The following is a 56,793-nucleotide window of genomic DNA, read 5'->3' as shown; positions in this document are numbered from 1 at the left end:
GCCCGGCGCGCGCCAGGGGGTTGGGAAGGCGCCGCGACCACTTGACGGCCGGCCGGTGGTCAGAGGTCGGTGGGGCGTCGGTCAGGCGGGCCGGACGGTCAGCTCGGTGGCCTTGAGGGCGGCCCAGCACCGGGCGCCGGCGGCCAGCCCCAGTTCGGCGGCCGCTTGGGGCGTGACCCAGGCGTGGGCGGGCGCCGGGGCGCCCAGGAACACCCGGACCCGGTCGCTCTCGGGCTGGACGCGGGTGACCTCGGCCTCCCAGGTGTTGCGGGCGCTGGTGTGGGGCTCGGAGGCCGACAAGGTGATGGCCGCGGGGGAGAAGGTGACCAGCACGGGTCCGGTCAGCGAGGTGGCGGTGATCAGGGTGAGCCCGCAGTCCAGGGCCACGTCGGTGCCCGAGGAGTGCCCGGTGAGCAGGTTCACGTCCATGAGCCCGGCGGTCCAGGGGGTGCGGGGGTCGGCGGCCACCGCCGCGGGGGCGCCGGTCTGGGTGACCCGTCCGTGTTGCATGATCACGAGCTGGTCGGCCAACACCCGGGCCTCCACCGGATCGTGGGTGACCAGCAGCCGGGTGCCGTCCAGGTCGGCCAGCAGCTTGCGCACGTGGGTGCGGCTCTCCGCGTCGAGGGCGGCCAGCGATTCGTCGAGCAGCAACACGTCGGGTCGACAGGCGGCGGCCCGCACCAGCCCCACCCGCTGGGCCTGCCCGCCGGACAGTCGATCGGGCCGCTCGGCGGCCAGATGGGCCAGCCCCACCTTGTCGAGCCACTCGGCGGCCCTTGTGCGGGCCGGGCCGGTGGCCAGTCCCGCACATCGGAGGCCGAAGGCCACGTTGTCGACCACGCTCAGGTGGGGAAACAGCAGGTTGTGCTGGCTGTGCAGGGCGATGGGACGGCGCTCGGGAGGCAGCCGGATGCCGAGGTCGGAGTCCTCGACCACCTGATCGGCCAGCACCACCCGGCCCCGCTGCACGGGGATCAGCCCGGCCAGCACGTGGATGAGGGTGGTCTTGCCCGCCCCGTTGGGACCCATCACCGCGGTGCAACCTCCCCCCGCCACCTCCACCTCGACGTCCACGGTCACGTCTCCCATGGGGGCGTACACCTGGGCCCGCACGCTCATGGGGACATCTCGCTCATGGGGATTCCGCCTGGGGCTCGGTATCGGCTCGGGGGGGCCGAGACGGGATCCAGCGGTGGCGCAGGCCCACCAGCACCACCAGCGAGACGCCGATGAGCAACACCGACATGGCCATGGCCGCCTCGGGTTGGCCCGCCTCGTTGGCCTGGGCGATGGCCAGGGGCAGGGTGCGGGTGCGGCCGGGGTGGTTCCCGGCAAACGTGATGGTGGCCCCGAATTCGCCCAGGGCCCGGGCCCAGCTCAAGGTGGCGCCCGCGGCCAGCGACGGCAGCAGCAGCGGCAGGGTGATGCGGCGCAGCACCGTCCAGCGGCCGGCGCCCAGGGTGGCCGCCGCCGATTCCAGCCGGGGGTCGAGTTGGCGAAATCCGGCCTCGGCGGTGATCACGAAGAAGGGCATCGACACGAAGGCGGCGGCGATGACCGCGCCGGTGGTGGTGCCGATGAGGGTCTCCACCCCGAAGGCGTTGTGGAGGGCGCGGCCCAGCAGCCCGCGGCGGCCCAGGGCGAAGAACAGGGCGATGCCGCCCACCACGGGGGGCAGCACCATGGGCAACAGCACCGCGGCCCGCACCAGGGCCCGGCCCCGAAACGACCGCCGGGCCAGCACCCAGGCCAAGGGGAGCCCCAGGAGCACCGACACCGCGGTGGCCACCAGCGACACCACCACCGACACCCGCAGGGCCTCCAGGGTGGCGGCCTCCCCCAGGGTGGTGCCGAGCGACGACCAAGGGGTGCGCTGGAGCAGGCCCACCAGGGGCAGGCCCAGCAGGCCGACGGCGGCGGCGGCCACCACCAGCACCACCACCGGGGGTCGGTGGCCGGGCTCGGGTGCGGGCGGGGGTGGGGTCATGGGGTCTCGAACCCGTGGCGCCGGAGGATGTCCGCGCCGGCGGGGCCGGTCACGAAATCCACGAAGTCGGCGGCTCGGGACTGGTCGCTGACGGGGGCGATCGGATAGTCGGTGCGGAATCCGGAGGGGCCGAGGGACACTTCGGCCACCCGGTTGCCCCCGGCGGCGATGTCGGTGGCGTACACCAGCCCGGCGTCGGCCTCGCCCAGGGCCACCTTGGTGAGCACCGCCCGCACGCTGGTCTCCTCGGTGTCGGCGTCGACCGCCAGCCCGGCGTCGTCCAATACCGCTTCGGCCAGGGCGCCGCAGGGCACCTCGGGGGCACACACCGCCACCACCAGCGAGTCGTCGGTCAGATCGGCCAACCCGGACACGTCGGCGGGGTTGTGGGCCGGAACGGCCAGGGCCAGCCGGTTGCGGGCGAACACCAACGGGTGGTCGGCGGTGCGCCCGGCGTGTACCACCCGATCCATGGTGACGGTGTCGGCCGAGGCGAACACGTCGGCCCGGGCCCCGGCGGTGATCTGGGCGGCCAAGCGGGCGCTGCCGGCAAAGCTGAGCCGCACGTCCACCTCGGGGTGGGTGGCCTCGAACTGCTGGGCCAGTTCCTCGAAGGCCTCCGACAACGATGCCGCGGCGTACACGGTCACCATGGTGTCATCCTCGGCCCCGCAGGCTACGCAGAACCCGGCCAGAACCCCTGTGAGCACCCCGAGGGCCGCCCCTTTCATGTCGGGGGGCCCCGGTGGTGGCCTCCGTGGGACCTCTGGCCGGCGAGGATCCCGAGGCCCGCTGTGCCCATGTCAGGCGGCGGTCTCGGTTTCCAGCTCCGCGGTCACCGAGAGTTCAGGGCCCTCGGCGGTGAGCAGCTCCCGGCAGCGGCCGGCGTCGGCCACATCGTCGGCCACCAGGGCCAACACGGCCAGTCGCTCGGCGGTGTCGGTGATGGTGGCGGTGGTGACGGGGATCGACAGGCGCACCTTGGCGTCGCTCTTGATGCGGCGAATCTCCCGCAGGGTGTCGGCGGCCACCGCGCCCACCTGGGGGTTCACGTCACCGGCAGCGGCCGCCAACTCGGCGGCACCGGGCCACGACGAGCGGTGGATGGAGCCCGGCTGCCACCACGACCACACTTCCTCGGTCACGTAGGGCAGGAACGGGGCGAACAGCTTCAGGTAGACGGTGAGGGCCGTCTCCAGGGTGGCCCGTCCCGACTCGCCCGCCGGTCCCCCCCGAGTGCCATAGGCCCGGTTCTTCACCAGCTCCAGGTAGTCGTCGGTGAACGACCAGAACGACGCCTCGGCCAGCTCCAGCGCCCGGGCGTAGTCGCCCCGGTCGAAGGCGGCGGTGGCGTCGTCCACCAGGGTGGCCAGGTGGGCGAGCAGGGCCCGGTCGAGGGTCTCGGTGGGCCGGGCCCCGTCGGCGGGCTGATGGCCGAGCACGAACCGGCTGGCGTTGAGGATCTTCACCGCCAGACGGCGGCCCACCTTCATCTGGCTCTCCTCGAAGGCGGTGTCGGTGCCCGGTCGACCCGACGCCGCCCAGTAGCGGAGGGCGTCGGCGCCGAAGGCTTCCAGGGTGCCCATGGGGGTGACCACGTTGCCCTTGGACTTGGACATCTTCTTGCGGTCGGGGTCGAGCACCCAACCGGAAATGGCTGCGGTGGACCACGGCAGGCCCCCGTGCTCGAAGTGGGCCCGGGTGACGGTGGCGAACAGCCAGGTGCGGATGATCTCGTGGGCCTGGGGCCGCAGGTCCATGGGGAAGGTGCGGGCGAACAGCTCGGGGTCGTCCTCCCAGTAGCAGGCGATCTGGGGGGACAGCGAGGAGGTGGCCCAGGTGTCCATCACGTCGGGATCGGCGGTGAACCCGCCGGGTTGGTCCCGCTGGTCGGAGCGGTAGCCGGGGGGCACGTCGGAGGAGGGGTCCACCGGGAGGGTGTCCTCGGAGGCGGCGATGGGGTGGTCGTAGTCGATCTCGCCGTGGGCGTCGACGGGGTACCAGAGGGGGAAGGGCACGCCGAAGAAGCGTTGGCGGCTGATGAGCCAGTCGCCGTTCAACCCGCCCACCCAGTTCTCGTAGCGCACCCGCATGTGTTCGGGAACCCAGTTGAGTTCCCGACCCCGCTGCACCAGGGCGTCACGGAGCTGTTGGTCGCGGCCGCCGTTGCGGATGTACCACTGGCGGGAGGTGACGATCTCCAGCGGGCGCTGGCCCTTCTCGAAGAACTTCACCGGGTGGGTGATGGCCCGGGGCTCGCCGATCAGCTCGCCCGACTCGGCCAGCAGCTCCACCACCCGCTGCTGGGCGCCGTTGACGGTGCGCCCGGCGATCTCGGCGTAGGGGGCCGGGTCGATGCCGTCGGGGGCGTCGGCCACCAGGCGGCCACCCCGGTCGATGATGGCCCGCACCGGCAGGTCGAGTTCCCGCCACCAGGTCACGTCGGTGGTGTCGCCGAAGGTGCAGATCATGGCCGCCCCGGTGCCCTTTTCGGGGTCGGCCAGCTCGTGGGCCACCATGGGCACGGTGGCCTTGAACAGGGGGGTGGTGATGGTCTGGCCGAACAGGGGCTGATAGCGGGTGTCGTCGGGGTGGGCCACCACGGCCACGCAGGCGGCCAGCAGTTCGGGGCGGGTGGTGTCGATCAAGAGATCGCTGCCGTCGGAGCGCCGGAAGGCCAGCCGGTGGTAGGCGCCGGGCCGCTCGCGGTCCTCCAGCTCGGCTTGGGCCACCGCGGTGCGGAAGGTGACGTCCCACAGGCTGGGGGCCTCGCTCTGGTAGGCCTCGCCGCGGGCCAGGTTGCGCAGGAAGGCCCGCTGGGAGGCCCGTCGGCTGCGCTCGTCGATGGTGGCGTAGGTGAGCGACCAGTCGATGGACAGGCCCAGGCGGCGCCACAGCTCCTCGAAGGCCTGCTCGTCGGTGGCGGTGAGCTGCTCGCACAGCTCAACGAAGTTGCGCCGGGAGATGGGAAGTTGGTCCTTGGGGGGATCGTCGGGGGGACGGAAGTCGGGGTCGTAGGGGAGAGAGGGATCGCAGCGCACGCCGAAGTAGTTCTGCACCCGGCGTTCGGTGGGCAGGCCGTTGTCGTCCCAGCCCATGGGGTAGTACACCTGCTTGCCCTGCATGCGGTGGTAGCGGGCCAAGGTGTCGCAGTGGGTGTAGCTGAACATGTGGCCCACGTGCAGCGAGCCGCTCACCGTGGGGGGCGGGGTGTCGATGGAATAGACCTGGCTGCGGTCGGCGCTCCGGTCGAAGCGGTAGGTGCCGTCGGCTTCCCAGATTTGGTCCCACTTGGTTTCGAGGCCCTCGAGGGTGGGCTTCTCGGGGATGGGGCGGGCGGTCATCGCCCGGTCATCGTACTTGGGCACCACCAGCCGGTGGCAGTTGTTCTCCGGTTGTCTGTTCTCTGGTTGTCCTCCGGCGTTGGGCCGGCTGCAGGGTTGTGGTCACGGCAGGGGCGGGTGGTGACGTTGCGGTTGTCCTCCGGCGTTGGGCCGGTTGGAGGGTTGTGGTCACGGCAGGGGCGGGGCGGCGGGATTGGGCCGGGCGGTGGGATGTAGTTCAATGCAGGGTTGATGGGCATGGTGCGAACGCTGAGGTCGGTGGTGCGGTTCCGGCGGTTCGAGCCCGACCGGGCCAAGCGGCGGCTGAGCCGGGCGGCCTCGGTGGCCGACTTGCGGGAGCTGGCCCGTTCCCGGCTGCCCGCCGGGGTGTTCGACTACATCGACGGGGCCGCCGAGGGCGAGTTGACCATGGGTCGCAATGCCGAGGCCTACGACCAGTGGGAGTTCGTGCCCCGGGTGCTGCGGGACGTGTCGGCACTGGACACCTCGGTGGAGCTGCTGGGCCGGCGTCACCCGCTGCCGATGGCGCTGTCGCCCACCGGCTTCACCCGCATCGTGTGCCCCGACGGGGAGCTGGCCGTGGCCCGGGCGGCGGCCCGGCGGGGCATCGCCTACAGCTTGTCCACGCTCAGCACCCGGTCCATCGAGGAGATCCGCCAGGTGAGCGACGGGGCTCTGTGGTTCCAGCTCTACTTCTGGCGGGACCGGGGTTTGGTGGCCGAATGGCTCCAGCGGGCGGCGGACTGCGATTACGAGGCCCTGCTGGTGGCGGTGGACACGCCGGTGTTCGGCCGCCGCGAGCGGGACGTGCGCCGGGGATTCACCCTGCCTCCTACTTTGGGCCCCGACACCGTGTTCGACGGGCTGCGCCGGCCGGGGTGGACGTGGTCGCTGTTGCGGTCCGAGCCCATCACGTTTGCCAACCTGACCGGGGTGGCGGGCTACGACGGCAGCTCGGCGTTGGGACTGGCCGATTTCGCCCACAACCAGTTCAACCAGTCGCTGTCGTGGGCCGACTTGGACTGGCTGCGGGAGCGGTGGGACGGCAAGTTGGTGCTCAAGGGGGTGCAGTCGGTGGCCGACGCCCGGTTGGCCGCCGAACAGGGGGTGGACGGGGTGATCCTCTCCAACCACGGGGGACGCCAGCTCGACGGGGCGCCCCCCATCCTGGATTTGGTGGCCCCGGTGGCCGACACGGTGGGCGGTGAGCTGGACGTGATCTGCGACGGGGGCATCCGTCGGGGCAGCCACATCGTGACCGCCCTGGCCCTGGGGGCCACCGCGGTGATGTTCGGACGCTCCTACCTCTACGCCCTGGCCGCCGCCGGCGAGCACGGCGTGGACCACCTGCTCGGTCAGTTCACCGAAGACCTCCACCGCACCCTCGCCCTGGTCGGCGTCCCCGCAGCCGCTACCCTCACCCCCGATGCCGTCCGCCGAAGAAGCTGACCATCCCCCCACCCCCACCCGGGAGGCACGCCCACCCCGCCGACCCGGCCGCCTGGCCGGTCAAGTGTGGATCGCCCCCGACTTCGACCCAACCCCAGAAGAGATCATCACCGCCTTCGAGGAAGAGCCGGATTCGCTGCGAAGACCTGGATAGGGTCGGGGGTGGTGGAGGCGGTGTTGTTCGACATGGGCGGGGTGATCGTGGAGGGTCCGTGGGAGGGGTTTGCGGCCTATGAGCGGGCCAACGGGTTGCCGGAGGGGTTGATCCGGCAGATCAATGCGACCGATCCCGACACCAACGCGTGGGCGCGTATGGAGCGGGGGGAGATCGGGCACCAGGAGTTCGCCGAGGCGTTCGAGGCCGAGGCGGCGGCGATGGGGTATCGGGTGGACGGCATGGCCGTGCTGGACGGCCTGAGCGGGGAGCTGCGTCCGGCCATGGCGGAGGCGGTGCGGCGCTGCTCGCGGCGGTTGAAGACGGCGCTGTTGACCAACAACCATGCCCCGATGGCGTCTTCGGAGCGCTCGCCGGAACTCGCCGAGGTGTTGGGCTGGTTCGACGTGGTGGTCGAGTCGGCCGTGGTCGGGGTGCGCAAGCCGGAACCGGCCTTCTACACCATGGCCTGCGAGACGCTGGGGGTGGAGCCGTCGGCCTGCGTGTTCCTCGACGACCTGGGGGTGAATCTCAAGCCGGCCCGAGCCATGGGGATGACCACCATCAAGGTGGTCGATCCCGACGATGCCCTGACCGAGCTGGAGGCAGCGGTGGGGTTCTCGCTCAGGGGTTGAGGCGGAGGGTGGCGGCCAACTCGGCGCGGAGTTCGGGGATGCCTTGGCCCTTGGCCGCGCTGGTCCACAGGACGTCGCCGGGGGCCACGCCGAGGCCGCGGGCCAGTTCGTTGCGGCGGGCCGAGCGGCGGGAGGACTTCACCTTGTCGGCCTTGGTGGCCACGACCCGCAAGGCCACTTCGTGGTGGGTCAGCCACTCGGCGGTTTGGACGTCGAGCGGCGTGGGGCCGACCAGACCGTCGATCAACAGCAGCACCTGTACCAGCGTGGGCCGGTCGATCAGGTAGCCGTCCATCATGGCCTGCCACCCGGCCCGCTGTGCCTTGGGGGCCTTGGCGAAGCCGTAGCCGGGCAGGTCGACCACCCAGCGTCCGGGCTCGCCGTCGAGTTCGAAGACGTTGATCAGGCGGGTGGCCCCCGGCGCCTTGGACGTGCGGGCCAGCCCCTTGCGGTTGGCCACCGCGTTGAGCAAAGACGACTTGCCCACGTTGGACCGCCCCACCAACCCCACCTCGCAGCGGGACTCGGGCAACTGCCCGGCGTCGCTCGCCGACCGCAGAAAACTCAGCGTCAGCGGCTTGGACATCCCCCGAGGCTACTCGCCACCCCCTGGCAACAACCCCCCACCCCACACCGACGAACTTGACCGTCGCGAGGACGGCTAGCTGTTGAGGACTTCGATGTCGAGTAGGTCGGAGAAGCGTTCGAGGGCGGCGGCTCGGCGGGGTGGTGGGGTACCGTCGTGCCGTGGGACTCGATGAGGAACGCAAAGCCCAGTTCGACGAGTGCCTCACGCCCTCTGCGGTCGAGGTGGCGAGGGCAAAGAGGGTGATCTTGAAGGCGGTGGACTCTGGCCCGAAGACTTTCCGCGACCTTCAGACCGAAGTGCTGGAATCCGAGAAATTACCCCGGAATGTGCCACCACCCCACCCAAGGCAGGCAATTCAGATGCCGTGGCCAGATAATCCGGATTGGCGTCCGGATCACAGTGACCCGGTCATCGCTCGCATCCGAATGCTGCGTGCTGCTCGTTCGGCGATGGCGGAGCTTGCCCATGCAGGCGCACTGGATGAACTTGAAGAAATCGAGGGCGCTGACAGCCCCGACTTCGAGGTGAAGGTCAGTCGTGGCAGTGATCCTATTGACTTTCCGGCTCTGAAGTTCGGGCCGGCTCTGGCTGAACGGTACGGGCTGGCGCGCCGAGAGGGTCTGGATGAGGTTGGTCTGCTCGACGTGGACGTCTTCACTGCCGATCTGGAAGCGCTCGGCTTGGACCGGCGAACTCTGCGATGCCTTCAGGAGGCACTCTCGGCCTACCGAAGGGGGTTGTACCTCTCGGCTGTCAACTTGTTGGGCGCCGTGAGCGAGGGGGCCTGGTATGCCGCAGGGGAGCAACTCCGGTCATTGTCTTCCTCGATCGCCAATGCTCTGGTCAGAAGGGACACCTTCAAAGTGATCAGCGGGGTGGCCGAGCAACTCAAGGCCACCAAGAGTGTCACCCCTTCAGCGAGGCGGGAACTTGAGGTCCATGCGGCGTACTTGCGTGATCTCCGCAACTATGGGGTTCACCCACGGGGTGAGTCGTCCACAAGCTTGGAGCATGCCTTCTCAGAACATGGTGCAGGGCTGTTGCTCATGGAGACCCACCGCTATCTGGTCCGGCTCGCCGAGGCGACCGAAGCAGCCCTGCGGTCCCACGATGTGGGGACATGAGCTGGCCGGTCGTCCACAGCATCTGACGAACCCTCTGTCTGTCCCAGTTCTCGGTTCGGCGGGGCCTTCAGCGATCCGGTTTGGGGGGATGTTGTCACTGGTGTCGGTAGGGTGGTTGGTATGGATTCTGGGGTTGTGACCAGGGGAAACGCCGGCGGCGGTGGCGGCATGGCTGTCGGCGGCGGCGCGGCGGCTGCCGGTGGCACGGTTGTGGGCGATGTGGCGGCGGATGTCGGCGTTGCCGCCGCGGCTGCTGGTGGGGAGGCCGGGGTTTGGGTGGGTGTGGTGGATGTGGGTGGGTTGGATGATGCGGGGTTGGATGCGAGGTTGGGGTTGTTGGGTCGGGCTCTGAGTCGGTTGGAGGGGTTCTTGGCTGAGGCGGTGGCGGAGAAGCAGCGGCGGTGCGGGTCGTATGACACGGCGCAGGCGATACGGAAGGGGTTGCGTCATTCGGGGCAGAAGGCGCATCGGGTCATGCGCGACGCGGAGCAGCTCAGCGAGGTGCCGGCCGCCCGGGAGGCTTTGTCGCAGAGCAGGATCACTTCGGAGCATGCCCGTATTTTGGGTGGGGCGGCCAAGGCCGGCCCGTTGGATGAAGAGTTGATGGTGAGGGCGGCGGAGACGCAGACTCCGGAGGAGTTGCGGCGCACGGTGCGCGACCATCAGGACGAACTCGCCGGTGATGTTGACGGAAAGAAGCGGCTGGCCCGCCAGCAGAAGGCGCGTTTGGCGACGTTTTGTGAGCAGGACGACGGGATGTGGAGGTTGTACGCGTTGTTCGACCCGGTCACCGCCCAGGGGATCCGGGCGGTGTTGAACAAGAAGACCGACATGGCCTGGCACCAACACACCGGAAGAGAACGATTGGACGCCCGCCACCGCCGCGCCGACGCCATCGCCGAGCTATTGACCCGCACCGGTGGCGGTGAAACCGGTGACCAACCCCAAACAGCCAGCGTGGTGATCGTCGCCGACTACGACACCGTGGACCAACAGCTCCGCAGGCCACGGTTGTCCGACGGTACCCGGTTGCCGGCCGAGGAGTTCCGCCGACTGGCCTGTGACGCCGAAGTGCTCACCGGCATCTTCGACACCGACCTCCAATGCCTGTCACTCGGCCGCCAACGCCACCCCAGCCCGCAGCTCCGCGCCACCCTCATCGCCCGCGACCAAGGATGCATCGGGTGCGGCAAAGAACCCGAATGGTGCGTCACCCACCACATTCACCACTGGGAACACGGCGGCCCCACCCAACCCGACAACCTCGTCCTCGTCTGCGGCGACTGCCACCACAAAACCCACCACCGCAACTGGACCGTCGAACACCACCCCGACACCCGCCGACCCTACCTACGACCACCCTGGCAACAACCCCCCACCCCACCCCAACGAACCTGACCGTTGCGAGGACGGCTAGCTGTTGAGGACTTCGATGTCGAGTAGGTCGGAGAAGCGTTCGAAGGCGGCGGCTCGGCGGGTGGGGATGTGCTCGGAGGGGAAGCCGTCGGCCGCGGCGTACTGCTTGAGCGTGTGGCGGGTGATGGTCACCTTGTGGACCTCGTCGGCCCCGTCCACCAATCGCGACGATCTGGCGTTGCGGTACATCTCCTCGAGGGGCATGTCGGCGGAATACCCCAGGGCCCCGTGGACCTGGATGGCCCGGTCGATGGCGTTGTAGAGCATCTTGGTGCCGTACACCTTGATCATGGCGATCTCGGTGCGCGACGCCGAGGAGCCGTGCTTGTCCATGTGCCAGGCGGCGTGCAGGCACAACAGCCGGGCCGAGGCGATGTCGATGCGGGTCTCGGCGATGAAATCCTGCACCATCTGCTTGTCGGCCAAGAGGCTGCCGTGGGCGTACCGGGACAGGGCCCGCTCGCACATCATGTCGAGCGCCCGCTGCGACTGGCCGATCCAGCGCATGGCGTGGTGGATGCGGCCGGGGCCGAGGCGCTTTTGGGCCAGCACGAACCCGTCGCCGGGGTTGCCGATCAGGTTCTCGGCGGGCACCCGCACGTCGCGGTAGATCACCTCGGAGTGGCCCATGGGCTGGCGGCGGAAGTTGCCCGGATAGGGGTGGTGCATGTTGGGTACGTCCCGCACGATCTCCAGGCCGGGGGTGTCGGTCGGCACCACGAACATGGACGATCCCTGGTAGGGGTGGACATCGGGGTTGGTCACCACCATGGAGATGAGGAAATCGGCCGCCGAGCCCCCCGAGGTGAACCACTTGTGACCGTTGATCACCCAGGTGTCGCCGTCGCGCACCGCGCTGGTCTTCAACAACTTGGGGTCGGAACCGGCGGTGTCGGGCTCGGTCATGGAGTAGGCCGACCGCACCTCCCCGGCCAGCAGCGGCTCCATCCACCGCTTCTTCTGCTCCTCGTTGCCGCCGATGGCCAAGAGTTCGGCGTTGCCCGAATCGGGGGCGTTGTTGCCGAAGATGGCGGGGGCAATGGTGGACCGCCCAAGGATCTCGTGCATGAGGGCCAGCTTCACCTGGCCGTAGCCCTGGCCCCCCAACTCAGGGTCGAGATGGCAGGCCCACAGCCCCCGGTCCTTGACCTGTTGCTTGAGCGGGGCGGTGAGCGTGGCCCACTGCTCGTCGGTCACCTGCAGCTCGAGGGTCTCCAGCGGCAGGATGTGCTCGTCGAGGAACGCCCGGGTCCAGTCCAGTTGCTCCTGAAACTCGGGTTCGGTCTCAAAATCCCAGGCCATGTTCGCTCCCTTTGGCGGTCAACGGTGGCCGACGTGCCATGCCGCACATCCGAGTTCGGCCACGGCTCCATCTTGGCCCATGGGTGCCGGTGGCGTCGTACCGCCGGGCCACCGGCCGGACTCGGTTCAGGTCCGGGATCAGTAGACGACCACGATCCGCCCGGTGGTCAGACGGTCCTCCATCTTGTCCAGTGCGTCGGGGAGATCACCGAAATCCACGGTGCCGCCCACCACCGGGGCGATGCGGCCTTCGTCCAATCTCAGGATCAGCTCGGCGTGAATCTCGTCGCCGAGCGACCGGGGGTTGATGTTGAACCCGGCCATCCCCCCGTACACCGACGGATCGCTGTTGTAGGCCAGCAGCACTCCGCCGATGGACACCTGCGTGTAGCACAACTGCCTCGGGTTGAGGCCGGGGGAATCCTCGGCCTCGATGCCCGAGGCGAATCCGATGACCATCAGCCGCGCCCCCCGCCTCATGCACCGAAGCGATTCCTCGGTGACCGCACCACCCACCCCGTCGAACACCAGGTCGACGCCTCGGCCGCCGGTGATGTTGCGCACCTCGGTGGCAAAGTCACCGCCTCGGTAGTTCACGGCGGCCTCCGCTCCGAGGGATCGCACCAGGTCGCACTTCTCCGGGCTGCCCGCGGTGCCGATGACCCGGGCGCCGGCGTCCACGGCCAACTGGACGGCGGCCGAACCCACCCCGCCGGCGGCGGCGTGGACGAGCACCCATTCGCCGGGCTGGACGGCGCCCCGCTCGTGCAGGCCCAGCCACCCGAGGTGGAAGGGGAAGAAGAAGGCGGCCGCCTCGGTGTCGTCGAGCGCCTCGGGGGCGTCGAAAGCCATGTCGGGCTGGGCGATCACCTTGTCGGCGTAGGCGCCGAAGGCGGACTCGGCGGTGGCGTGTACCCGCCGGCCGAGCCACTCCTCGGCCCCCTCGCCGACGGCGTCCACCGTACCGAGCACCTCCATGCCCAGGGTGTAGGGGATGGGCGGGTTCACGGTGCGGTACCGCCCGTGGCATCCGTCGATCTCGTTGTAGTTCAGCACGGCTCGGGTGGGGGCCACCCGTATCCGGCCCGGTCCCGGCTCCGGCTCTTCGATGTCGTCCAGTCGCAGCGCCTGCGACGGTCGGCCGAATTGATGAACACGCCATGCTCGCACGGCTGAGGAGCATAGTTGCGCGCCGCGGTCCGGGCGCCGGACCGGGACTGCGGCCGATTGCCCACCGTCGCTGAGTTGCCGCCCGGAGAAATTCCGGCTCCGGTAGGGCTAGCCGGTTACCGCCATGCGGGTGATCTGGGCTTGCTGGGATTCGGACTGTGGCCCGGCGGCGGGGCGGGCGGCTCGAACGGCGGTCACCGCGTCCTCCAGGTCCATGCCCCGGGAGGTGAGCACGGAGATGCACACGATCCCGGCTCGGCCGTAGCCGGCACCGCAGTGCACCATCACCCCGGTGCCCTGGTCGAGGTGGCGGTTGACGGTACCGATGAGTTGGCGGAAGGTGTCGTCGCCGGTGACCCCCTGATCGATCATGGGTACGTGGATGGCTTGGTGGGGGTCGGGGTCGGCCAACCAGGCTGGGTAGTCGGGGTAACGCATGGCGATTTCGGTTTCGGTTAGCAGGCACACCATGACCCCGGCACCAACATCGTCGAGGGCCGCCGCCGGATCGGGGCCGGTCACGGCGAAGGCGGTGGCAAAGAGTCGACCGGGGGCACCCGGCACCGGAATGCGGTGGATGCCCCCCGCCATCTGATATCTCGCCGACCCCACCTGCACCCCGCAACCCTACCGGCCGACCGATCTCCGGCCGGCAGCCCAGCCAGGTACCTCCCCCCACCCCCCGGAGGGGCTAGTCCAGCGATTGGCGACGCTGTCGGGGGGCTGGGTCAGCGGTTGACGCCTTTGTTGGTGGCGCTGAAACCGGCGAGGTCGCGGTTCTTGCCCTGGTGGCGGCCCCGGTCCATCGACTGGATGGAGATGTCGTGGTCGGCGGCGGAGGCCCGCAGGGCGCCCACCGTGCAGTCGGCCCGATCCCGGTGGGCGAAGGGGTCGAATTGGTACCAGGCCATGGCGTTGCGGTGGGTGATCTTGTCGACCTCGTCGTCGGGGACCCCCGTGAGCGTCTCGGCCAGTTTCTCGGGGGCATCCGGCCAGGTGGAGTCGCTGTGGGGGTAGTCCATCTCCCAGCAGATGTTGTCGATGCCGATCTCGTGGCGCAGCACCACGCCCACCGGGTCGTTGATGAAGCAGGTCAGGAAGTTGCGCCGGAACACCTCGCTGGGCAGCAGGTCGTCGAAGTCCTGTCCGGTCCACAGGTGGTGCATGTCGTAGGTGCGGTCGGCCCGGTCCATGAAGTAGGGGATCCACCCGGTGCCGCCCTCCGACAGGGCGATCTTCAGGTCGGGGAAACGGCGGGGGATGGACGACCACAACAGGTCGGCGGCCGCCTGGCTGATGTTCATGGGCTGGAGCTGGATCATCACGTCCATGGGGGCGTCGGGCGCGGTCACCACCATCTCACCCGACGATCCCAAGTGGATGGAACACACCGTGCCGGTGTCGCTGAACGCCTCCCACAGCGGATTCCAGTAGTCGCTGTGGAAGCTGGGCTCGCCCAGCTTGGCCGGGTTCTCGGTGAAGGTCATGGAGTGGCAGCCCAGGTCGACCACCCGGCGCACCTCGGCGGCGCACTCCTCGGCGCTCCAGATCATGGGTAGGGCCATGGGGATGAACCGACCCGGATAGGCCCCGGCCCATTCGTGGATGTGCCAGTCGTTGTAGGCCCGGATCAGGTCGGCGGCGAACTCCTTGTCGGGATGGTTGGCGAACAGGCGACCGGCAAAGCCCGGGAACGACGGGAAGCACATGGAGCCCAGCACCCCGGCGGCGTCCATGTCCTTGACGCGGGCGTGGACGTCGTAGCAGCCGGGGCGCATCTCGTCGAAGGCGGTGGGCTCCACCCCGTACTCCTCCTTGGGGCGGCCCGCCACCGCGTTCAGGCCCACGTTGGGGATGACCGCGCCGTTGAACGCCCACACGTCGTCGCCGGTCTCGGTGCGCATCACCCGGGGGGCCTCGTCGCGCCACTTGGCCGGGAGATGGTTGTCGAACATGTCGGGGGGTTCGCACAGGTGATCGTCCACGCTCACCAGGATCATGTCGTTCAGGTTCATGTCGCCCTCCCGTGGTGTGTCGGTGCGGCCTCCACGATAGTTGGCGAAGTAGGATGCGTCAGCCGAACCGGCTCCGGCAGTCGCCCGAGCCCGCCACCCAAGGAGAGCCCCCATGTCCAATCCGATGAGCTACGAAGGCCGCAACGTGGTGGTCACCGGCGCATTTTCCGGCGTGGGCGAGGCCCTGGTGGGGTTGCTGGACGACCTGGGGGCGGCGTCGATCACCGCGCTGGACATCAAGGAGCCCACCGGACCTATCACCCGCTACATCCCCGCCAACCTGGGCGACCCGGTGGCCGTGGACGAGGCCGCCGCGGCCATCGACGGCCCGGTACACGTGTTGTTCAACAACGCCGGGATCGCGGCCACGTTCTCCCCGGCCGACGTGATGAAGGTGAACACCTTCGGGCTGATGCGCCTGACTGACGCCCTGTTGCCCAAGATCCCCGCCGGGGGCGCGGTGGTGAACACCGCCTCCATCGCCGGTATGAACTGGCCGGCCCATCAGGCGGAGATCACCGAATTGTTGTCCATCGACGACTGGGACAAGGCGGTGGCCTGGGTGGAGGAGCACCCCGAGGTGGTGGCCGACGGCTACATGTTCTCCAAGGAGTGCGTGCAGATTTTCACCATGCAGGCGGCCAAGGGCATGTTGTCCAACGGCGTGCGCATCGCCAGCGCCTGCCCGGCGCCCATCGACACCCCGCTTCTGCCCGACTTCAAGAAGACCATGGGCGAGCAGATGATCGACTGGACGGCCTCCCACTCCGGGGGTCGCTACGTGACCGCCGCCGAGGTGGCCAAGCTGCTGGCCTACCTGGGGTCGGACGCGGCGTCGTTCGTGTCCGGCGTGAACGTGAACATCGACAACGGCTTCCAGGGCTCGATGATCACCGGGCAAGTCGATTTCGGGGAGTTGGCCGGCTAGACGGCCAACCGAGTCGCCACTACGCCGAGGCGGCTGGCCGATACCGGGCGCCGGCTGAGTCCGGCTGCTACGCCGAGGCGGCCAGTCGGGCCTGGAGATCGGCGGCGTGGGCGGCCACGTCGTCGGCGGCCGTGGCCAAGGCTTTAGGATCGAGCCGGGCGGCCAATTCGGCCCCACCGGCTTGGGCCAGCATGGGGGCCAGTTCGCCGCTGCGGATCTTGGCCACCGCCCAGTCGGCGATGGGGCCGTGGGCGGTCTCGTCGAAGGGGATGATGTGGTTGCGTCCGCCGCCCAGGTGGTTGTAGTGGTAGTGGGGGGCGTCCTCGAAGAGGTCGAAGCGCAGGTACTCCCAGTGGCCGTCGGCGTCGAACACGTGCAGGGAGACGCCCCGATCCTCGATGCCCAGCGGCGCCGTGCGGCGTAGTTCCTCCACGTAGTCCTCGTCGCCCCCGTAGTACTCCACCAGGGCCTCGGGGGTGAGGTCTCGAAACTCCACCCCGATCTTGATCACCCCGGCGGGGAAGTAGGTGGTGTGGGCATCGTCGGGCCGCATGGGGGGCATTTCGTAGACGTGGCCGATCTCCATGGTGGCCAGCGTAGCCCGCCACCTGCAGCGGTGACCCCCGTTGCGGGGCCCACGCCCGTGGCTCACTACCATCGGGGCTTCATGGCCCAACGTCGAGTTGATCTGGAGGAGTTCTTCCATCCCCGAGGCGTGGCTCTGATCGGCGGGGTCGACCGCACCCAGACCGAGGACACGCTGCGCGCGGCCATGGACGCCCGATGGGGGGCCGACAACTGGCACGTGGTCAGCCCCAAGGGCGGGTCGATCGGGTCGGTGCCGGTGTACGAGTCGGTGGCTGAGGTGCCCGCGGCCATCACCCTGGCGGTGCTCCGGACCCCGGCGGTGGCCTGTGCGCCGGTGATCGAGGAGTGCGGGGCGGTGGGCATCGGTTACGCCGTGGTGTTCTCCTCGGGTTTCAGCGAGGTCGGCCCCGAGGGGGCGGCGCTGGAGGCCGAACTGGGGGAGGTGGGGCGCCGCCACGGCGTGCGCATCGTCGGCCCCAACACCAACACCAACGCTTTCGAGCCGGTACCGGCGGTGCCCGGATTGCGGGGCGGCAAGATCGGGGTGGTCACCCAGTCGGGCCACAACGGTCGCCCCATCATCCAAGGGGTACACGTCGGCATCGGGTTCAGCCGCCAAGTGCCGTGCGGCAACGAGGTGGACCTGGAGGTGAGCGACTTCATCGAGTACTTCGCCTACGACGACGACACCGCGGTGATCGCCGGCTACATCGAGGGGTTCCGCTCGGCCGACAAGCTGCGGACCGCGCTGGTGGCCGCCAACGCCGAGGGCAAGCCGGTGGTGCTGTTGAAGATGGGCTCGACCGACGCCGGGTCGCGCATGGCCTCGTCGCACACCGGTCATCTCACCGGGTCGGATGCGGTGATCGACGGCCTGTTCGAGCAGTACGGGGTGGTGCGGGTGCGCGACCTCGACGAGTTGCTGGAGACGGCCGCCCTGTTCGCCAAGCTGGGCCCCGGTGTGGCCGAAGGGGCCGGGCTGTACTCCATTTCGGGGGGTTCCAGCGCGCTCATGGCCGAGTCGGCCGAGTTGGCCGGGGTGTCCGTACCCCGGTTGGCCCCGGAGACCCAGGCGAAGTTGCACGAGCACGTGCCCGCCTACCTGACCGTTTCCAACCCGGTGGACAACGGGGGCACGTTCATCACCACCCACCCGGCGGACATCCGCCGCCAGGTCCTGCGCCACATCAGCGATGACCCGGCGGTGGGCTACACGGTGGTGGGGGTGACCGGGGCGGTGTCGCCCATGACCGATCTGTTGGGCGAGGACATCGCCGTGTTGGCCGACGAGCTGCCCAAGCCGATCATCGCCACCTGGAACTCCCTCAAGGTGGACGAGCCCGGCTTCGAGCGGCTGGTGGCGTCCGGCGTGCCCCTGTTCCGGTCGTTTCGGGGGTGCTTCGGTGCCCTGGCCGCCTATCACCGGTACCAGCGTCGCCGGGTGGATTTCCGGAGGCGCGCCCGGTTGCCCGACGCCCTGCCGGCCGGAGTCGCCGAGGCCCTGGGTGCTTCTCCCCCCGATGCGGCGGCGGTGCTGCGGGCATTCGGGCTGCCCCTGGCCGCCGCCGAAGTGGTTGCCACCCCCGCCGAGGCCCGTCGGGTGGCCGCCGGGATCGGCCTGCCGGTGGCGGTCAAGATCGCCTCGGCCGATTTCCCCCACAAGTCCGACGCCGGATTGGTGGTGCTGGGGGTGGACTCTCCCGACGGGGTGGAGCAGGCGGCGCAGGTGGTGCTGGACCGGGCCCGGGCGGCGGCGCCCGAGGCGGCCATCGACGGTGTGGAGGTGCAGCAAATGGTGACCGGCGGCACCGAGATGATCGTGGGCGTGACCCGCGACCCCACGCTCGGCCCGGCGGTGATGGTGGGCACCGGCGGGGTGTTCGCCGAGATCCTGGCCGACACCGCGGTACGCCCCCTGCCGCTGGACGAGGCCGACGCCGCCGAGATGATCCGATCGCTGCAGGGCTTCCCCCTGCTGGACGGCGCCCGGGGCCGCCCTCCCGCCGACGTGGACGCGCTGATTCAAGTGGTCATGGCCACCGCCACCCTGGCCACCGCCCTGGACGACCGACTGGCCGAGCTCGACCTCAATCCCGTCGTCGTCCTCGACCAAGGCCAAGGCGCCGTCGTCGTCGACCACCTGCTGGTGCCCGCCGACTGACCACCACCCGGGCCATCCATTGAGACACGCTGCTAGCCGAAGTCGGCTAGGTATTGACGTAAGGCCGCGGCATCGAGATCGCCGAGGCCGGCCTCCACGGCGGCCTGGTAAAGGGGAATGGCGGCGTTGAGCAAGGTGGTGGGAGCACCGACATTGCGGGCGTGGTCGGCGATGATGCCCGCGTCCTTCAGAATGATGGCTAGGCGGGCGGCAGGCGGGTCGTAGTTTCCGGCGGCCATCATCGGGCCGCGAATCTCGAACATGGCCGACGTACCGACACCCGCCGCGATCACCTCTTGAACCAGGTCGGCTTCAAGGCCACACGATTGGCCCAGTTCGTGGGCCTCCGCCGCGGCCAGGGTATGCACTGCCACCAGCAAGTTGGCCACGAACTTCATCCGGGAACCATTTCCGAAAGAACCGAGGTAGAAGGTTTGCTTGCCGATCAAGTCAAAGATCGGCACCGCCCGATTGTGAGCATCCTCTTTCCCACTCGAATACACCACCAGAGTTGCATCTGCGGCCTGGATCCCGGTGCCGCTGACCGGGGCGTCGAGGAGATCGACCCGGCTCGCAGCCAAGAGGCTGTGGGCCGTGTTCTTGTCGGCCAAAGGGAGGGTTCCCATCTCCACCACGACCGTCCCCGGCGCGGCCCAGTGGGCCAAGTCGGCCACCACCTGGGCCAGGGCGTCTGATGACGGGAGCAAGAGCAGCACCATCTCGGTCCGGCGGGCCACATCTGCTGTTGATTCAGCAACTGAACCGGCAAACTCTCGCCGGCGAACGGGATCAATGTCGAACCCGACTACTTCGTGGCCTCCTCCGATGAGGTGGCGTGACATGGCTGTTCCCATGACTCCCAGACCGATAATGCCCACGGGGGCTCTGCCCGCCATCGTGGTCAGCCCTTCACCACAGCCACGCGGCCGGCGCCACCGTCGAGCATTCCCAAGTGGGGGCCGGACTTGACTGCTTCAGCGATTGGGCAGTTGATCACCGCCGGCACCGTCAGTGAACGAGCGACCTCCAACAGGTGCGCGGTGGATGCACCTCCGACCGTCACAATCCCAGCGGCATCCCACAGCAGGGGAGAGAAGTTCTGAAGGGGATACTGGGTGACAATGATGTCGCGGGGGCGCACATGTCCGGTCTGTTTGGAGCTGTCAATCCACACCATTCGCCCCGAACCCACGCCACCGACGCCGGGTTCGCCCTCATAGGCGTCACCCTGCAGGGCCAGCACTCCGGCGAGGACCGGCTCCCAGCGACCCATCCCCCGTCGTGGCGGGGCAGCGTCGGTGGCCATGAGAAACTCGACCATACCCAGGAGCCTCCCGCCGAGCACCGGATCCACGGGCTTTAGTTCCCGCAGGGCATCAATCGACTCGTTGGGACGGTCGCTGCGCATCCGCCGAAGCACGAATTCGGCCTGCTTCAACGCTTGGTCCTCGGGTTGTCCCCAGGCCTGCGCCGTCAGTTTGGCTGCGATCTGACGGGCTCTACGAAGTACCGAATCACGGTCGCCGGAGGGAGTGTACGCCGACGCGGCGAGGTCGCGGGGGGCGGCTGAAATCCAGCCCAGAACCAGCTCATCTCCCATCTCGCCGGGGAAGCGGTGGGCGAGCCGGACAAACTCAAGGGCAAACGGGTGGGCGAGCGCTGCGGGCACCACCATGGGTTCTTCGGTCTTCTGGTCGGCTGACCGTTGGACTTGCAAGAGAAGCGGTATGCCCTGGACGATGGCCCACTCGATCAGATTGCAATTGAGTACTTCCTCTACTTGGAGAGCCATCTTCGCGATGGCACGTGTGTGGTCATCTCCCATAAGGGCGACGCACTCGTCACCGAGCAGGGCCCCCTGTTCGTAGGTCGCCCGGACCCCGGGCACCCAGCCCGCCATCAAGTCCCGGGGCGAGCCCTTCACCGCATCGACGGTCACCCCACCGTCGGCATCCACAAGAGCCGCTCCACCGAATTCGGGCTGGATTTCCGGTTGGACCAGAACACCCATGGGTGCGCTTCCGGGCGCCAGCTCGGCCGCCTCGAATCGCTCCAGAACTTCCATGGAGAAGCAGGTGGCCCAGACGCTCTTGGCGGCCCGACCGATCTCGCCGACCTGGACCTCGGGCACGGAGGTGAACGCGCCTGACCACTCGCCGCTGCCTTCCAACACGCTCGAGGATCGAACGATGAAGGGAGGTTGAAGTGCGGCGGCATGCGACTCAATCTGCTTGTTCAGCGACTCGGGCAACGGGTGCCTGATGATGGACATTCTCGCCCCGCCGGTACCGCGGGACTCAAGTACTGCCAGAGCCCGGCCGAGTGCTTCCTCGGAGCAAGCCGGGGGCAGCACGAAGCCGTCGAGCACCGGAAATCCGCAGGCGCGGGCGCGAGCCAAGCCCGCGGCCTTGGCTCCACTGGTGGTGACGTCAACCGCCTCCGGGTCGTTGAGAGAGCGGACTCGGTAGCGGTCTGCCGTCATCCGGCGCGGATGATCTCGTGGCTCTTGAAAGTGGAGAGCATCTCGATGCCGGTGTCGTTGACCACCAGCATCTCTTCAAGTCGGACCCCGAATTCGTGGAGCTTGCCGTGCTGAGTCTCCAGGGCGAAGACCATTCCAGGCTGAATCTCCTGAGGGTGATCGAGCGACCAGATCCTCGAGATCACCGGCTGGTCGTACTGAGCCAGCCCGAGACCGTGGCCCCACAGGTTGGCGGCGGCCTCGTCTTCTTCCTCGTAGCCCCAGATCTCCTTGGCCGACGGCCACACAGCGGCGATGTCGGCGGTGGTCACCCCCGGTCGGACCTGTTCGATCGAGTCCCAGAGCCACTTGGAGGCCAGGTCGTAGTAGCGCTGATGTTCGTCGGTGGGTTCCCCGCCCACGCAATAGGTGCGATAGACGCAGGACTTGAAGCCGTTCCAGGTGAGCGCGGCAAGGTCGATGATCACGATGTCGCCCGGCCGGATGATCCGGTCCCCGTGGTTGCGCCAGTTGGGCCACGCATTCGGACCCGAAGAGACGATGACGTCCTCGACGTTCTCCATTCCAGGGATGTTGTAGAGGTACTCCATGGTGAACGCAGTGACCTCGTTCTCGGTAATGCCCGGCTTCAGCCACTGCGACAGCTCATAGTGGGTCACGTCGCAGATGGAGCCCACCATTTGCAGGGCCTTTTGCTCATTGGGGCTCTTGATGGCACGGGCCTCCATCATGGGGGTCATGCCGTCGACCCAGTTGATGCCCCGCTCCTCGAAGGCGCGGATCATGTTGAGGTCCATGAAGTCCACGCCCAATGGCTGGTCGGTGACCCCGGCATCCTCCAGGTCGTTCATCAGGGCATTGGTGAACTTGTCGACCTGTGCAGTGGAAGCCGGTCCGGCGGCTCCCTTGATCCACGCGTAGGAGTAGCGGACGTTCTCCTTCGGGATCCAGGGTGAGTGCTCCCGAATGTGGTAGCCGATGTCGCCCTGCTCATAGAGGATCGGCTCCTTGCCCTCGGTGAGCACGGCATAGCGCAAGCCGGGCTTGAGTTGGTTCCAACCGGGGGTCATGGTGGAGGTCACGTACCGGATGTTCTCGTCGTACATCAACAGCATGGCCCCGAGCCCATGGCGACGCATTGCCTCCCGCGCCCTTCGCAGCCGCCACTGGCGCACCTCTTGCCAGTTGATTCCTTCGCGCCAGTCCGTGGCCAGAACGCCGAATGCTTCCTTCATGGTTGCTCCTTCTCATCCAATTCCGTCAACCTATTCCAATTCCATCAATATCTTCAGGGTTGATGGTTCCTTTGTCGCGGCAATGGCCTGGTTGATCTCGTCCAGACCGTATCGCCACGAGATGAGCGGAGCCCCGTTGATGGTGCCATCAGCAACCAGGGCGATGGCGCGCTCATAGTCGGCGGTCGTGGCACCTCGGGGGTTCCGCAGCGTGAGTTCCTTGTAGTAGAGCTGGTAGTAGGGCAACCCGCCCCCTGATCCGGCGGCGGTGCCGAAGAACACCACGGTCGCGGCCGAGCCGGCCAACTCGATGGCCAAGGCAAATGTCGGCACCGTGCCCACGGCTTCAAACACGGTCTCCGGCCCCCTGCCCTCGGTGAGGTCCTCCACCAACGCTGCGGCCCGCTCCGGAGTGGTCGCAGCCACCGCGCCCTGCTGGAGTGCCAGTTCCCTCTTCCACTCGGACCGAGTGACACCCACAACGTGAGCCCCTTGGGCGACCAGGAGCTGCGTAATGAGCTGGCCGGACACGCCAAGGCCGATGACCACGGCGGTGTCACCCGGCGAAACCGGTGCCTGGCCGACGGCGTGGACGCACGTGCCCAAGACTTGGATCACACCGGCTGCATCTGAGGGGACGTGATCGGGGATCGCGAGCAATTGCCGTTCGGGTGTGGCGGTGTACTCCGTGAAGAGGCCGTCCAGGTCGCGACCGAGAAGGCCACCTTCGGGGCAGAGGTTTTCGCAGCCGCGTCCACAGAGGTGGCAGTGCTCGCAGAAGAAACCTGGATTTATCAGGACACGCTGGCCGACTTCGAAAGCCGCGGAGGGGCCACTCAGCTCGATGACGCCGACGCCCTCGTGGCCCATGACCCTGGGTATCTCGACGGGGATCTTTCCGGCCACGATGCTCACGTCGGTCCCGCACAGGCCAAGGGTCTGCATGCGAACGATGGCCGCGCTACCGGCATCCGGCATGGGTACGTCAACAATCTCCACAACCCCAGGTTCCGTGAGTTGCGCGGCGCGCATGGCCATAGGGTAGTCCTGCGACCACGCATGCCTGGTCGGGGCTAGTATTTTGGCCGTCCACCCTGACCGACCAAGGTGCTGAGAGGAGGTGCCGAGGGACCTCATGGCGCAACTCACCCAACTCGACCATGGATCGGTGTGCGTCGGCGACATCGATGAAGCGGTGACCTTCTACGGTGACGTGCTCGGCCTGTCCCGGATTCCCAGGCCGGACTTCGGTTTTCCGGGTGCATGGTTCAACGCGGGCGGCTTCCCTGTGCATCTGACTACCGGCGGCACCCTGAGAGGAGCTGACGCGCCGCTCCGGGCCAATGAGAGCCACTTGGCCTTTCGAGTGGACGACATCGAGGCGATGATGGAGCGGCTCGCTGCTCACGGAGTGACGACGTGGGAACTCCCGGATTCACCAGCCGCTCTGCGCCAGGTGTTTTTCCATGACCCCTGGGGCAACATGATCGAAATGATCGTCTACTGACCGGACAACTTGCGCTAACAGCATGACGTTCGATCTTGTTGTCCGGGGCGGAACGGTGGTCACTGCGGGCGGCCGGAAGCGCGCCGATGTGTACGTCCGCAACGGCCTTGTCGCCGCAGTTCTTGAACCGGGCCAGGCCGAGGCCGCCGATGTAGTGGTCGAAGCCGATGGCCGTTACGTGCTCCCCGGCATGGTGGACACCCATGTCCATCTCATGGAACCGGGCGATCCGACCCGAGAGGACTTTCCCACCGGAACCCGCGCGGCCGTTCGCCAAGGGGTGACCACCATCGTGGAGCACACCCACAGTTGGCCGCTCACCAACACCGGACGATTCGAAGAGAAGTGGCACCACATCCGGGGTCGGTCATTCGTGGACTACGCGTTCGCCGCCCATGTTTTTCCGGATCACGTCGGCAACATTCGACGTCTGTGGGAGGCGGGCGTGGTGTTCTTCAAGATCTTCACCTGCGCCACCCACGGGATACCCGCGGTCACCCCTGAGATCCTGCTGGAGGTGTTCCAGGAACTCTCCGGCTTGGGTGCGCCTTGCCTTGTGCATTGCGAAGATGACCTCATGACCGCTCGCAACGAACGGCGGCTGAAGGCCGAAGGTCGAGTCGACCCTGGGATTGTCCCGGAATGGCGGTCGCGCGAAGCGGAGTTGGTCGCCGTGGGGTCGGCTGCGTTGCTGGCCAAGGTGACTGGTGCCCGGGCCACCGTGGCCCATGCCAGCAGCGCCGATGTGGTCGACCTGATCCAGCGGGAGCGAGCTGCAGGCTCACCCATAGCGGCGGAAACCTGTCCACAGTATCTCTACCTGTTCGAGTCGGAGATTCACCAACACGGGCCGTTTCGAAAGTTCACACCGCCGGCTCGTATTCGGTCTGCTGAGGAGCAGGACCGAATGTGGACCGCCTTCAACAATGGCTGGGTCAACCACCTCTCCACCGATCATGCCCCATCCACTGTGGCGCAGAAGATGGAGGGTTCGATCTGGGAATGCCACTTCGGGCTACCGGGATTGGATACGACCATGCCCCTCATGATCGACGCCGCCCTGAGCGGGCGAACGTCGTTGGAGCGACTGGTCGAGGCCTACGCCGAGCGGCCTGCCGAGCGGTATGGACTCCGGGGCAAGGGTCGGATAGCGGTGGGATTCGACGCCGACCTTGTCGTTGTCGACCCCTCTGCGAAGTGGCAGATCCACAACGATCACGTGGTCTCTCGTGCCGGGTGGACCCCGTACGCCGGACGTGACGTACGCGGCCGAGTGGAAGAGGTCTTGCTACGTGGTCGGGTCGTCGAAGACGGAGCCCCCACCCGCGGTCGGTTCATCCCCGGTCCGGGCTCCGAGCCGCGCACCTCGTTCCCCTAGAGTGCAAGTTCGGCAGGAGGAGCGAATGAGGGATCAGGGGGTGCCCACGGTCGACGTTCACTGTCATCTGGCAACCCCCTCGGCTGCCGAGCTGCTCAGGGACCATGCACGGCCCCGAGACGAGCCCTATCTCTATTTCATGGGCCAGGAGTCCCGAGACCAGAACCAGGTGATGATTCCGCAAATCCTCGATGCCCTCACCAACCCTGGCACTCGAATCGAGCACATGGACGCGATGGGAGTCGACATCCAAGGACTGTCCACTTTTGTCTCCGAGTATGGGTATTGGGCACCGCCGGCAGTGGGTGCCGAAGCCGCTCGACTGCAAAACGACAATCTGGCTCAAGCGGTGGCCGAGACCCCTTCTCGATTTTCGGCCTTCGGAGCCACCGTACCGCTCCAAGACGTGGACCGGGCGATCGCCGAGATGAATCGGGCAGTCGATGAACTGGGCTTCAAGGGTTTGCAGATCGGCGGCACCATTGCCGGTCGAAACCTCGATGAACCGGTCTTCCGCCCCTTTTGGGAGGCGGTGGCAGCCAAGGGAGTCCCGGTCATCCTGCATCCGAACGGCTACGAGGAGAGCCATCGGCTCGGGGACTACTTCATGGTCAATTGCGTCGGCAATCCGCTCGAAACCACGGTGGCCGTGACTCGCATGGTCTTTTCGGGATTGTTCGAGGAACTGCCCGAACTCAAGCTGGTACTGGTTCACGGGGGCGGGTACCTGCCGTTCTACGCCTCCCGTTCCGACCACACCTGGAAGGTCCGCCCCGAGACTCGGGTCCACATCCCCGACCATCCACCCAGCTACTACCTGAAGCGCCTCCTCTACGACACGATGGTCTTCCAGCCGCTCTACCTTCGCCATCTCATCGAGGTCGTGGGGAGCGATATGGTCATGGCGGGCACCGACTATCCATTCGACATGGGTGAGCCCGACCCCATGGGCCTCATCGACGGCACCGTGGGTTTGAGCGCTGCCGACCGACTCGCCATCAAGGGTGGCAACGCCTGCCGAATCTTCGGTTTGTAGTTGGTTGTTCCTCACTCGCCGTCGGAGTGCGCCGTTTCGGAGTGCCCCATAGTCTGGTCCCGACCAGTCGTTGAGCCTTGTTGGGGAATCTCTGTATGAAAGAGTCGGGGGTCAAGCCCCTCCAGATTGCCGTCGTCGGAGGGTCCATCGGAGGACTGACGGCCGCAATCCTCCTGCACGAAGTCGGGCATGACGTCCACGTCTTCGAGCGCTCCGCCAGCGCCCTTGAGGACCGGGGAGCAGGCATCGTCGTGCTGCCCATGACAGAGCGCTATTTCGCCGAAAAGGGCTCGGCGTTGGGTGAGGACAGCGCAGGAAACTCCGATTTGGCCCTGACGCTCACCTACTGGACCTATGTCGATCGGTTCGGCTCTGCCATTGACGCGGCGGCGACCTACAACCGATTTACGTCTTGGAACACCTTGTACCGAGCCTTGCTTGAGGAATTTCCGAGCGAACGGTACCACTTGGCCCACAACGTCAAGGATTGTGCCCAATTTGTCGGAGGGGTGACCATCGCATTCGAGCACGGGGAATCTCGAAATTGCGACTTGCTCGTCGCGGCCGACGGTATCGCCTCCACGGTGCGGGGCATCGTCTCCCCGCACACCACGACTGACTATGCCGGATACGTGGCGTGGCGCGGCACCGTGCTGGAGCGCAACCTTGAGCCGGCTACGGCGGCGATCTTTGAGGATGCGATGATTTATCAGGTTCTCGACCACGCCCACATCCTGGCCTACGCCATTCCCGGACTCGGTGACTCGACCGTACCCGGACAGAGGGCCCTCAACTTCGTGTGGTACCGCAACGCCGCCGGGTCGGCTTTCGAAGAACTGATGGTGGACCGTCACGACGTCCATCGCCCGGCCACGGTGCCGCCGGGCTTGGTGCAAGACCGCTTTGTCTCGAAGTTCCGGCAGGACGCGGAGCAACTCCTCGCCCCTCCCTTGCGCGATCTGGTTTTGGCCTGCGAGAAGCCGTTCATCCAGGCCATCTTCGACATGGCCGCCGACCGGTTCGTCCATGGCCGGATCGTGCTCATCGGTGACGCGGCCACGGCGTTGAGGCCTCACGTGGCAGCCGGTACGGCCAAGGCGTGCGCCGACGGGTGGGCGCTGTGCGATCACTTGGGTGACGGTGACGACCTGGACGCATCGCTGGCCAACTGGGAGCGACAACAGCTCAGCTTGGCCAGAACCGTGGCGGCCAGGTCTCGGCGCATGGGTCAGCGAGCGCAATTCGATTCGAAGATGGTGGCCGGGGATCCGGATTGGCGATTCGGACTGTTCGAGCCGGGAAACTGAGCGGGCTGAGCGTCAAGAACTCGGACAACAATCGAGCAACCCAAATGTCGGAGTTTCTGTCTGTGCCTACGCGACGGCTGCCCGGCGGAGCCCCAGCAAGGAGTTGACGGCCAGGACGGCAACGACGATCGCACCGCCGATCAGCGCCTCCGAGTTGGGCTGCTCCTCGAGAATCCACCACACCCACAAGGGCCCAATTGTGGTTTCCAAGAGCATGAGCAGACCGGTTTCCGGGGCGGAAATCCTTCGAGGGCCGAGCGCAATCAGGGCAAAGGCGACAGGAAGCACGAGCATGCCGCTGGGGAGCACCACCGCCACGTCCTCGCCGGGGATGCTGAGAGGCTCGGCAAACCACACGGTGAATCCCGCAGCCAGCAGCGCCCCCATGCCCCAGGCCGGGATCATGCTGATGTGGCTGCTGCGGCGCATGATGGTGAGGCCGATGGCCATGGCCAGGGCGGCACCCGCCGCCGCGAGATCACCGCCGATCCGGCCGGTCCCGATGCTGCCGAAGAAGATGAACACGATGGCACCCAGGCTGATGATCACTGCCAGCCAAACCCGCAAGGGGACAAGTTCGCCCAGAAAGAACCTGCTGAGCACGGCAGCGAACAGCGGGGCGGTGGCGAAAATGACCAAAGTGTTGGCCACACTGGTTTGGGTGATTGAAGTGGTGAACAAAGTGAGTTGCGATGCGAACAGGACTGCAACCACGAGTCCGGCGGTGCCGATGGATCGGAAGTGAGCAACTGCGCCACCCCGCATCCATACGAAGATGCCGACGACAATGGTCAATCCCATCAGCAATCCCCGCCAGAAAATGATGGTCCACGCGTCGGCGTCGACCAACCGTATGAGCAAGCTGTCCGGGGTGAGGACGAGGACGCCGGCGGTGGTGAGCAGCAGTCCGATGGCGTGCGAGGAAAGCCCAGATTGGCTGCTCGCGGGTTCCGTGGTCATGTTGTCACTTGCCTGCTTGGGGATTCAGGGGAGAACCTACTGCGTAGTGCACGTCGATTCAGTGGTTGATGGCCCGAAGTCGGCGCCGGAGGTGCATCGCGGCGGCGTGCAGCAGCCGTACCCTCGGCGTGCGCCAGCACTGCAAATGGTGGTGCCCCTCGTTTTCCAGGCAGAGGTTGCACGACGTGCAATCAAGGCGGCCCCGACGGCCGGCTTCGATCTGGGCGATCAAGTCCGGTTCGCGAATGAGGGGACGGGCCAGGCAGACGAAGTCGCATGACCCATCGTTCAGGACCCGCTCGATGGTCTCGGTGGTCCGGAGGCCACCCACGAGGAGCACCTTCAACTCGGGAATTGCCTTCCGGACAGCCCGGGCGAACGGTTCGAAGTAGGCCTCTTGGCCTGGTGGTCTCAGCAACCGGTGGTAGAGAAGATCGGCCAATGCCTGTCGTCGATCCACGGCAACGTGCTGGTGGCAGGAGTCGGCGCCCGAGGACATCAGCCCGACGCTCACCTCCACAGCATCCAGACCAATCTCTGCCAGATTCCGCACTCGCCCTACGCTTTCTTTAATCTTCAGACCATCGTCCACCTGGTCAACCATTCCGACTTTGGCGGTCACCGGTACATCTGTTCCGACTGCATCCCGAACCGATTGGTACACGAGAGTCAACAGCCTTGACCGCCGCGCTGCATCGCCGCCCCAGTGGTCCTTGCGGGTGTTGGAGTGTGGGGAGCCGAACGAGCTGAGCAGATAGCCGTTGGCAGCATGAATGTGTATCCCGTCGAATCCTGCGGCCATCGCCCGGGAAGCGGCGGAGCCGAACGCCGCGATCACTTCTTCCATCTCGTTCTCCTGGGCCGGTTCGACCGCCGACGAGGTCAGCGCATTGGGGACTGCCGATGGGGCCAGCATGGCCACGCCACCCATTCCCCCCTGGTTGCCGGCGTGGGCAAGCTGGGCAAAGATCTTCCCCCCGGCTTCATGGACAGCGCCGGTGAGCTGGGCCAAGCCGGGAATCATGGTGTCATCGTGTATTCCCGTCTGGTTGGGCAGCGACTGGCCTCGGGGATGGACGAAGGCGTGTCCGAGAATGGAAAGCCCGACACCACCGGCAGCCAACGACCGGTGGAGTTCCACCAAGTGCTGCGTGACGGCACCGTCCTCATCGGCCATGGTCTCAGAAGTGGCCGCACGGACGAAGCGGTTCTTGATTTCCAGGCCTCCGATCCGACCGGGCGAGAACGCGTGCATGAGATCCCCCTGGGATGATGTTGGCGATCTTGAGAACGCTCTCGCAAAGACTCCTAGAATGCGGGAGCGGGCGCAAGCAACCTGCAATGAAGAGGAAGCCATGAGCACGTTCAGTGAAGTTCGAGACGGCATGCGAATCGACTGGGACGTGATCGTTGAAATGGACGACGGCCTCCAGTTGCGGGCTGACGTGTTTCGACCCGATGACGATGGCCAGTATCCGGTCATCTTGAGTTACGGCCCTTACGCCAAGGGTCTGGCCTTCCAAGAGGGCTATCCCAGCGCGTGGAATCGGATGGTCGAGGAGCACCCCGACGTCGCTGCCGGTTCCAGCAACAAGTATCAGAACTGGGAGGTATGTGATCCCGAGAAGTGGGTGCCCGAGGGCTACGTGTGCGTTCGGGTGGATTCTCGGGGGGCGGGCCGCAGCCCTGGCTACATCGACCATTTCTCACCCCGAGAGACCCGGGACTTCCACGACTGCATCGAGTGGGCCGGCGTCCAGCCTTGGTCGAACGGCAAGGTAGGTGTGTCGGGGATCTCCTACTACGCCATCAACGCCTGGCACGTGGCCTCGCTCCAGCCACCTCATCTCACCGCCATGATCCCTTGGGAGGGGGCCGCCGACTGGTACCGGGACATGACCTATCACGGGGGAATCCTCTCGACCTTCTGGGACAACTGGTACGACATGCAGATCAAGACCGTGCAACATGGAGTTGGAGAGAATGGTGCGAGGAGCATCGTCACTGGCGAATTGGTCGCCGGCCCCGACACCCTAAGCCAAGATGAGTTGGCGGTGAACCGGTGTGACTTCGGCAACGAGATCGCTTCACATCCGCTTGACGACCAGTACCACAGGGACCGTTCCCCCGATTGGTCCAAGGTGACCGTACCGTTCTTGTCGGCGTCGAACTGGGGAGGGCAGGGGCTTCACCCCCGAGGGAACTTCGAGGCCTACATCCGAGCCGCGTCCGCCGAGAAGTTCCTGGAGTGCCATGGCATCGAGCACTGGACCGAGTACTACACCGACTATGGCGTGCAGCTCCAGAAGCGCTTCTTCGCCAAGTATCTCCAGGGCAATGACGCCGCGTGGGACGATCAGCCCAGAGTGCAGTTGCTGATTCGCCACGTCGACCGCTTTGTCGAGCGGTCCGAGTCCGACTGGCCCATTCCCCGCACCGACTGGACCAAGTTGTACCTCGACCCGAAGGGCCAGACGCTGGAGCACGATCCGGTGGCCGCTGAAGCGGCCGTCACCTATGACGCCATGGGTGACGGCCTGACGTTCCTCATGGCGCCGGTCGAAGAGGAAACCGAGGTGACCGGTCCGCTGGCCGCCAAGCTCCACATCTCGTCGTCGACGGCTGACGCGGACGTATTCCTGGTCTTTCGGGTGTTCGATCCGGGTGGTGAGGAAGTGACCTTCATGGGTGCCATCGATCCCCACACGCCGGTGGCCCAGGGGTGGTTGCGGGCATCACATCGAAAACTGGACAAGGCATTGTCCGAGGTCTGGCGCCCTTACCACGCCCACGACGAAGAGCAGCCGTTGGTGCCCGGCGAGATCTACGAACTCGACATAGAGATCTGGCCGACGTCGATCGTGATCCCTCCTGGCTACCGCATCGGCCTTTCGATTCGGGGGCGAGACTACGAATGGGCAGGCGACACGTCGGGACTCCGACTGTCGAACTTCAAGAACGAGTTACGGGGCTGCGGTCCATTCCTGCACGATGATCCGAGGAACCGCCCGCCGGAAGTGTTCGACAATCAGGTCACCGTACACTTTGGGCCCGACCATCCGAACTGGGTCTTGGTGCCGTACATCCCCGGCAACTGAACGGTTCATCGTCAATCGGGCGGCTGGACCTCGAAGGCACTCATGAGTTGGGCCAGGAGTCCGTAGTAGCCCACCACCATCAACAGCTCGACCAGTCGGTCCTGCCCGAACTCTTCTTCTGCGCGACGGTACACATCGTCCGAGATCGACCTGTCGTGCAGAATCGACTGGCATACGTCGTATGCGGCCATCAGATCGGCTTGATCCAAGTCGGGCTGTGTCCCGGCTCGCAGGGCGGCGACCTGCTCATCGGTCAATCCCACTCGTCGAGCGATGGATTCGTGAGCCCACCGCTCGAATTCGCAGTCGTGATAAGTCGCTACCGCGAGAATGGCTAGCTCGCGCACCGGCGCACTCAATTCGGTGTGAAATCTCAGCGCGGCACCCAGTCGTTGGATGACGTTCCCCACCCGAGGGCTGAAGAGCAGCACGTTGAAGGGCCCGACCAGGGCCCCGTTCTCGTCGATCAGGGGAAACGAGGCATCCTTGGCGCGATCGCCTCCGGCGATGGAGCCATACAGAGCCTCTTGGTCCGCGCTGAGCATGTGCGGTTGCAGGCTGGGCAGTCGTGCCATGTCAGCCGAGATCGACGATGGCGGCGACCGATCCACCGCCGGCCGGTCCGGACTGAAGTCCGGCCACCGAGACGAACACGGCAGGATCCCCGAGCGCGGCGGCGGCCACCCCTCCGACGGCACCCTTGGTGTGGTGGGTATGGTGGATGTCCGAGTCATTCAGCGAAACCTGCCGGCGTCCCCGCAGTCGGCCGCTGGGGTGGATCTCGCACTTTATGAAGCAGTTGACCACCCGACCTTGCAGGTCCTCTGGGATGGGCCGATCAGGCAGGTCGAGGCCGGCCGAGCGGATGGCTCGGTAGATGCCGGGAAAGTCGAGGTTGTCCTCCATGATCGAGTGCCCGGCCCGGTAGCGTCCGCCGACGCCGAGCCGATTGCCGACCACGACCACCTGGGCATTGGTCTGCTCAACGCCCGACGAGCAGGATGCGACCGACGAGTAGACGGAGAGGTCCTTGGCGATCTGGTCCTCGCGGGGTCGTTCGATCTCACCGAGCGCCGTGGCGATTCCCAAAGCGGATGTGGCATTGGAGACCGCCATCGACTCCATGGTGTCCTCCAAGGCAACCATCTTGCCGCGGGCGTGGGCGTCGGCGATTCGCTCAGCGGTCAGCAGCGGCGTCTTGGTCTGCACGTAGTGGACATCGGCGGAGTCTTCGATGCCTGCATCGGCCACAGCTTGTCTGACCGCGTCGGCCACCTTGTCGAGCATGTCGAGTCGGCCGATTTCCTCGGGCAAAATGGGAACCGACACTGCCTGCCCGACCGTCAGTCGTTTCTCGTGCGCAGGCTCAGCGGGACCGTCCACTTCGGCAAACACCGTCATGTGGGGTGAGATCACTCCATCGGTGCCGCCGGACCAGGCGATGGGTACTTTCAGCGCCGATTCCCTGGTGTGCCCGCAGTGCTCGACGAGAAAGTCCCGTAGCACCCGATCGGCCAAAATTCGGGAGAAGTCGTTCACTCCGCCGTTGCCTTCCACCTTGCCGACCACTCCCACGATCTGGTCGCCCCGAAAGGCGCCCCCGGAGATGGCCTGCTCCAGACCCGAAGTGTCCGTCACGTGCTCGAATGGAATCTTGCGAACTTCAAATGGCATGAGGGAGCCTCTCCTTCGGCATCGTCCACGTCAGATGACGTGTGAATCTCAAATTAGCCCGCGCGCGAGAATGATCGACAACGACCATGCCTTTTGACCCAGCAGACTGCGATGCCTTGGTGCCCAACACTGTTGCGCGGAGCGGGTCGGGGGAGGGCGGCTTGCGGGGGGTCTCCTTTGTGGCCAAGGACCTCTTCAGCCTCAAGGGTCATAGAAGTTCGTTTGGACACGAGCGCTGGCGGTCCACCCATCCGGCGGCGACGACGACCTCGCCCGTGCTTGCTCACATGCTCGAGGCGGGGGCCGACCTTGTGGGGCTGACGAAGATGGACCAGTTGGCTTATTCGTTGATCGGCAACGTGGGCGAGGGTGCTCCGCCGCGCAATGCCTTGGACAATCGGCTCTATTGCGGGGGATCGTCCTCGGGTTCGGCCGCGGCGGTGGCGGCAGGGCTCGCCGATCTCGGCCTCGGTACCGATACTGCAGGGTCAATCCGGGTGCCCGCCACAGTCTGCGGGTTGCACGGCCTTCGGCCCTCACATGGAACGATCAAGCCGGAGGGGGTCATCCCGCTCGCCCCTCCGTTCGACGTAGTCGGGATCCTCGGCCGCCGGGCCTCAATCATGGCCGATGCACTCGAAGTGATCACCCCATCCGGCGGCAGTCGCATCACGCTGTCGAGAGTCATGTTCGCTGTCGACGTCTTTGATTCGGTGGATGCAAGCACTCTTCAGGAAGGACGGGCAATCGCCGATGCCGCCGCCGGCATCATGGCCGTGCCATGCGAAGAAATCGAGTTCGGCGAATTCACCACCCCAGATGTCGCAGACCTCTTCGCGCGGCTCCAAGGTCGAGAAATCTGGTCGAACCATGGCGCGTGGGTCGAAGAGCACTGGCACGTACTGGCCACCGACGTGCGGTCGAGGCTTGAGCGGTGCCGGCGCCTGTCTCGCGACTCGCCGAACTTCAAGAAGGAAGATCGGGAAGAGTGGCGCAGATACAGACGACTGTTCCGTGGCGTGGTTGCCCAGGGAACAGTTGTGGTGCTACCGATCCTGCCGGGGCACGGTCCGATGCGAGATTGGGATGACCAGAGGTTGGCAGAGTTCAGGAGCGGATGTTTCCGGCTCACGGCTCCCAGCAGCCTGACAGGTGCTCCTCAAGCGGTTTTCTCCACTCCCCACGATGGCGATCAGAGGTCGATCGGAGTCGGTTTGCTCACCGCATCGGGAGGCGATTTTTCTCTCCTCGAGCTCATGACCTTGCTCGGCGACCGGGCCCCAGCGGCGATGGTGGAAGATCAGTAGGATCTGTCCGTCAGATCGGCCGCCGGTGGCTTCTGCGTGGAGGGGTGAGTTCTGTGGTCGGCAAAAGTGTGTTGCGCCCGGCTGGAGTGTGGGATCCGGCCAAGGCGGGATTCGAACACCCACAACCATTCTCTCAGGGCATCGTGTGTGATGCCGGCCAGATGCTCTTCACCGCTGGTCAGGTCGCCCTCAGTGAAGACGGGACCGTCATCGGGGCAGGAGATCCGTCCGCCCAGACCGAAGCGGCGTTGGACAACCTTCAGCGGGTGCTCGCCGAGGGCGGTGCAACTCTGAGCGACGTCGTGCGATTGACCGTGTTCCTCACCGACATGGCGCAACTACCGGCGGTGCAGGAGGTCCGGGCCCGGTACTTCCCGGTTGATCCTCCGGCAAGTTCGACCATCGGAATCAGTGCTCTGGTCCTCCCCGAACTAATGGTCGAAATCGATGCCATAGCGGTGCTAGAGGCGCCGGTTCGATGATCCGGACAATTCTGTTACATTCGACAGGCAGGGGCTACAAGGACAAGGGGGAAGAGATCCGTGGTGACAGCAGAGTCCAAAGTAGTGGTGCTGCGGCTGAACCAGCAGCAACTTGAGTTGGTGGATCGGACCATTGCAATGGCGGAGGCAAGGGACCGATCCGACCTCTTTCTCTTGGCCTTGCAAGAGTTCCACTCGGAGACCCTTTCGTGATCGAGAGAAAGCTGCTGTTTGAGCACGTCATGGAGCCGGCGACCGGGAAGGCCGTTGAACTCCTGGCGGGGCAAGTCCTCCGCATCGAACAGGTCGGCGTGGGCGGTCAGTGCGCGGATTTCAACTGCTTCAACCTTCACGACTACAAGGAGCACTTCCACACCGGACGTACCAGGCACATGCACGGAATGCATCCCACCACCGGGGACTTCCTTTGGTCGGCGCCCCCGCGAGACCGGCCGATCGCGGCCATCATCGCTGACACCGTGGGAACCAACGACGTGCTGTACCCGCGATGCAGCGGGTTGCTGTTCGAATATCAGTTCGGGGCGGAGGTCCACACGAATTGCCACGACATCCAGGCGGAGGCGCAACGGGAGTATGGGCTGACCAGCGACGACGTACACGACTCCTTCAACTTCTTTATGCACACCGGTGTTGATCAGTCGGGTCACCCGTTCATTGCCGACAACCGATCCGATCAGGGTGACTACGTGGAGATCATCGCGCTGATCGACCTTCTGGCCGTGCCCAACGTCTGTGGTGCCGACATCATGGCCACCAGCAACTTCGAACTCAAGCCGCTGCGAATCGCAATCTATGAGGGCCTTCCCGAGGATCTCGCCCGGTTCGAAGGTCGCCCGGAACTCGGCCAGTTCGCAACCCGGCGTACAACCGCGGAACTGGCGGCAAGGCCGATCAAGGCTGACCGCGAACTCTACCGGGATGACTCCTACCGCCCGGATTTTGTCAATCACCCCATCACGATCGCGGAGGTGCCCGTCGAGTTGAGTCCCGGGCAGCAAACCATGCTGGATGAGCTGGTGGCGACGGGAGCATATGGCTCGACCGACGCAGAGGTGCTTCGCTACGTGTTTTTCAGTTGGTGGATCTCGCGCTTCATGCGGGGGCCGAAGCATCTGGACCAGTTGGCGTCGGAATGACCATCTCCACGAGAGGGTCGCCCGGGAACGCTGGGAGGGGCACATGATCACACACCCGATTGCCGTCGAGGTCAATGGCGTGGAGTACCAGCGATCGGTTCCCCCTCGCTTGCTGCTGTCAGATTTTCTTCGTCACGAACTGCGCCTGACCGGCACACATGTCGGCTGTGAACACGGCGTCTGTGGGGCCTGCACCATCCAGCTTGACGGCTCTCCTGTTCGATCCTGCCTGGTGTTCGCGGTGCAAACTGATGGCTCCACCATGAGGACCATCGAGGGCATGGCCGACGGCCCGGAATTGCACCCCCTTCAGACGGCTTTCAGCGCTACTCACGCCCTGCAATGCGGATTCTGCACTCCTGGCCTGCTCATGACCATCGACGCGATGCTCGAGGCATTTTCGGAGATGACCGAGGCTGAGATTCGGGAGGCGCTCAGCGGGAACCTCTGCCGCTGCACCGGATACCAAGGGATCATTGATGCCGTTCTCGCCACGATTCAAAGCCATGCCGACCAACGCAGCAGGGATCTCTAGCGTGCGCTCGCACTCAGGTCTAGTGTTTCGTGCTGGGAGAGTGCATCCGATGTCGATGACCAGAAGACCGCTCGAGTGGAGGGGTGTCAGCCATGGTCGGTGAAGACTTGGTGCCCCAGAAGGTCGAGGCGATCCTCAACCCGGGAAGGATGCTCTCCGACGGCATTCCCTACCCGGACTTTGAGGCCGCTCGAGCGTTGGACGATCTGTCCGCCTGGCTGCCGTTTTGGGCCGACACCGCCGAGCGCTACCAATCCCTCGGATTGGCCGCTCTCGACGCTGGAGATCGGGTCAGCGGAGGGGAATGGCTGTGGCACTCATCGCTGTCATGGCACTACGGACAGCTCATGTGGTTCCACGAGCCTGAGCGCCGTGAGCATGGGCAGCGCAAGAAGGTCGAGTTGTACGAGTTGGCCGCACCCCACCTGGTCGTCCCAGCCGAACGGGTGGAAGTCGATTTCGAATCAACGGTCATTCCCGGCTATCTCCGTATTCCGGATGGCCCCGGCCCTCATCCGTGTGCGGTGCTCATCGGTGGCCTGGAATCAACCAAGGAGGAGAGCTACCACTTTGAAGCCCTGTGCCACCGCCGGGGTGTGGCAACTCTTGCGTTTGACGGCCCCGGTCAGGGCGAGATGTTCTTCGATGTCAAGCTGTGTGGTGACTTTCACCGCTATACATCTGCGGTCCTCGACTGTGTCAGTGCTCGCCCAGAACTGGACAGCGATCGCATCGGGGTTCTCGGTCGGAGCCTTGGCGGCTACTACGCCATGCAGTCAGCAGCTCTCGACAAGCGCCTCAAGGCGTGTGTGGCATGGGGCGGGTTCTTCGACATGTCCGATTTTGACGGCATGCCGGCTCACACTCGCGCCGGATTTGTGTACGTGTCAGGCTTGGAGGACTACCAGGAAGGGCGCGCCTACCTGCAGGATACGTTCGATCTCTCCCGGACTATCGGCGAATTGTCCTGCCCCACTCTGCTGGTTCAAGGATTCCACGACCCGATCTTCCCTCCCCACCAGACCGAACTCCTCCGGGCCGGGCTGGCCGGCAATCCCCAGGCGGAGATCATCTTCGAACTCGACGGTGACCACTGCTGTCACAACATGGGACCGGTTGTCCGGCCTCGCATGGCCGACTATCTGGCCAGGGTCCTGCGGGAGTAGCCGATGTCGACGCCTGCTGTGCTGATGCCAGGGAACATCGCGGGGGTGGAAACCCGCAATCGGATCATTCGGTCATCAACCTCTGAGACCATGGCCGACCACCGCGGCCTCATCACCCAGCAGTACCACGACTTCCACACCAGGCTGGCTCGCGATGGTGTCGGGCTCATTTTCACGGGCCACTGTTCGGTCCACCCCCGGGGCAACTACATCCGTGGCATGACGGCGCTCGACCGCGACGAGGTCATAAGACCCTTGAAGAAGCTGACGGACGCCGTCCACGCCGAGGGCGGGAAGATCTTCGCCCAACTCAACCATGCAGGAAGCCAAAGCCGGGACGACTCGATTGCACCGTTGGCCCCGTCCATCGTGGAGAACCCCCAGTTCCACCGTATGCCCCTGGCCGCAGCCGGCTCCGATGAGATCTGGGAAGCGATCGAGGCGTTCGGCAACGCGGCCAGGCGGGTGAGAGAGGCCGGTTTCGACGGTGTTCACGTCCACGCGGGGCACGGCTATCTCCTCTCCGAGTTCCTCTCGCCCGTGACCAATCGCCGGGAGGACGAGTGGGGCGGAACGCTCGAGAACCGCCAGCGCCTCCTGCTCGAGACGTACAAGTCGATGCGGTCCGCCGTCGGAGGGGACTTTCCGATCACGAACAAGATCGGGCTGTGGGACTACGTGCCCGGTGGTTTGACGGTACAAGAGGGCCGAGCCACGGCGGTGATGATGGACAACGCCGGATTGGATGCCATCGAACTCTCCGCCGGGCTCATGTCGCCCAAGGCCGAAAGCGCGGCCCGGTATGTCGGCGTGACGCGAAGGCGGGCCCTGCAGGACAAGCTCTTGCATCGCGTCTTCGCGGCCCCGGTGAAGGAGGCGTACTACCGAGAGGAGGCTCGCAGGCACAAGGCAACCGCGAGGAGCAAGACGATCCTTGTCGGTGGTGTCCGCTCGATCGAATTGATGAGTGAAGTGATCGAAGACGGCTCGGCGGACTTCGTTTCCTTGGCCCGTCCCCTCATTCGCGAACCGGACTTGGTTCGCCAGATCGAGGGTGGCCGAACAGGCCAGGTGGACTGCGTGTCCTGCAACATCTGCCTCATGCACGAGGGCTCCGCGCCGCTCAAGTGCTGGCGCGAGTCCAACATCGATCTTCTGAATCATGCTTGGGCTCGGATTCGAGGGAGAGTCTGATGAAGCCCCCCGACTTCGATTACGTGGCGCCGACTTCGATCGGTGGCGCAATCAAGGCCCTGGAGAGCGACTCCGAGGCCAGGCTGCTGGCCGGAGGACAAAGTCTGATACCGCTCCTGGCCTTTCGGATGGCGAGCCCAACACTGCTGGTGGACTTGGCCCGGGTGGAAGGACTCGACCACATCACCGATCACGGAGATCGCCTGGTCATCGGGGCCATGACGCGCCAGCGCCGAGCCGAACGCGATTCGCAAGTGGCTCAACGCTGTCCTCTTCTCATCGAAGCATTGCGTCATGTGGGGCATACCCAAATCCGATCACAGGGAACAATCGGAGGAAGCATCGCCCACGCCGATCCGGCTGCGGAGTTGCCGGGTGTGGTCGTGGCGTTGGGCGGCCGCGTCCACGTCGCCGGCCCAGCGGGGAACCGGACCATCGAAGCCGGGGACTTGTTCCAGGGGTTCTTCAACACCGCCATGGCCGAATGCGACATCCTGACCGCGGTCGAGTTACCCACTTCGGGACCGCGGAACGGGTGGTCAGTGGTGGAAATCACCCGCCGACCCGGCGACTTTGCCCTCTGCGGTGCGCTCTGCCAGCTCCAAGTCGGTGACTCCGGTCACGTGGTCGACGCCCACTTGGCACTGATCGGTGTGGGTGATCGCCCGATGCGGGCCGTCGCGGTGGAGCAGGCGATCCTAGGAGGTGCAAGCCCGGCCGAGGCGGCCGAACTGGCCCCCGAAGGCCTGACCCCCGTCAACGACGTCCACGCTTCGAGCGACTTTCGCCTGCACCTCACCAAGGTGACGAGCCGCCGTGCCCTTACCCAAGCCCTGGAGCGCGCCCTATGAGCCATCACCTGGTGACGATCAATGTCAATGGCATCAAGCGGTCGGACACGGTTCCCGCCCGGCTAACCTTGGCCGACTTTCTGCGGGAACGGCTGGATCTCACCGCGACCCACCTGGCGTGTGAACACGGTGTTTGCGGCGCCTGCACCGTCCTCGTGAACGGCGAGACCGCTCGGTCATGCCTACTGTTCACGGTGCAGGCCGACGGGGCCGAGGTCACGACGCTCGAGGGGCTCTCCGAAGGCAGCGAACTCGGTCCCATCGAACAGGCGTTTTGGGAAAAGCACGGAATGCAATGTGGTTTCTGCACCCCTGGATTCGTGCTGACCATCTTCGAGCTGCTGGACGATAACCCTAACCCGACCAGAGAGGAGATCATCGAGGGACTCGGCGGCAACCTCTGCCGCTGCACGGGCTATGTGAAGATCGTGGAAGCGGTGGAGGAGGCGGTGACGCGGCGAGGAGATGGGACATGAGTCTGTTCGGGGCGAGCATTCGTCGAAAGGAGGATCCCCGTCTACTACGGGGAAACGGGCGGTATGTGTCGGATGTCAAGTTGCACGGGATGGTGCATGCGGTGTTCATTCGCAGCCCCCACGCCCACGCGCTGATTCGGGGAATCGACGTGAGTGTTGCGATCGCCGACCCGCGGGTGGTCTGCGTCCTCACCGCGGCCGAACTCCCCCAGGATTTGCCACCTCTTCCCTGTATCGATGCCGAGGAGACCACCAAGCCGTTCAACCAACCCATATTGGCCACCGAGAAGGTCCGGTACGTGGGCGAGCCGGTGGCAGTACTCGTTGTCGAGGGTGATCGCTACGTGGCCGAGGATATCGCGGGGAATATCGACGTCGATTACGAACCACTACCCGCGGTGGCCTCGGCTACAGCGGCCATGGCGCCAGAAGCTCCGGTGGTCCACTTCGAGTCGAACATCGTCGACGTGTTGAAGTACTCGGTGGGCGATGTCGAGTCGGCCCTTGCGGGCGCGCCGCACACGCTCAGTGAGCGTTTCGTCACTCAGCGGTACGCGGGCACTCCGTTGGAGACCAGGGGAGTGATCGTCCAGTGGGACGAGGCCCGCAATGGGCTCACCATGTGGTCCTCGACGCAAGTTCCCCACAGTCTCAAGTCCACGCTGGTCGGCTACCTGGGGCTGGCGGAGAACGCCGTTCGGGTCATCGCTCCCGATGTGGGCGGTGCCTTCGGCGTAAAACTCCAGCCCTATCCCGAAGAGATCGTCTTGGGACTGGTTGCCGAACGGGTAGGTCGCCCCATCAAGTGGGTGGAGGATCGCTACGAGCACTTCCTGGCGTCCACCCACGGCCGCGAGCAGTACCACGACGTCGAGGTCGGCTACGACGATGACGGCAGGATCTTGGCCATTCGCGACCACGCGGTCACCAACACCGGTGCCTACCTCCAGCGGCTGACCCTGGTCGAGCCGTTCATCGGGGTTTCGATGCTCTCCGGGCCCTACAACATCGAGCATCAGCAGCTTGTGTCTTCAATTGTCATGACCAACACCACGCCCCTCAACCCCTTCAGGGGCGTCGGCCACGTACAGGCAGCCTTCACCATGGAGCGCATCATCGATCTGGTGGCCGCCGCGGTCGGCGCCGACCCCGGCGAAGTACGCAAGCGGAACATGTTCACTGCGGGCGTTTTCCCCCTTCACCGGGGAATCGGGAACGTCCTTGCCGGCGAGATCATCTATGACTCGGGTGACTACCAAGAGTGCCTGAACCGCGCCTTGGTCGCCTCCGAGTGGGAGGACTTTCGCCGAGAGCAGCAACGGGCCAGAGCGAAGGGTCGCCACCTCGGCATCGGGATTGGCTTTTTCGTGGAGGAGACCGCGCTCGGCCCCTTTGAGAGCGGCCGCGTTCGAGTTGAACCTTCAGGCCAGGTGGTTGTGTTCACCGGGGCATGCAGCAGTGGGCAGGGCCACGACACCGTTCTCGCTCAGATCACCGCCGACGAGCTTGGCGTCGAATTCGACGACATCACGGTCGTACACGGAGACACCGATCTTGTGGCCAGCGGTGTGGGCACCTACGCCAGCCGCAGCGCTCCCGTCGGAGGGACCGCCGTGCGTCATGCCGCCGGTTCGATCAAGGAGCAGGCCATCAAGATCGGCGCCGAGATGCTCGAAGCCTCACCGCAAGACCTCGAAGTGGGCGACGGAGAAGTCCGGGTCAAGGGATCGCCGGCGAGTTCAGTGCCCCTGGCTCAAGTAGCCGCAAGGGTGGCTCCTGGTCAACCGTTGCCGGAGGGGGTGGACGGTTACACCCTGGATGCAACCGACGTGTACCACCCGGAGACGAACACGTTCTCCTACGGATGTCACATTGCCACCGTTGAGGTTGACATCGAGACCGGAGTGGTCACTCTCCTTCGTCACGTGGTCGTCAATGACTCCGGCACGTTGATCAATCCACTTCTGGTCGAGGGTCAAGTGCAGGGTGGGGTGGCGCTCGGCGTGGGCGGCGCACTCCTCGAGGAAATTGCCTACCGCGACGACGGCCAGCCCTTGAACGCAAACTTCATGGACTATCTGATCCCGGCGATTGGCAACATGCCCGAAATGATCGTCGAGCACATGGTCGTTCCCACCCCCTTGAATCCCGACGGAATGAAGGGCGCGGGTGAAGGGGGAGCGGTTGGGGCGCCGGCCGCCATCGCCAACGCGGTGGCCGATGCCCTGCATCCGCTCGGAGTCAAGATCACCGAGACGCCTCTGGGGCCGGGAGCCATCCATCGGGCGATTCAAGACGCCGGCAGATTGACCAATTCCTAGAGCAGAGGATGACAAGATGGCAGACAAGGCACTGGCAGGCAAGAAGGCAATCGTCACCGGGGGTGGCCGAGGGATCGGCCGGGCCATTGCGTTGGCGTTCGCCAATTCGGGTGCGGACATCGGCGTCATTGGACGCACCACCAAGCCACTCGAGGCCACCGCGGCCGCAGTGCGCGACCTCGGTCGGAACGCCGAAGTCGAAGTGGCAGACCTAACCGATGTCGGCAGCATTCCCAGTCTGTTCGAGCGGCTCGCAGACCGTCTCGACGGTTTCGACATTCTGGTGAACTCGGCCGGGGTGCAGTTGACCGCGCCGGCGTTGGAAGTGTCCGAGCAGGACTGGGACGCCACCCTCGACATCAACCTGAAGGCGCTGTTCTTTTGCTGTCAGGCCGCGGGTCGGCACTTTGTCGAACAGGGTGCAGGCAAGATCATCAATCTCGCCTCGACCTTCAGCGTCGTCGGCTTTCCGGAGTTTGTTGCGTATTGTGCCTCCAAGGGGGGCGTGATGCAGCTCACCCGTACGCTGGCGCTGGAGTGGGCCTCCCGAGGGGTGAATGTCAACGCCATTGCCCCGACCGCGGTCCGAACCGAGATGAATGCCTATCTCTTGGATGATCCGGGCTTCTTGGAAGCGTTCATTCCCCACGTTCCCGCCGGGCGGGTGGGGCAGCCGGACGATGTCGCCGGCTCAGCGGTCTTTTTGGCTTCGTCGGCGTCCGATTTCGTCCACGGCCATCTGCTGTTCGTGGACGGGGGCTACACCGCGGTGTGATGTCCAGCCACCGCTAGGCAAACGCCTCGATTTCTTCGAGGACGCCGGAAGCCTCGGTCATCTTGACGACACCCTCCAGCTCCCAGGGAGCGGTCAAACCCTTTCGGGCGTACCACTCTCGAATCAGGGCGGGACCGTCGGTGACCAGACCCAAGTGCAATGACGTGACCAGTAGAGCAGCGGCTTCGGCCTCCTCGCTGCCCCCGGCAACGATGTCGCCGGGCACGATGACCCGGAAATCGCGGTTGGCGGCATCGAAGGCAGTCGACAGGACGCAAGCGTCGGTCATTGTCCCGGTGAGGACCAGGTTCTTGATGTCGAGCTGGCGGAGCAGGAACTCGAAATCGGTAGGAAAAAAGGACGAGAGCCGCTTTTTGGTCCGGACGTAGTAGTCGCCCTCTTCCTCCTCCACGAGAATGTCCAACCACTTCGTGCCTTCCCAACTGTGCTCGTCCATCTTCGGATTCGGGGGCAAGTACAGCTCGTACAGAACGCGCCAGTTGGCCATGCGGTTGTGCTGCCGGGAATGCAAGTCATCAATCCCGCCGTACCGTTGCCAATGCTGGACGTGGATGATCGGGATCTCGATGGCCCGGGCCATGCGGTGGAACATGTTGTGGGCGGGGATTTTCGCCCGCGCCCTCGGGCACGGACAGGTCAACTCCTCCTCGGGGCCGATGTGACCGCGATGCATGTCGATGCAGGCGATGGCCGTCTTGTCGGGATCGAGCCAGCGTTCGAACGCGTCCTCGAAATTGCTGGTGCCCGAAGGCAAAATGATGCGGTCCCGACCATCGAGGTATGCGTACATCTCAGTCTTCATGGGCGGCTCGGCTTTCGTGTGTGGCTCCAAGAGCCAGGACTTCTACCCAGGTGAACTTATTCGCTCTGCGGGACGGGTGCCACAAGCCGATGTCATGCCCCGCGCTCGAGTCGGGCCAGTACCCACTCGGGAGCAATGGGGAGGGAGTCGACCGCGCCGGGGTCCCCGAGCACCTGGCCAACCGCGGCAGCTATTGCCGCGCCGGCGCCCGCGATGCCGGCTTCGCCTGCTCCCTTGGCACCCAACGGGTTGGTCGGAGTGGGCGCGTTCTCGAGAATCGCTACTTCCACAGGGGGCAGGTCGGCAGCCGTGGGCATGAGGTAATCCATGAAGTTCGCGGCTTGGGGTTGCCCGTGCTCATCGAAGGGGAATTCCTCGAGCAGTGCACCACCCAACCCTTGGGCGAACCCCCCGAGCGCCTGACCTTCGACCAGTTTCGGATTGACCGCCTTGCCCACCTCGCATCCCAACCACACGCGGTGCAGCCGCACGCGACCGGTGTCAGGGTCGAGGGATGCATCCACGACCACCGCCCCATAGGGATAGTTCATTCGCTCGTCAAGGTGGGCGACACGAGCCCCGAGTCCCGGATCCTCTCTTCCTTCAGCCGCCTCGAGGGTGCCATTTGCCAGTGCAATTTGGCCGAGAGTCACCGACTTGGCCGGAGCTCCGGCCACGTGGACCCGGCCATTGGCCAGGATCAGGTCGTCGGTGGCGGCCTCGAGCAGGTTCCCGGCAATCCGCTTGGCTTTATCGGCGGTGCGGCGAGCGGCGGTTTGCACGGCGACGCCGCCGATCACCGTCGAGCGGCTGGACCACGAGCCCACTCCGTCGGGGACCAGGTCCGAGTCTCCATGGATGACCTGGATTTCCGACGGGTCCACGCCCAGTTCATCGGCTGCTATCTGGGCCATCACGGTCTCGATGCCCTGACCTGAGGATGCCCCCCCGATGAACACCCGGACGGACCCGGAGGAGTCGATGTCAACGGCGCCGGTCTCGTAGAGGCCGAGCCCGCTCTTGTCCATGAAAACCGAAATTCCGATGTCCCGATATCCACCGTGGCCGCCTGCGAGTTGGCCTCGCCATTCGGTGTACTTGGCCCCGGCCTGATCAATCAGCCCGGTGAAGTCACCAGAGTCGAGAACAAACGGCTCGCCGGCCAGCTCGAACCCGGGTTCGTAGGGCAGTTCGGCGGAGGCGAGCAGATTCCGACGGCGGATCTCGACCGGATCGAGGCCGAAAGCGGCCGCGGCCATGTCGAGCAGTTGCTCACGGGCCACGGTGAGTTCGTAGCGGCCGGGTGCTCGGTAGGGGCCGACAGGCGTCTTGTTGGTGGTGACGACATGGATCTTCGACCGGTAGGCGGGCAGCCGGTAAGGGCCGGGGATCATGCCTATGGTCAGCTCGGACACGACAACCCCAGTGGGGCGAATGTACGCACCCTTGTTGTGCCATATCTCGACATCAAGCCCGAGCAGGTGCCCCCGGGTGTCGAAAGCGCCCCATATACGATGGGTTTGCTCGCGGGCGTGGTTGGTGGTGGTGAGGTTCTCGGCCCGGTCCTCGATCCATTTGACCGGTCGCCCGGTCAAAGACGCGGCGTAGGCCACCAGGAAGTCCTCAGGGAAGAAGTCGCCCCGGACACCGAAGCTGCCGCCGGCGTCGGTCGAGCGCATGTGAATGCTGGAGGGTGATCGCGACAGCAAGCGGGCCAGAACCTGCCGGTGGTAGTGGGTGACCAGCGTCGCGCCCCAAACCGTCAGTTCATCGCGGCCGGTGTCGATGTCACACACCAGCCCCCTGGTCTCAAGGGGGACACCGGAGTGGCGCCCGATGGCGACTTCGGTGGCCAACACCCGCTCGGCACGGTCGAACGCCGATCCAATGTCGCCGTAGCCCTTTTCCAGGACACAGAGTTCGTTCGACGAATCAGCCCACAGCGACGCTTCGTGGGGAGCACGGAGAGCGTCGACCACGGCTTCGAGCGGCTCGATGTCGACCATCACGCGTTCTGCCGCGTCCTCGGCCAGGTAGGGGTCTTCGGCGAGGACCAGGGCCATCGGCTCGCCCACATAGCGAACCCGATCCTGGGCGAGCACCGGCTGGAGCGCCTGCTCGAGCCCGAGCCCGTCAAAGGGCAAGCGCAGCGGTATGGGCTCAACGTGCGCGACGTCGGCCCCCGTGAGGATCAACCGGATACCAGCCATGGCCTTGGCCGCCGAGGTGTCGATCCCCACCACCCGGCCGTGGGCATGGCTGGAGCGAACCACCCTCATCCACAATTGGCCCGGCAAATCGATGTCATCCACAAAGCGACCCGCACCCCGCAAGAGACGGGAGTCCTCAAGCCGACGTATGGATTCCCCTACGAATCCCATGGTGTTCCTCCGGTCGAATTGGGCCGACGGTCAGGCCACCCCCACGGGACTGCCGGCCATGGCCAAGGCCAGATCGTCCAGGTCCAATTCGTCCACCGGCCGTTCCAGCACAACTCTTCCCCGATACATGACCGCCACACGGTCGCTGAGTTTCAAGAGCTCATCGAGATCCAAGGACATCAGCAGCACGGCGGTGCCCGCCTCTTTGAGCTGGAGCAGCCGACGATGCACGTAATCCACTGCACCGACATCCAGCCCCCAGGTGGGGTTGTCGGCGATGAGCACCTTGGGTCGCCGGGAGAATTCGCGTGCCAACACGACTTTCTGTTGGTTGCCCCCCGATAGGGTGCCTGCCTCCAACTCCGTATCGGCAGGGCGCACGTCGTATTCCTCGAGCAGTCCGGCTGCCTCCTTCTTGATGCGCTTCCAGTCCAGCAATCCTCGACGGGTGAACCCACCGGCGGGGATCTCATTGATGGCCAGATTCTCGGCCAGGGTCATGTCAAGGACCAAGCCCCAACCGTGGCGGTCTTCGGGAATGACCGCGAGACCATGCTCTCGGAGATCGCCCGGTTCAGAGCCGGTGACGTTCACGCCGTCAATCCGGACGGTTCCCGACTCGAGGGAGGCCAGACCGGTGACGGCGTTGACGATGTCACGTTGGCCATTCCCCTCGACGCCGGCGACGCCGAGAATCTCTCCGGCTCGGACCGACAGGTTCAAACCATCAAGGGAATTGACCCCGATCCCGGTCGTGACCAGGTTGTTCACCTGGAGCAGGGCCGCAGCTTCATCTTGGGGCGAAACTCGGTCAACCTTGACCGTCGTGATGTCCTGGCCCGTCATGGCCCTGGTCAAGGTGCGCTCGTTGAACTCCCCCCGCTCAACCTCCGTCACCTTCTTGCCCGCGCGGATCACGGTAACTCGGTCCGCCGCCTGCATGACCTCCGCCAACTTATGGGTGACCAGGACGATGGAATGACCATCGGCTCGCAGATCCTCCAAAATGCCCAGCAGGTTGTCGATCTGCCGAGGTCCGAGGAGGGACGTCGGCTCATCCAGAATGAGGATCTTCGCGCCGCGGTAGAGGACCTTCAGGATCTCCACTCGCTGTTGCAGATCAACCGGGAGATCGCGGACGGGGGTGGCCGGTGAGATTGGCATGTTGTATCGGTCGGCCAAGGAGGCGATCTCTCGCCGAATGGCCGAGGGTTTGAGACGCAGGTCGAGCACAGGGCGTGATCCGAGGACGATGTTCTCGGCCGCGGTGAAGGTCGGGACCAGGGAGAAGTGTTGATGGACCATGCCGATACCGAGCGCGAGTGCGTCATGGGGCGACCGGATGTCGGCCGGCCTGCCCCCGACCAACATGGTGCCCGAGTCGGGGAGAACGTGGCCGAACATGACGTTCATTAGGGTGGTCTTGCCGGCACCGTTCTCTCCGAGCAGGACATGAATCTCACCGGCCCGGAGGTCGAAGTCGATACCGTCGTTGGCTTGGACGTCGCCAAATCGTTTGGAGATGTCTCGAAGTTCTACGACGTTCTCAGCCACAGCGAATCAGTTCCCTCGGGTGCTTCTGCGTCACTTCAACTCCGTCTGAGCGAAGCCACATGGAGTCTCCCACCTGGACACCGGCTCGCGTCGGAAGGTCGATGACATTGGGCTGGACGACGAGCACCGTTCCTTTCGGGTAGGCCCAGTCGTCGGGGTGGGTGGCACCCCGATTCGGCCGAGTGCGCACAATGGGTGCGAGGTAGCCGCCGCCCCCGTAGCAATGCACCAGATCGTCCCAGATGTCGAAGCCCGCTTCGTGAATCGCCTCCGCCCGGTCCAGGATCTCTCCGATCGTCGTACCGGTGCGCATGATGCCTGCAATGCTGGAGTAGGTGCTCTCGGCGACTTCGTACATCTCCTGATAGAGGGATGTGGGTTCACCGGCAATGCAGAGCGTTCTCAGGATCTGTCCGGTGTAGCCCCAGAAGGTGGTACTGATTTCGGTGACCAGCACGTCGCCTGCCTGAATGATCCGGTCGGGTTGGTATTGGTGGGGCACGAAGAACTCCGGGTTGGCCATCGAGGTGGTCAGGGTGAAGTGGATGAGGTTGGTCCCCCTTCGGTCCAGGTATGCGTCCTCGATGACCTTGGCCAGCTCATATTCGTTCATCCCAGGAGTGGTTGTGGATGCCAGCGCGGCGACAGCTTCATCGTTCATGCGGGAGGCGATGCGGACGTATTGCATCTCCTCGTCCGTTTTGACCACGCGCAGGGCGAAGTAGTCGGCGTTGAGATCGACCAGCCGGTCCGCCCCGAAAGCGACCGCGTCGGCATAGGGAACCACCCCGATGGTGCCGATCCGTCGGTGGCCGTCGAGTCGTCGGGCGACCCGGTCCACGAGGTCTGCGTGGTCGTCCCCGCCAAATGTGATGTTCTCCACCACCGAGATGCGCTCGGCGTCCGGAATGTGATTCCAGAGCCGGACCACGAGTTCAGGATCGTCGTCGCGGGAGACGATCAGATAGACCGGGAACAGCGGCGGCCAGTTGCAGTAGTACTGGACCGACGTGTCGTGCGGACCCGTTGCCCCACCGATCAGCACCGAATCCAGCCGGTGATGCTCCATCAGTTCCCGAAGGCGTCGGTGCCGGCGGTCCATCTCATCCGGCGAGTATCGGGGATAGCCGTTGACCTGCAGAACGTCATCCATGGATGGTCCTCCAGATGCCTCGAACTCGGGCACGGACGACGGAATTGCCGAGGAACCTCACCCAGGGGGCACGTAGGCGATCAGGTCCATGAGGAACTGGGCGCCGGGCACCTGAAGCGGTCCGCCGATTTCCAGCGTCGTCGAAGCCGGTCGGTCGCCGGGGAAGTAGCCGGCCCACTGTTCGATCGACTGCTGGAAGTGGGTGAAATCATCATGGAAGCACTGTCGCCGGACGATGTTCTCGACGCTGGTGCCGGCCGCCTCGCAGATCGCCGAGACATTGTCCATGATGTAGGCCATCTGCAGCTTGGGGGGCTGCCCGTACCACGGGAACTCCGGGTGGCGCTGCACCGACGAGGGCAGGTTGCCCAATTCGTCGTAGGCAATGGCCGTGCTGAAGAACAAGAAATCGCCTGCCTTGACCGCCTGGGGCTCATGCCAGGGCGGCTGGACGGCATCGGAGGTTTCGATGGTCTCTTTCCGGATGGAAGCGTCGTCGGCGAGAACTTTGAGCGCGATTTCTATCCGGCTGCCCTTGCCGCCAAGCCCCATGTAAGGGATCACCACTCGGGCCGGTGGGTCCTCGGGGAACCACTGCTTCCAAACCCGTTCCATGCCCGCGAAGTCGCCCGGGCTGGCCAGATAGACGGTTGCCTTCACCGTGTTCTGGATCGATCCACCGGCTGTCTGCACAATCCGGTCGAGTTTCTGGAGGACATACTCGGTTTGACTCTCTATCTCCGAGCCGTACCAGAAGTACGGGTTGACGCGAGCCTCTGGCGCGAGGCCGCTCGGCTCACCCATGTCGTTACCCTGCAGGTAGTCGCCCATCCAGTCGACGGGGATCTCTCCCGCGCAGAAGATCCAATCTCCTCGCCGAATGGCCGGGGAGTAACCGGCCAGCGGTGACGGCACGCCTTCAGGAACTGCGAATCCCTCGCTGCCCCCACCCGGAATGGCGATCATGTCCACTTCCAGAATCGTCTTGTTTACCAGGAGACCGGTGTCGCGTATGCCCATTCCGGTGGATGCCGGCCGGGGTGGATGGACGTACTCGTCGCGAGTCCGCAGGTACGGGGTGATGCTGATCCTCGGCCAGGAGTTCCCCTGCCAGAACTCGTCAATGGTCGGATGGGGAGAGCAGAACCACTGGTAGATGCGCACGATGTCGGTGGCGATGTCGCAGCCCGCGGCTTCCAATGTCAGTTGGAGATTTTGCAGTACGTAGTGGGACTGGAGTTCGAGGGCGTCGAACCCGTTGGGGTTCCGGCCGTCACCCCCGGCCTCCGGCGCGAGGCCCGTTTCGAAGTCCGAGGCCAACTGGCCGGCCACGAAGACCCACCCGCCCGCCTTGATCGCCGGACTGTAGGGCATGAGGGGTTTGGGTTCCCCGCCCCAGATGGCGACGCGGTCGTTCTCAGCCATGCTGGCCTCTCCTCTCAGACTTTCCCCTCGGCCTCCTAGCGAGGCGTGCAGCCGATCGAGGACGGGTCGATGGACCCACCTGCGCCGGCGCTGCCGATGGTGGGATCCCCGGCAGTTTCGTCCGGAATCCTGATTTCTCCTGTGCGCACCTTGGCGTCGATGTCCTCGAATATCGCCCAGTCTTCATCGCTGAGCACACCGGCATTGTCGTACAGCGGAGCGGCGATGATGCCGGCCGTGTTGGTGACGTCGAACTGGTGGAAGGAACCTGGGCCGATCTCACCGGCGTAGGCCCGCTCGATCATGACCTGGCCGGCATCGGCCAGCCCGTGGACTGCTGACGTGAGCACCACGTCGGGAGCGATGTCGAAGCTGTCGTAGTAGGACGGCACCACCCACACCTGGGTGTCCGCCTCTTGGGCGGCGTCGATGATGCCCAGTACCGCCTGATCGGTGGCGGACAGGATGACGTCGGCCCCGCCGGCGATCAGGGACTGCGCGGCGGCCTTGGCCACCGCCGTGTCAACCCACGTGTTGATGTACTCCTGGGAGAAGTTGATATCGGGGTTCACGCACCGGGCACCGAGGTGGAAGGCCTCGGGCTGGCGGGTCAGCGCCGGAAACTCGAAGCCGTTGAGCGAGCCGATGGTGCCGGTGTCGGTGGCCAGCGCGGCGATGACCCCGGTCAGGAAGTTGGCGTTGTGCTGGTCGACCTCCACCCAGCAAAGGTTGTCCGGTATCGGAGGGGCGTCAGGGGCCGGATGGTGCGGAGCCATACAGATCTGGGTGTCGGGGAAGTTGTTGGCGACCTCGATCGCAGGGTCGACCATGGCGCCATGGGCGAACAAGAGGAAGTCGTAGCCCTGATCGGCAAACGCCGACCCCTGCTGGACATAGGCGTCCGGCTCATTCAACAGCTCGATGAACTCGAGTTCGATGTTCGGGTTGTCGGCTGCCGCGGCTTGGGCACCGTCCCACCACGCGTTGGACCAACTGATGTCATCATTTGTTCCGGGATAGAAGTATGCGACTCGGAACGGTTCTTCCGGAGCAGGTTCCGGTTCCGGGGCCTGCGTTGCCGCCGGGGCCTGGGTCGCCGAAGGCTCGCCGGATTCTGTGGTGTCGTCGTCGTTTCCGCAGGCGGCTGCAAGCAGCAGCAATGCGAGAATCGCGGCCAAAACCTTCACTGGTCGTGTGCTGTTCATGTCCCCCCCAATGGTCTCGGGCCCTTGTGGCTCGCCCTTGAATATAGGGGGCGATGTGCAACAGTGCCAGCGAGGTCACGCTCGGCCGGCCGCTTCCCTTCGCCACGGGATGCCCACTGCCGCTGGGTACCGGCTGCCACGCGACAACAGGACGGCGAGCACGGTAACCACGTAGGGCAGCGCCAGCCACACTTGGTCGGGGACCCCGTCGAGCAGGTCCACTTGTCCGGCGACGAACTGGAGTGCCTGGCTGAGGCCGAACACTGCCGAGGTGGCAAGGGCCAAGAACGGATTCCAACGGGCAACCACCACAACCCCAAGGGCGATGAATCCACGGCCCTCGGTCATGCCCGGCACGAATCCTCCGGCCGACGACATGACGAGGGCGCCGCCGCCCAGACCGGCCAGACCGTTGGCCAAGATCACGGCCGGATACCGGAGACGCTGGACATCAAGGCCTCCGGACTCGGTGGCGTGCGGTCGTTCGCCCGCTGCCCGGGTGTACAAGCCCCACCAGGTGCGGTGCATCAGATAGAAGACGAGAAGAACAATGGCCAGGGTCACCCAGAACATTGCATCTTGCCCGTTCAGCACGTCGCCGACCTTGGGGATGTCGCCGATAAGCGGGATGTCCAGCGGTGAGAGCGTCGGACCGATCTGGCCACCGACGAATCGATCATCCAGCAAACCGGTGAGTCCGAGCGCAAACACATTGAAGAGCAGACCGGTGACGATTTGATCCGTTCCCCGAAAGACGAAGAGGAAGGCCAGCACCGACCCAGCACCCATTCCGGCGACCCAGCCGAGGGCCAACGCCAGGGGGACAACCTCGGTTCTGATGCCGACCAGTGCGGTTATGAGCGCGCCGATCAGCATGGATCCCTCGATGCCCACATTGAGCACGCCACCACGCTCGGAGATGGTCTCACCCAGCGCAGCCAGGAGTATCGGCACCATCAATTGCAACCCAGTTGCGAAAAAGGCGATGACGACGGCTTCGGTGGGCATCAGTCCGACACGTTCTGGGCGTAGCGGAAGCGAATCGCGCCCGTCACCATCAGCAGGATCACGAAGACCGCCACGACGATGTCGCCGAGGGAGGGAGAGATGTCCGCCGAAGCCTGGAGGCTGTTGCTCCCGACCCGCAGCATGGAGAACAAGAAGGCGGCCGGGATGACAAGGGGCGGCTTCAGCCGGGCCAACAGAGCCACGGCAATGCCGATGAAGCCGAAATTGCTGGAGAAGTTGATGTCGAGATCATCGAAGATGCCTGCGACCGCCACGCCCCCGGCCAGCCCGGCGAACCCCCCGGCGACCAGGAAGGTCAGCATCGTTACCTGCTTCGTGGCCACTCCGGCCAGTCTCGCCGCGTTGGCGTTGGCCCCGATCACCCGGATGGAAAAGCCGAGTGATGTCTTGGTCATGAGGATCCAGGCCAGCGCGGCGGCAGCCACCGCGATGAGCACGCTGATGTCGACGTTTGCGTCCTTCCAAATGGCTGGGAATTGGGCCTTGTCATTGATGGATACGGTCTTTTGGCTAAACGGGTCGGGCCAGACATCGGCGATGATGTAGTTGGCGACGAAGACCGCGACGAAGCTCAACATCAAGGTCGTCACAATCTCGCTGGCACCGTAGAACGCCTTCAACGCGCCCGGGATCAGTCCCCAGACCGCTCCTCCGACGAAGGATCCGAGGACGATTATCAAGACGAAGAGAGCCTTGGGGATGCCAGAGGGCAGCTCGATTCCCAAGGCCACCGCGGCCATGGCACCGGCGAACATCTGTCCTTCCCCGCCGATGTTCCACAGCCTCGATGTGAACGGAAGAGCTGCGGCCAATCCGGTGAGCGCCAGGATGGAGGCGATCATGAGGGTTTGCCCGAGGAAGAACGGTTCGATCAGCGACCCTTCGACAAGTGCCTTGGCTGCCTCCCACGGGTTGGCCCCGATGACGAGAATCAGAGCACCGACCAAAATGACCGTCATGGCCAAGGAGAGCAGCGTGTTCACATAAGGCGGCAGGTCCGAACTCGGAGGCGGCCTCCACCATGGCCGGGCCGGTTGTCGGATCTGGCCAGCTTGTCGCAACGACTCCCCCCGCTTTCGGTAGGCGGGAGACTAGTCGCGGCATTGGCTCAACGCGCAAAGGCGCTCGGATGCCGGAGACTCACTTGTCGAGGGGGCGTGATAGCGTCTGTGGGCATCGAAGACGTTGGGCGAGCACGGGTGCGAGTCGTCCGAGGTTCCGACCTCGGCCCCACCGTGCCGATTGTAGAAGCTGATGGAACGGCCCACGCCGTCGTGTGGCCGGGAATGGGGGCGCAGCAGCGATCGTTGCACCTCATCAGCCTCGATCCCGGCGGTCGAACGGTGGACTTGAGGCATGAATCGGAATGCGTCTACCACGTGTCCTCTGGTTCAGGGACGATGCTCGATCTCGACTCTGAGGTGCGCCATGAAACCATCACGGGGTCCATGTTGTTGATCGAGCCGGGTACCAAGTACCGATTTGTGGCGGGAGCTGAGGGGGCAGTGCTCTTGGGCGGGCCGTGTCCTCCTGATCCTGCGTTCTACGCCCACCTGGGAGGCTGAGCAATGGCAATCAAACTGTTTCATCGGGATGAGCCCGATCACTACATGCCGATGATCTCCAGCGACGCCCGTCTGGTGGTTTGGCCTGGAGTCGGATCAGAGATGGCGAACATGAACTACGTCGTCTTGGAGCTGGAGGAGGAAAACGTGCCCCATGCTCATTCCGAGTCGGAGGACACAATCTTCATTCTCGAGGGCCGTGGATCGGTGGCCGACCTCGACAACGACCAGGTTCTTGAGTTCGTGGCGGGCGACGCGGTACACGTGCCGGCCGGCGTGAAGCATGCCGTTCGCGCCGACCGCGGCAGCCGAATCGTCAGTGTGGGTGGGCCATGCCCCCCTGATCGCCACCTCCTCAAGCTGTGCGGGGCCCTGTGACCCGGAAGCTCGCCATCGGGCTGGCCCAGATGGGCAGCCCACCGGGAGACGCCTGCGACAACCGATCCCAAACGGCCCGGGTGGCAAAACTGATGTTCGAGCAGGGTGCCGAATTGATTGTTCTGCCCGAGTTGGCCCTGCCGTGGTACACGGTTGATCCGATGCACTTGGCCCGGCTGGCTGAGCCTCTCAAGGGGCCAACGGTGGAGGCGTGGACATCAGTGGCCGCCGACCACTCGGGGGTGATCGTGGGGGGCTTCTGTGAGCGCGACGACGAGGCTCTGTACAACACCGCTGTTGTTGTCGACAGAACCGGGGTCATCGGCCACTACCGCAAGTTGCATCTGTTCGCGGGAGAGAAGGTCTCTTTCACTCCTGGTGACCTGGGTCTCCCGATTGTGGAGACTCCAGTGGGGCGCCTGGGTCTGTGCATCTGCTATGACCTCCGATTCGTTGAAGTGGTTCGTGTCCTGGCTCTTTCCGGTGCTGAACTCATCTGCGTCCCCTCGGCCTGGATCACCGGGTTTGACGCTGACCAGTGGGACGCCGATGGCTTCTGTCCTCAAGCCCACGGCGCCGTGCTGCAAGCAAAGCTGAGCCAGGTCTTCATCGCCTGTGCAAGCCAGGTTGGGGACCACTCGGGGTTCCGATTCTTGGGATCATCGGTGGTCGTCGACAGCTTCGGCACCGTGGTTGCCGGTCCCCTGTCTGGCAAACGCAACGAGTTCCGGGTGGTCACTGTGGATCTTGATGACGTAGACCACGCGAAGGCCCGAGGATCGTCCATAACCCCGCGGGCCGACCGACGTACCGATGTCTATGGTCTCGCGTACGGCGGCTCACTGCTGTGAAGCCCGCGCCCTTCCGGTACGAACGGCCCCGCGACGTCATCGAGGTCTTGGATCTTCTGGCCGAGCATGGTGGTGAGGCAAAAGTCCTGGCCGGCGGGCAGAGCTTGGTTCCCATGATGAACTTCCGCCTGGCCCGCCCGGAGGTGCTGATTGACATCGGTGCGGTATCCGGCCTGGACCAGGTGCTATCCGACGACCGAAGGGTCACCATGGGCACCCGAGTTCGTCATGTGGAACTGGAGCATCCGCCCTTCGGAGGGCCGTTGGGCTCGTTGCTGGCCGACGCAGCCCGCCATGTCGGCCATCTGCCAATTCGCTTGCGGGGGACGTTCGGGGGTTCCATCGCCCATGCCGACCCTGCGGCAGAGTGGTGTTTGCTGGCCCAAACCCTTGGTGCCGACATGACCGTCACCTCTGTTCGCGGGCGGCGAGTCGTTCCCGCGGAAGAGTTCTTTCGGTCGGCTTTCGTCACATCGATGGCTGACGATGAGCTGCTCACCGAGGTCCGGTTGCCGTGGCTGGACCACAACTGGACGACCGGGTTCTCGGAGTTCAGCCGCCGTGCCGGGGACTTTGCCGTGGTTGCGGTGGCGACCGCCGTGAAGATGGGCAGCGGCCTCATC

General features: G+C 65.3%; 51 protein-coding genes (1 of these 51 cut by a window edge). 25 read left to right on the top strand and 26 right to left on the bottom strand.

From position 1 onward, the window contains the following. Window positions 1–81 precede the first annotated feature (81 nt). The 4 genes from ACOQPQ_RS06745 to valS all read right to left on the bottom strand — a co-directional run bounded on the left by ACOQPQ_RS06745 (window position 82) and on the right by valS (window position 5,334). The gene (locus ACOQPQ_RS06745; RefSeq protein WP_420638677.1) at window positions 82–1,122 is read right to left on the bottom strand and encodes a sulfate/molybdate ABC transporter ATP-binding protein; all 1,041 of its coding nucleotides are present in this window, start codon (window positions 1,120–1,122) and stop codon (window positions 82–84) included. 13 nt (window positions 1,123–1,135) lie between these two features. Next, window positions 1,136–1,990, bottom strand: a complete 855-nt coding sequence (locus ACOQPQ_RS06740) for an ABC transporter permease (protein ID WP_420638676.1) — start codon at window positions 1,988–1,990, stop codon at window positions 1,136–1,138. Continuing rightward, window positions 1,987–2,721: a molybdate ABC transporter substrate-binding protein gene (gene modA / locus ACOQPQ_RS06735; protein WP_420638675.1), complete on the bottom strand. Its 735-nt coding sequence runs from the start codon at window positions 2,719–2,721 to the stop codon at window positions 1,987–1,989. The genes ACOQPQ_RS06740 and modA overlap by 4 nt, the downstream gene beginning before the upstream one ends. 72 nt (window positions 2,722–2,793) lie before the next feature. Continuing rightward, window positions 2,794–5,334: a valine--tRNA ligase gene (valS, locus tag ACOQPQ_RS06730; RefSeq protein WP_420638674.1), complete on the bottom strand. Its 2,541-nt coding sequence runs from the start codon at window positions 5,332–5,334 to the stop codon at window positions 2,794–2,796. Window positions 5,335–5,571: 237 nt separating this feature from the next. Between valS and ACOQPQ_RS06725 the strand changes: the two genes are divergently transcribed. From ACOQPQ_RS06725 to ACOQPQ_RS06715, 3 genes are read left to right on the top strand one after another with little or no spacing between them, the layout of a single operon-like run. Then, complete coding sequence (locus ACOQPQ_RS06725) at window positions 5,572–6,783, top strand: alpha-hydroxy acid oxidase (protein WP_420638673.1); 1,212 nt, start codon at window positions 5,572–5,574, stop codon at window positions 6,781–6,783. Then, entirely contained in the window at window positions 6,761–6,937 is a 177-nt protein-coding gene (locus tag ACOQPQ_RS06720) for a hypothetical protein (protein ID WP_420638672.1), read from the top strand. Before ACOQPQ_RS06725 ends, ACOQPQ_RS06720 begins: the two co-directional genes overlap by 23 nt. Window positions 6,938–6,948: 11 nt before the next feature. After that, entirely contained in the window at window positions 6,949–7,572 is a 624-nt protein-coding gene (locus ACOQPQ_RS06715) for an HAD-IA family hydrolase (RefSeq protein WP_420638671.1), read from the top strand. Here ACOQPQ_RS06715 and yihA read toward each other — a convergent pair. Beyond that, entirely contained in the window at window positions 7,562–8,158 is a 597-nt protein-coding gene (gene yihA, locus ACOQPQ_RS06710) for a ribosome biogenesis GTP-binding protein YihA/YsxC (protein WP_420638670.1), read from the bottom strand. The two genes, ACOQPQ_RS06715 and yihA, sit on opposite strands and share 11 nt — an antisense overlap. Before the next feature lie 161 nt (window positions 8,159–8,319). Between yihA and ACOQPQ_RS06705 the strand changes: the two genes are divergently transcribed. Together ACOQPQ_RS06705 and ACOQPQ_RS06700 are read left to right on the top strand one after the other, a co-directional pair. Continuing rightward, entirely contained in the window at window positions 8,320–9,285 is a 966-nt protein-coding gene (locus ACOQPQ_RS06705) for a hypothetical protein (RefSeq protein WP_420638669.1), read from the top strand. Between the two features lie 120 nt (window positions 9,286–9,405). Continuing rightward, entirely contained in the window at window positions 9,406–10,683 is a 1,278-nt protein-coding gene (locus ACOQPQ_RS06700; RefSeq protein ID WP_420638668.1) for a DUF222 domain-containing protein, read from the top strand. Between the two features lie 15 nt (window positions 10,684–10,698). On the opposite strand, the gene ACOQPQ_RS06695 is transcribed toward ACOQPQ_RS06700, so the two are convergent. The 4 genes from ACOQPQ_RS06695 to ACOQPQ_RS06680 form a co-directional block, all read right to left on the bottom strand. After that, window positions 10,699–12,003, bottom strand: coding sequence for an acyl-CoA dehydrogenase family protein (locus tag ACOQPQ_RS06695; protein WP_420638667.1), 1,305 nt, complete (start codon window positions 12,001–12,003; stop codon window positions 10,699–10,701). A 138-nt stretch (window positions 12,004–12,141) separates the two neighbouring features. After that, complete coding sequence (locus ACOQPQ_RS06690) at window positions 12,142–13,173, bottom strand: zinc-binding dehydrogenase (RefSeq protein ID WP_420638666.1); 1,032 nt, start codon at window positions 13,171–13,173, stop codon at window positions 12,142–12,144. 108 nt (window positions 13,174–13,281) lie between these two features. Beyond that, entirely contained in the window at window positions 13,282–13,791 is a 510-nt protein-coding gene (locus tag ACOQPQ_RS06685; RefSeq protein ID WP_420638665.1) for a protein-tyrosine phosphatase family protein, read from the bottom strand. 110 nt (window positions 13,792–13,901) lie between these two features. Continuing rightward, a complete protein-coding gene (locus tag ACOQPQ_RS06680; protein WP_420638664.1) occupies window positions 13,902–15,188 on the bottom strand; it encodes an amidohydrolase family protein in 1,287 nt (428 codons plus the stop codon). A 112-nt stretch (window positions 15,189–15,300) separates the two neighbouring features. On the opposite strand from ACOQPQ_RS06680, the gene ACOQPQ_RS06675 reads away from it, so the two are divergent. Continuing rightward, a complete protein-coding gene (locus ACOQPQ_RS06675) occupies window positions 15,301–16,116 on the top strand; it encodes a coniferyl-alcohol dehydrogenase (RefSeq protein ID WP_420638663.1) in 816 nt (271 codons plus the stop codon). 67 nt (window positions 16,117–16,183) lie between these two features. On the opposite strand, the gene ACOQPQ_RS06670 is transcribed toward ACOQPQ_RS06675, so the two are convergent. Continuing rightward, window positions 16,184–16,702, bottom strand: coding sequence for a DUF7700 domain-containing protein (locus ACOQPQ_RS06670; protein ID WP_420638662.1), 519 nt, complete (start codon window positions 16,700–16,702; stop codon window positions 16,184–16,186). 81 nt (window positions 16,703–16,783) lie between these two features. On the opposite strand from ACOQPQ_RS06670, the gene ACOQPQ_RS06665 reads away from it, so the two are divergent. After that, a complete protein-coding gene (locus ACOQPQ_RS06665; protein ID WP_420638661.1) occupies window positions 16,784–18,865 on the top strand; it encodes an acetate--CoA ligase family protein in 2,082 nt (693 codons plus the stop codon). 32 nt (window positions 18,866–18,897) lie between these two features. Here the strand turns inward: ACOQPQ_RS06665 and ACOQPQ_RS06660 are convergent, their stop codons facing one another. The 4 genes from ACOQPQ_RS06660 to ACOQPQ_RS06645 are packed head-to-tail and all read right to left on the bottom strand — an operon-like array spanning window position 18,898 to window position 23,614. Beyond that, window positions 18,898–19,761 carry an NAD(P)-dependent oxidoreductase gene (locus ACOQPQ_RS06660; protein WP_420638660.1) on the bottom strand — a complete coding sequence of 288 codons (864 nt, stop codon included), beginning with the start codon at window positions 19,759–19,761 and terminating at the stop codon, window positions 18,898–18,900. A gap of 5 nt (window positions 19,762–19,766) precedes the next feature. Continuing rightward, window positions 19,767–21,347 (bottom strand): PEP-utilizing enzyme, encoded by a 1,581-nt coding sequence (locus tag ACOQPQ_RS06655; RefSeq protein ID WP_420638659.1) that lies wholly within the window; start codon window positions 21,345–21,347, stop codon window positions 19,767–19,769. After that, window positions 21,344–22,582, bottom strand: coding sequence for a M24 family metallopeptidase (locus tag ACOQPQ_RS06650; RefSeq protein ID WP_420638658.1), 1,239 nt, complete (start codon window positions 22,580–22,582; stop codon window positions 21,344–21,346). Before ACOQPQ_RS06650 ends, ACOQPQ_RS06655 begins: the two co-directional genes overlap by 4 nt. Window positions 22,583–22,612: 30 nt before the next feature. Then, complete coding sequence (locus tag ACOQPQ_RS06645; RefSeq protein WP_420638657.1) at window positions 22,613–23,614, bottom strand: zinc-dependent alcohol dehydrogenase; 1,002 nt, start codon at window positions 23,612–23,614, stop codon at window positions 22,613–22,615. Between the two features lie 103 nt (window positions 23,615–23,717). On the opposite strand from ACOQPQ_RS06645, the gene ACOQPQ_RS06640 reads away from it, so the two are divergent. The 4 genes from ACOQPQ_RS06640 (at window position 23,718) to ACOQPQ_RS06625 (ending at window position 27,810) form a co-directional block, all read left to right on the top strand. After that, on the top strand, window positions 23,718–24,089 hold the full coding sequence (locus ACOQPQ_RS06640) for a VOC family protein (RefSeq protein ID WP_420638656.1): 372 nt from the start codon (window positions 23,718–23,720) through the stop codon (window positions 24,087–24,089). Between the two features lie 22 nt (window positions 24,090–24,111). Further along, the gene (locus ACOQPQ_RS06635; protein ID WP_420638655.1) at window positions 24,112–25,467 is read left to right on the top strand and encodes a dihydroorotase; all 1,356 of its coding nucleotides are present in this window, start codon (window positions 24,112–24,114) and stop codon (window positions 25,465–25,467) included. A 25-nt stretch (window positions 25,468–25,492) separates the two neighbouring features. Further along, the gene (locus tag ACOQPQ_RS06630) at window positions 25,493–26,503 is read left to right on the top strand and encodes an amidohydrolase family protein (protein ID WP_420638654.1); all 1,011 of its coding nucleotides are present in this window, start codon (window positions 25,493–25,495) and stop codon (window positions 26,501–26,503) included. 95 nt (window positions 26,504–26,598) lie between these two features. Further along, the gene (locus tag ACOQPQ_RS06625; protein WP_420638653.1) at window positions 26,599–27,810 is read left to right on the top strand and encodes an FAD-dependent monooxygenase; all 1,212 of its coding nucleotides are present in this window, start codon (window positions 26,599–26,601) and stop codon (window positions 27,808–27,810) included. 66 nt (window positions 27,811–27,876) lie between these two features. Here the strand turns inward: ACOQPQ_RS06625 and ACOQPQ_RS06620 are convergent, their stop codons facing one another. Beyond that, on the bottom strand, window positions 27,877–28,770 hold the full coding sequence (locus ACOQPQ_RS06620) for a DMT family transporter (RefSeq protein ID WP_420638652.1): 894 nt from the start codon (window positions 28,768–28,770) through the stop codon (window positions 27,877–27,879). A 58-nt stretch (window positions 28,771–28,828) separates the two neighbouring features. Beyond that, the gene (locus ACOQPQ_RS06615; RefSeq protein ID WP_420638651.1) at window positions 28,829–30,025 is read right to left on the bottom strand and encodes an NADH:flavin oxidoreductase; all 1,197 of its coding nucleotides are present in this window, start codon (window positions 30,023–30,025) and stop codon (window positions 28,829–28,831) included. A 100-nt stretch (window positions 30,026–30,125) separates the two neighbouring features. On the opposite strand from ACOQPQ_RS06615, the gene ACOQPQ_RS06610 reads away from it, so the two are divergent. Next, the gene (locus ACOQPQ_RS06610; RefSeq protein ID WP_420638650.1) at window positions 30,126–31,868 is read left to right on the top strand and encodes a CocE/NonD family hydrolase; all 1,743 of its coding nucleotides are present in this window, start codon (window positions 30,126–30,128) and stop codon (window positions 31,866–31,868) included. 11 nt (window positions 31,869–31,879) lie between these two features. Here ACOQPQ_RS06610 and ACOQPQ_RS06605 read toward each other — a convergent pair whose 3' ends face one another. Together ACOQPQ_RS06605 and ACOQPQ_RS06600 are read right to left on the bottom strand one after the other, a co-directional pair. Continuing rightward, complete coding sequence (locus ACOQPQ_RS06605) at window positions 31,880–32,413, bottom strand: carboxymuconolactone decarboxylase family protein (protein ID WP_420638649.1); 534 nt, start codon at window positions 32,411–32,413, stop codon at window positions 31,880–31,882. A 31-nt stretch (window positions 32,414–32,444) separates the two neighbouring features. Next, window positions 32,445–33,542: a ring-opening amidohydrolase gene (locus tag ACOQPQ_RS06600; RefSeq protein ID WP_420638648.1), complete on the bottom strand. Its 1,098-nt coding sequence runs from the start codon at window positions 33,540–33,542 to the stop codon at window positions 32,445–32,447. Window positions 33,543–33,628: 86 nt separating this feature from the next. Between ACOQPQ_RS06600 and ACOQPQ_RS06595 the strand changes: the two genes are divergently transcribed. The 10 genes from ACOQPQ_RS06595 to ACOQPQ_RS06550 all read left to right on the top strand — a co-directional run bounded on the left by ACOQPQ_RS06595 (window position 33,629) and on the right by ACOQPQ_RS06550 (window position 43,806). Continuing rightward, the gene (locus tag ACOQPQ_RS06595; RefSeq protein WP_420638647.1) at window positions 33,629–34,849 is read left to right on the top strand and encodes an amidase family protein; all 1,221 of its coding nucleotides are present in this window, start codon (window positions 33,629–33,631) and stop codon (window positions 34,847–34,849) included. 44 nt (window positions 34,850–34,893) lie between these two features. Continuing rightward, window positions 34,894–35,331: a RidA family protein gene (locus ACOQPQ_RS06590; RefSeq protein WP_420638646.1), complete on the top strand. Its 438-nt coding sequence runs from the start codon at window positions 34,894–34,896 to the stop codon at window positions 35,329–35,331. Window positions 35,332–35,540: 209 nt separating this feature from the next. After that, entirely contained in the window at window positions 35,541–36,488 is a 948-nt protein-coding gene (locus ACOQPQ_RS06585) for a DUF1989 domain-containing protein (protein WP_420638645.1), read from the top strand. A 43-nt stretch (window positions 36,489–36,531) separates the two neighbouring features. After that, window positions 36,532–37,023: a (2Fe-2S)-binding protein gene (locus ACOQPQ_RS06580; RefSeq protein WP_420638644.1), complete on the top strand. Its 492-nt coding sequence runs from the start codon at window positions 36,532–36,534 to the stop codon at window positions 37,021–37,023. 92 nt (window positions 37,024–37,115) lie between these two features. Continuing rightward, a complete protein-coding gene (locus ACOQPQ_RS06575) occupies window positions 37,116–38,189 on the top strand; it encodes an alpha/beta hydrolase family protein (protein ID WP_420638643.1) in 1,074 nt (357 codons plus the stop codon). A 3-nt stretch (window positions 38,190–38,192) separates the two neighbouring features. Then, complete coding sequence (locus ACOQPQ_RS06570) at window positions 38,193–39,383, top strand: NADH:flavin oxidoreductase (protein WP_420638642.1); 1,191 nt, start codon at window positions 38,193–38,195, stop codon at window positions 39,381–39,383. After that, window positions 39,383–40,234, top strand: a complete 852-nt coding sequence (locus ACOQPQ_RS06565) for an FAD binding domain-containing protein (protein ID WP_420638641.1) — start codon at window positions 39,383–39,385, stop codon at window positions 40,232–40,234. Before ACOQPQ_RS06570 ends, ACOQPQ_RS06565 begins: the two co-directional genes overlap by 1 nt. Then, a complete protein-coding gene (locus ACOQPQ_RS06560) occupies window positions 40,231–40,710 on the top strand; it encodes a (2Fe-2S)-binding protein (protein WP_420638640.1) in 480 nt (159 codons plus the stop codon). The genes ACOQPQ_RS06565 and ACOQPQ_RS06560 overlap by 4 nt, the downstream gene beginning before the upstream one ends. Further along, window positions 40,707–43,031, top strand: coding sequence for a xanthine dehydrogenase family protein molybdopterin-binding subunit (locus ACOQPQ_RS06555; RefSeq protein WP_420638639.1), 2,325 nt, complete (start codon window positions 40,707–40,709; stop codon window positions 43,029–43,031). The genes ACOQPQ_RS06560 and ACOQPQ_RS06555 overlap by 4 nt, the downstream gene beginning before the upstream one ends. A 16-nt stretch (window positions 43,032–43,047) precedes the next feature. Next, entirely contained in the window at window positions 43,048–43,806 is a 759-nt protein-coding gene (locus tag ACOQPQ_RS06550; RefSeq protein WP_420638638.1) for an SDR family NAD(P)-dependent oxidoreductase, read from the top strand. 13 nt (window positions 43,807–43,819) lie between these two features. On the opposite strand, the gene ACOQPQ_RS06545 is transcribed toward ACOQPQ_RS06550, so the two are convergent. The 8 genes from ACOQPQ_RS06545 to ACOQPQ_RS06510 all read right to left on the bottom strand — a co-directional run bounded on the left by ACOQPQ_RS06545 (window position 43,820) and on the right by ACOQPQ_RS06510 (window position 54,335). Next, entirely contained in the window at window positions 43,820–44,629 is an 810-nt protein-coding gene (locus ACOQPQ_RS06545) for a cysteine hydrolase family protein (protein ID WP_420638637.1), read from the bottom strand. Window positions 44,630–44,721: 92 nt separating this feature from the next. Continuing rightward, window positions 44,722–47,010: a xanthine dehydrogenase family protein molybdopterin-binding subunit gene (locus tag ACOQPQ_RS06540; RefSeq protein ID WP_420638636.1), complete on the bottom strand. Its 2,289-nt coding sequence runs from the start codon at window positions 47,008–47,010 to the stop codon at window positions 44,722–44,724. A gap of 30 nt (window positions 47,011–47,040) precedes the next feature. Continuing rightward, window positions 47,041–48,564, bottom strand: a complete 1,524-nt coding sequence (locus tag ACOQPQ_RS06535) for an ABC transporter ATP-binding protein (protein ID WP_420638635.1) — start codon at window positions 48,562–48,564, stop codon at window positions 47,041–47,043. Then, the gene (locus ACOQPQ_RS06530; RefSeq protein WP_420638634.1) at window positions 48,557–49,717 is read right to left on the bottom strand and encodes a M24 family metallopeptidase; all 1,161 of its coding nucleotides are present in this window, start codon (window positions 49,715–49,717) and stop codon (window positions 48,557–48,559) included. Before ACOQPQ_RS06530 ends, ACOQPQ_RS06535 begins: the two co-directional genes overlap by 8 nt. Before the next feature lie 57 nt (window positions 49,718–49,774). Next, window positions 49,775–51,142, bottom strand: a complete 1,368-nt coding sequence (locus tag ACOQPQ_RS06525; RefSeq protein WP_420638633.1) for a RidA family protein — start codon at window positions 51,140–51,142, stop codon at window positions 49,775–49,777. A gap of 35 nt (window positions 51,143–51,177) precedes the next feature. Beyond that, window positions 51,178–52,329, bottom strand: a complete 1,152-nt coding sequence (locus ACOQPQ_RS06520) for a BMP family lipoprotein (RefSeq protein ID WP_420638632.1) — start codon at window positions 52,327–52,329, stop codon at window positions 51,178–51,180. A 93-nt stretch (window positions 52,330–52,422) separates the two neighbouring features. Continuing rightward, window positions 52,423–53,355, bottom strand: coding sequence for an ABC transporter permease (locus ACOQPQ_RS06515; RefSeq protein ID WP_420638631.1), 933 nt, complete (start codon window positions 53,353–53,355; stop codon window positions 52,423–52,425). After that, entirely contained in the window at window positions 53,355–54,335 is a 981-nt protein-coding gene (locus ACOQPQ_RS06510) for an ABC transporter permease (RefSeq protein WP_420640368.1), read from the bottom strand. The genes ACOQPQ_RS06515 and ACOQPQ_RS06510 overlap by 1 nt, the downstream gene beginning before the upstream one ends. Window positions 54,336–54,944: 609 nt before the next feature. On the opposite strand from ACOQPQ_RS06510, the gene ACOQPQ_RS06505 reads away from it, so the two are divergent. The 3 genes in view from ACOQPQ_RS06505 to ACOQPQ_RS06495 are tightly spaced (each overlapping or abutting the next) and all read left to right on the top strand, a layout consistent with a single transcriptional unit that may run on beyond the window. After that, a complete protein-coding gene (locus ACOQPQ_RS06505) occupies window positions 54,945–55,319 on the top strand; it encodes a cupin domain-containing protein (RefSeq protein ID WP_420638630.1) in 375 nt (124 codons plus the stop codon). Further along, complete coding sequence (locus ACOQPQ_RS06500) at window positions 55,304–56,170, top strand: nitrilase-related carbon-nitrogen hydrolase (RefSeq protein WP_420638629.1); 867 nt, start codon at window positions 55,304–55,306, stop codon at window positions 56,168–56,170. The genes ACOQPQ_RS06505 and ACOQPQ_RS06500 overlap by 16 nt, the downstream gene beginning before the upstream one ends. Further along, window positions 56,167–56,793, top strand: partial view of an FAD binding domain-containing protein gene (locus tag ACOQPQ_RS06495; protein ID WP_420638628.1) — the 5' portion only. It continues 216 nt past the right edge of the window; the window shows 627 of its 843 coding nt (coding positions 1–627); it begins with the start codon at window positions 56,167–56,169; its stop codon lies off the right edge, out of view. Before ACOQPQ_RS06500 ends, ACOQPQ_RS06495 begins: the two co-directional genes overlap by 4 nt.

Source organism: Candidatus Poriferisocius sp. (genome assembly GCF_965219775.1).
GTDB lineage: Bacteria > Actinomycetota > Acidimicrobiia > Acidimicrobiales > Bin134 > Poriferisocius.
This window is presented reverse-complemented; position numbering and strand designations above follow the sequence as displayed.

Excerpts from the sequence above, each read along its gene's own strand:
- ACOQPQ_RS06745 (WP_420638677.1), bottom strand. The coding sequence starts at position 1,122 with ATGAGCGTGCGGGCCCAGGTGTACGCCCCCATGGGAGACGTGACCGTG.
- ACOQPQ_RS06740 (WP_420638676.1), bottom strand. The coding sequence starts at position 1,990 with ATGACCCCACCCCCGCCCGCACCCGAGCCCGGCCACCGACCCCCGGTG.
- modA (WP_420638675.1), bottom strand. The coding sequence starts at position 2,721 with ATGAAAGGGGCGGCCCTCGGGGTGCTCACAGGGGTTCTGGCCGGGTTC.
- valS (WP_420638674.1), bottom strand. The coding sequence starts at position 5,334 with ATGACCGCCCGCCCCATCCCCGAGAAGCCCACCCTCGAGGGCCTCGAA.
- ACOQPQ_RS06725 (WP_420638673.1), top strand. The coding sequence starts at position 5,572 with ATGGTGCGAACGCTGAGGTCGGTGGTGCGGTTCCGGCGGTTCGAGCCC.
- ACOQPQ_RS06720 (WP_420638672.1), top strand. The coding sequence starts at position 6,761 with ATGCCGTCCGCCGAAGAAGCTGACCATCCCCCCACCCCCACCCGGGAG.
- yihA (WP_420638670.1), bottom strand. The coding sequence starts at position 8,158 with ATGTCCAAGCCGCTGACGCTGAGTTTTCTGCGGTCGGCGAGCGACGCC.
- ACOQPQ_RS06700 (WP_420638668.1), top strand. The coding sequence starts at position 9,406 with ATGGATTCTGGGGTTGTGACCAGGGGAAACGCCGGCGGCGGTGGCGGC.
- ACOQPQ_RS06695 (WP_420638667.1), bottom strand. The coding sequence starts at position 12,003 with ATGGCCTGGGATTTTGAGACCGAACCCGAGTTTCAGGAGCAACTGGAC.
- ACOQPQ_RS06680 (WP_420638664.1), bottom strand. The coding sequence starts at position 15,188 with ATGAACCTGAACGACATGATCCTGGTGAGCGTGGACGATCACCTGTGC.
- ACOQPQ_RS06675 (WP_420638663.1), top strand. The coding sequence starts at position 15,301 with ATGTCCAATCCGATGAGCTACGAAGGCCGCAACGTGGTGGTCACCGGC.
- ACOQPQ_RS06670 (WP_420638662.1), bottom strand. The coding sequence starts at position 16,702 with ATGGAGATCGGCCACGTCTACGAAATGCCCCCCATGCGGCCCGACGAT.
- ACOQPQ_RS06665 (WP_420638661.1), top strand. The coding sequence starts at position 16,784 with ATGGCCCAACGTCGAGTTGATCTGGAGGAGTTCTTCCATCCCCGAGGC.
- ACOQPQ_RS06660 (WP_420638660.1), bottom strand. The coding sequence starts at position 19,761 with ATGGCGGGCAGAGCCCCCGTGGGCATTATCGGTCTGGGAGTCATGGGA.
- ACOQPQ_RS06655 (WP_420638659.1), bottom strand. The coding sequence starts at position 21,347 with ATGACGGCAGACCGCTACCGAGTCCGCTCTCTCAACGACCCGGAGGCG.
- ACOQPQ_RS06650 (WP_420638658.1), bottom strand. The coding sequence starts at position 22,582 with ATGAAGGAAGCATTCGGCGTTCTGGCCACGGACTGGCGCGAAGGAATC.
- ACOQPQ_RS06645 (WP_420638657.1), bottom strand. The coding sequence starts at position 23,614 with ATGCGCGCCGCGCAACTCACGGAACCTGGGGTTGTGGAGATTGTTGAC.
- ACOQPQ_RS06640 (WP_420638656.1), top strand. The coding sequence starts at position 23,718 with ATGGCGCAACTCACCCAACTCGACCATGGATCGGTGTGCGTCGGCGAC.
- ACOQPQ_RS06635 (WP_420638655.1), top strand. The coding sequence starts at position 24,112 with ATGACGTTCGATCTTGTTGTCCGGGGCGGAACGGTGGTCACTGCGGGC.
- ACOQPQ_RS06630 (WP_420638654.1), top strand. The coding sequence starts at position 25,493 with ATGAGGGATCAGGGGGTGCCCACGGTCGACGTTCACTGTCATCTGGCA.
- ACOQPQ_RS06625 (WP_420638653.1), top strand. The coding sequence starts at position 26,599 with ATGAAAGAGTCGGGGGTCAAGCCCCTCCAGATTGCCGTCGTCGGAGGG.
- ACOQPQ_RS06620 (WP_420638652.1), bottom strand. The coding sequence starts at position 28,770 with ATGACCACGGAACCCGCGAGCAGCCAATCTGGGCTTTCCTCGCACGCC.
- ACOQPQ_RS06615 (WP_420638651.1), bottom strand. The coding sequence starts at position 30,025 with ATGCACGCGTTCTCGCCCGGTCGGATCGGAGGCCTGGAAATCAAGAAC.
- ACOQPQ_RS06610 (WP_420638650.1), top strand. The coding sequence starts at position 30,126 with ATGAGCACGTTCAGTGAAGTTCGAGACGGCATGCGAATCGACTGGGAC.
- ACOQPQ_RS06605 (WP_420638649.1), bottom strand. The coding sequence starts at position 32,413 with ATGCTCAGCGCGGACCAAGAGGCTCTGTATGGCTCCATCGCCGGAGGC.
- ACOQPQ_RS06600 (WP_420638648.1), bottom strand. The coding sequence starts at position 33,542 with ATGCCATTTGAAGTTCGCAAGATTCCATTCGAGCACGTGACGGACACT.
- ACOQPQ_RS06595 (WP_420638647.1), top strand. The coding sequence starts at position 33,629 with ATGCCTTTTGACCCAGCAGACTGCGATGCCTTGGTGCCCAACACTGTT.
- ACOQPQ_RS06580 (WP_420638644.1), top strand. The coding sequence starts at position 36,532 with ATGATCACACACCCGATTGCCGTCGAGGTCAATGGCGTGGAGTACCAG.
- ACOQPQ_RS06575 (WP_420638643.1), top strand. The coding sequence starts at position 37,116 with ATGGTCGGTGAAGACTTGGTGCCCCAGAAGGTCGAGGCGATCCTCAAC.
- ACOQPQ_RS06570 (WP_420638642.1), top strand. The coding sequence starts at position 38,193 with ATGTCGACGCCTGCTGTGCTGATGCCAGGGAACATCGCGGGGGTGGAA.
- ACOQPQ_RS06565 (WP_420638641.1), top strand. The coding sequence starts at position 39,383 with ATGAAGCCCCCCGACTTCGATTACGTGGCGCCGACTTCGATCGGTGGC.
- ACOQPQ_RS06560 (WP_420638640.1), top strand. The coding sequence starts at position 40,231 with ATGAGCCATCACCTGGTGACGATCAATGTCAATGGCATCAAGCGGTCG.
- ACOQPQ_RS06555 (WP_420638639.1), top strand. The coding sequence starts at position 40,707 with ATGAGTCTGTTCGGGGCGAGCATTCGTCGAAAGGAGGATCCCCGTCTA.
- ACOQPQ_RS06550 (WP_420638638.1), top strand. The coding sequence starts at position 43,048 with ATGGCAGACAAGGCACTGGCAGGCAAGAAGGCAATCGTCACCGGGGGT.
- ACOQPQ_RS06545 (WP_420638637.1), bottom strand. The coding sequence starts at position 44,629 with ATGAAGACTGAGATGTACGCATACCTCGATGGTCGGGACCGCATCATT.
- ACOQPQ_RS06540 (WP_420638636.1), bottom strand. The coding sequence starts at position 47,010 with ATGGGATTCGTAGGGGAATCCATACGTCGGCTTGAGGACTCCCGTCTC.
- ACOQPQ_RS06530 (WP_420638634.1), bottom strand. The coding sequence starts at position 49,717 with ATGGATGACGTTCTGCAGGTCAACGGCTATCCCCGATACTCGCCGGAT.
- ACOQPQ_RS06525 (WP_420638633.1), bottom strand. The coding sequence starts at position 51,142 with ATGGCTGAGAACGACCGCGTCGCCATCTGGGGCGGGGAACCCAAACCC.
- ACOQPQ_RS06515 (WP_420638631.1), bottom strand. The coding sequence starts at position 53,355 with ATGCCCACCGAAGCCGTCGTCATCGCCTTTTTCGCAACTGGGTTGCAA.
- ACOQPQ_RS06510 (WP_420640368.1), bottom strand. The coding sequence starts at position 54,335 with ATGACGGTCATTTTGGTCGGTGCTCTGATTCTCGTCATCGGGGCCAAC.
- ACOQPQ_RS06505 (WP_420638630.1), top strand. The coding sequence starts at position 54,945 with ATGGCAATCAAACTGTTTCATCGGGATGAGCCCGATCACTACATGCCG.